Annotated in this window: 26 protein-coding genes and 3 pseudogenes; 15 read left to right on the forward strand and 14 right to left on the reverse strand. The window is 69.9% G+C overall.

Translation table 11 applies throughout. The features are described 5' to 3' along the window. Positions 1-734: pseudogene (locus tag ACWEOE_RS00055) on the reverse strand (hypothetical protein); the annotation flags it as partial. A 104-nt stretch (positions 735-838) separates the two neighbouring features. Between ACWEOE_RS00055 and ACWEOE_RS00060 the strand changes: the two are divergent. Then, entirely contained in the window at positions 839-1048 is a 210-nt protein-coding gene (locus tag ACWEOE_RS00060) for a hypothetical protein (RefSeq protein WP_452001628.1), read from the forward strand. Between the two features lie 134 nt (positions 1049-1182). Here ACWEOE_RS00060 and ACWEOE_RS00065 read toward each other — a convergent pair whose 3' ends face one another. Next, on the reverse strand, positions 1183-2130 hold the full coding sequence (locus tag ACWEOE_RS00065; protein ID WP_452001630.1) for a Gfo/Idh/MocA family protein: 948 nt from the start codon (positions 2128-2130) through the stop codon (positions 1183-1185). Positions 2131-2204: 74 nt separating this feature from the next. Here ACWEOE_RS00065 and ACWEOE_RS00070 point away from each other — a divergent pair, with 74 nt between their 5' ends. Beyond that, positions 2205-2759: an isochorismatase family protein gene (locus ACWEOE_RS00070; RefSeq protein ID WP_452001633.1), complete on the forward strand. Its 555-nt coding sequence runs from the start codon at positions 2205-2207 to the stop codon at positions 2757-2759. Here the strand turns inward: ACWEOE_RS00070 and ACWEOE_RS00075 are convergent. Both ACWEOE_RS00075 and ACWEOE_RS00080 read right to left on the reverse strand, forming a co-directional pair. Further along, positions 2693-3271: a 3,4-dihydroxy-2-butanone-4-phosphate synthase gene (locus tag ACWEOE_RS00075; protein ID WP_452001636.1), complete on the reverse strand. Its 579-nt coding sequence runs from the start codon at positions 3269-3271 to the stop codon at positions 2693-2695. The two genes, ACWEOE_RS00070 and ACWEOE_RS00075, sit on opposite strands and share 67 nt — an antisense overlap. Next, positions 3268-4056, reverse strand: a complete 789-nt coding sequence (locus ACWEOE_RS00080; RefSeq protein WP_452001639.1) for an alpha/beta fold hydrolase — start codon at positions 4054-4056, stop codon at positions 3268-3270. The genes ACWEOE_RS00075 and ACWEOE_RS00080 overlap by 4 nt, the downstream gene beginning before the upstream one ends. Positions 4057-4240: 184 nt before the next feature. On the opposite strand from ACWEOE_RS00080, the gene ACWEOE_RS00085 reads away from it, so the two are divergent. Together ACWEOE_RS00085 and ACWEOE_RS00090 are read left to right on the forward strand one after the other, a co-directional pair. After that, complete coding sequence (locus ACWEOE_RS00085; RefSeq protein ID WP_452001641.1) at positions 4241-6457, forward strand: helix-turn-helix domain-containing protein; 2217 nt, start codon at positions 4241-4243, stop codon at positions 6455-6457. Positions 6458-6745: 288 nt separating this feature from the next. Next, complete coding sequence (locus ACWEOE_RS00090) at positions 6746-8683, forward strand: helix-turn-helix domain-containing protein (RefSeq protein ID WP_452001644.1); 1938 nt, start codon at positions 6746-6748, stop codon at positions 8681-8683. Here the strand turns inward: ACWEOE_RS00090 and ACWEOE_RS00095 are convergent. Together ACWEOE_RS00095 and ACWEOE_RS00100 are read right to left on the reverse strand one after the other, a co-directional pair. After that, entirely contained in the window at positions 8580-10115 is a 1536-nt protein-coding gene (locus tag ACWEOE_RS00095; protein WP_452001647.1) for an AMP-binding protein, read from the reverse strand. The genes ACWEOE_RS00090 and ACWEOE_RS00095 overlap by 104 nt on opposite strands. Next, complete coding sequence (locus ACWEOE_RS00100) at positions 10115-10696, reverse strand: NADPH-dependent FMN reductase (protein WP_452001650.1); 582 nt, start codon at positions 10694-10696, stop codon at positions 10115-10117. Before ACWEOE_RS00100 ends, ACWEOE_RS00095 begins: the two co-directional genes overlap by 1 nt. Before the next feature lie 151 nt (positions 10697-10847). Here ACWEOE_RS00100 and ACWEOE_RS00105 point away from each other — a divergent pair, with 151 nt between their 5' ends. Genes ACWEOE_RS00105 through ACWEOE_RS00120 form a run of 4 tightly spaced genes read left to right on the forward strand, consistent with a single transcriptional unit; the run spans position 10848 to position 14487 of the window. Continuing rightward, entirely contained in the window at positions 10848-11645 is a 798-nt protein-coding gene (locus ACWEOE_RS00105) for an SDR family NAD(P)-dependent oxidoreductase (RefSeq protein WP_452001653.1), read from the forward strand. A 17-nt stretch (positions 11646-11662) separates the two neighbouring features. Continuing rightward, on the forward strand, positions 11663-12436 hold the full coding sequence (locus ACWEOE_RS00110) for an alpha/beta fold hydrolase (RefSeq protein ID WP_452001655.1): 774 nt from the start codon (positions 11663-11665) through the stop codon (positions 12434-12436). Positions 12437-12449: 13 nt separating this feature from the next. Then, positions 12450-13211 carry an SDR family NAD(P)-dependent oxidoreductase gene (locus ACWEOE_RS00115; protein WP_452001657.1) on the forward strand — a complete coding sequence of 254 codons (762 nt, stop codon included), beginning with the start codon at positions 12450-12452 and terminating at the stop codon, positions 13209-13211. 31 nt (positions 13212-13242) lie between these two features. After that, a complete protein-coding gene (locus ACWEOE_RS00120; protein WP_452001659.1) occupies positions 13243-14487 on the forward strand; it encodes an LLM class flavin-dependent oxidoreductase in 1245 nt (414 codons plus the stop codon). A gap of 57 nt (positions 14488-14544) precedes the next feature. Here ACWEOE_RS00120 and ACWEOE_RS00125 read toward each other — a convergent pair whose 3' ends face one another. Then, positions 14545-15879: an MFS transporter gene (locus ACWEOE_RS00125; RefSeq protein WP_452001662.1), complete on the reverse strand. Its 1335-nt coding sequence runs from the start codon at positions 15877-15879 to the stop codon at positions 14545-14547. A gap of 473 nt (positions 15880-16352) precedes the next feature. Here ACWEOE_RS00125 and ACWEOE_RS00130 point away from each other — a divergent pair. The 3 genes and pseudogenes from ACWEOE_RS00130 to dusB all read left to right on the forward strand — a co-directional run. Continuing rightward, positions 16353-16625: pseudogene (locus ACWEOE_RS00130) on the forward strand (alcohol dehydrogenase catalytic domain-containing protein); the annotation flags it as partial. Between the two features lie 33 nt (positions 16626-16658). Then, a complete protein-coding gene (locus tag ACWEOE_RS00135) occupies positions 16659-17315 on the forward strand; it encodes a zinc-dependent alcohol dehydrogenase (protein ID WP_452003275.1) in 657 nt (218 codons plus the stop codon). 63 nt (positions 17316-17378) lie between these two features. Then, the gene (gene dusB / locus ACWEOE_RS00140) at positions 17379-18524 is read left to right on the forward strand and encodes a tRNA dihydrouridine synthase DusB (RefSeq protein WP_452001665.1); all 1146 of its coding nucleotides are present in this window, start codon (positions 17379-17381) and stop codon (positions 18522-18524) included. A 3-nt stretch (positions 18525-18527) separates the two neighbouring features. On the opposite strand, the gene ACWEOE_RS00145 is transcribed toward dusB, so the two are convergent. Next, complete coding sequence (locus tag ACWEOE_RS00145; protein WP_452001668.1) at positions 18528-19526, reverse strand: FAD-dependent monooxygenase; 999 nt, start codon at positions 19524-19526, stop codon at positions 18528-18530. Between the two features lie 25 nt (positions 19527-19551). Between ACWEOE_RS00145 and ACWEOE_RS00150 the strand changes: the two genes are divergently transcribed. Continuing rightward, entirely contained in the window at positions 19552-20148 is a 597-nt protein-coding gene (locus tag ACWEOE_RS00150) for a TetR/AcrR family transcriptional regulator C-terminal domain-containing protein (protein WP_452001671.1), read from the forward strand. Positions 20149-20208: 60 nt separating this feature from the next. Further along, entirely contained in the window at positions 20209-21045 is an 837-nt protein-coding gene (locus ACWEOE_RS00155) for an SAM-dependent methyltransferase (RefSeq protein ID WP_452001673.1), read from the forward strand. Between the two features lie 122 nt (positions 21046-21167). Here ACWEOE_RS00155 and ACWEOE_RS00160 read toward each other — a convergent pair whose 3' ends face one another. Further along, a complete protein-coding gene (locus tag ACWEOE_RS00160) occupies positions 21168-21812 on the reverse strand; it encodes a hypothetical protein (protein ID WP_452001675.1) in 645 nt (214 codons plus the stop codon). Positions 21813-22021: 209 nt separating this feature from the next. Then, positions 22022-22444, reverse strand: coding sequence for an Hsp20/alpha crystallin family protein (locus tag ACWEOE_RS00165; RefSeq protein ID WP_452001678.1), 423 nt, complete (start codon positions 22442-22444; stop codon positions 22022-22024). A 469-nt stretch (positions 22445-22913) separates the two neighbouring features. Here ACWEOE_RS00165 and ACWEOE_RS00170 point away from each other — a divergent pair, with 469 nt between their 5' ends. Beyond that, positions 22914-23444 carry a cysteine hydrolase family protein gene (locus tag ACWEOE_RS00170; protein ID WP_452001681.1) on the forward strand — a complete coding sequence of 177 codons (531 nt, stop codon included), beginning with the start codon at positions 22914-22916 and terminating at the stop codon, positions 23442-23444. A 43-nt stretch (positions 23445-23487) separates the two neighbouring features. Here ACWEOE_RS00170 and ACWEOE_RS00175 read toward each other — a convergent pair whose 3' ends face one another. The 4 genes from ACWEOE_RS00175 to ACWEOE_RS00190 all read right to left on the reverse strand — a co-directional run bounded on the left by ACWEOE_RS00175 (position 23488) and on the right by ACWEOE_RS00190 (position 42435). After that, positions 23488-24924 (reverse strand): amino acid permease, encoded by a 1437-nt coding sequence (locus ACWEOE_RS00175; RefSeq protein ID WP_452001683.1) that lies wholly within the window; start codon positions 24922-24924, stop codon positions 23488-23490. Between the two features lie 219 nt (positions 24925-25143). Further along, on the reverse strand, positions 25144-26046 hold the full coding sequence (locus tag ACWEOE_RS00180; protein WP_452001686.1) for an SDR family oxidoreductase: 903 nt from the start codon (positions 26044-26046) through the stop codon (positions 25144-25146). A 20-nt stretch (positions 26047-26066) separates the two neighbouring features. Further along, positions 26067-26594 (reverse strand): type VII secretion system-associated protein, encoded by a 528-nt coding sequence (locus ACWEOE_RS00185; protein WP_452001688.1) that lies wholly within the window; start codon positions 26592-26594, stop codon positions 26067-26069. Continuing rightward, on the reverse strand, positions 26581-42435 hold the full coding sequence (locus ACWEOE_RS00190) for a hypothetical protein (protein ID WP_452001691.1): 15855 nt from the start codon (positions 42433-42435) through the stop codon (positions 26581-26583). The genes ACWEOE_RS00185 and ACWEOE_RS00190 overlap by 14 nt, the downstream gene beginning before the upstream one ends. Before the next feature lie 688 nt (positions 42436-43123). Here ACWEOE_RS00190 and ACWEOE_RS00195 point away from each other — a divergent pair. Next, positions 43124-43973 (forward strand): annotated as a pseudogene (locus ACWEOE_RS00195) (hypothetical protein); the annotation flags it as partial.

A 43973-nucleotide genomic window follows, 5' to 3' on the forward strand; every position in this document is an offset into this window, starting at 1 on the left:
TTGTGTTGGACTGTCGGTGGCACCGTTTCGGGCGAGCCGGGCTGGGGTTGGTGTTGGACTGTCGGTGGCACCGTTTCGGGCGAGCCGGGCTGGGGTTGGTGTTGGACTGTCGGTGGCACCGTTTCGGGCGAGCCGGGCTGGGGTTGTGCCTGGTGCTGTGCGAGTTCCGACGACGCCTCACGTGAGCCGGGCTGAGGCTGGGCATGCGGCGAGGAGGCGTGTTGCGACGCGTCGCGTGAACCGGACTGGTGCTGTGACGGCTGCGAAACGGCATGTGCCGGCGCCTCGCCCGAGCCAGGCTGCAGCTGGCCTGCCTGAAGTGAGGCTTCGTGCGAGCCGGCATGGGGGCGGGCTGCCCCGACCTCAGGCGCCACCTCGACCGAGCTGACCTGCGGCTGGTTCTGCTGCGCAGGTTCGTCGGGAGATGCCGCCTGAGCGCTCGTCTGAACCTGTGCTTGCGGCAACGGCTGCGAGGCGGCTTCGAGCGGGGCCTGCTCCTTGGCCACGGCGGTCGGCTGCGACTCACTGGCTGCCACCGGGGGCACAGGCGGCTGCGGTAGCCCGGCAACCGGCCTGACTAGCGGGTTCACCGGCGCTTCCTGGGCAACCGGCGCCGCTGTCGCAGCGGTGGGCGTGCCGGCGGCGCGGAGTTCGGTGCCGACGGCGGCTAGGTGCCGGCCGAGCTCGTCGAAGGCGTCGGCGAGGCGGTGGAGCGTGGCGGCGTCCGTGGTCATGCGGTCAGGGTCGGGGATGGGTGGTGATGATCGGATCCGTAGCACTACTCAACCCCGGACACGGGACGGTTGCGATCACTCCGCGGCGATAACGAGGGAGTGTCGTGGACGATCAGGTGCTGGACGGCGTCGCCGAGCTGGCCGTGGTGCTCAAGCCGCACGAGTCGGGGGCAGCCGCCTTCCGGTGGGCCCACCACGAGCGGCTCGTGCGGGCATCGACGTGGATCGAGCAGCGGCGGGTGTTGCGGTCGTGGCTCGGGCTGTTCCGTGGCGCGGCGGGGAGTTTCGACGACCTCGAAACACGACCACGGTGAGCTGCTGCCCGAGAACGCACGCACGCAGCAGCGGTCGCGCGGCACGCACGGGAGGAGCAGGACCGAAAAACGAGGAGTGCGCAGGCCGAGATACCACCCGGACAACCGAGCGCCGGACCACCGTCGACCAAACGTCAGGCCTGGCGGAGGACCTCGTCCATCGTCGCCATGATCGAGATGGTTTCGTCGAGGGGCATCAAGGGGCTTTCGAGAGCGCCGGCGGCGAGGAGCCGGGCGACTTCGTCGGCCTGGTGGCGCAAGCCCCGGCCCGGGTCCGTGTGCGTGTGGCGGATGGGCGACCCACCGCGGGGGGTGAGGGTGAAGGACGAGGGCGCGTAGAAGGCGCCTTCGATGTCGAGGCGAGCGTCGGTGCCGACGATGGAGGCCGTGGTGGCCGAGGCGGCGCGGAGGGTGCAGTTGAGGACCGCGTGGGCGCCGGAGTTGTAGCCGAAGAGCATGGACGTCTGGGCGTCGACGCCGGTGAAGGCCGGGGAGACCATCGCGGTGACGCGAGACGGCGTGCCGAGGATCATCGACGCGAACGAGACCGGGTAGATGCCCAGGTCGAGCAGTGCGCCGCCGCCGAGGGACGGGGCGAAGAGGCGGAAGTCCGGGTCCTCGGCGAACCACTGGCCGTGGTCGGCGGAGACCGTGACGATGTCGCCGAGCTTCGGGAGCAGGGTCCGGACCTGGTGGATGTGCGGGAGGAAACGCGTCCACATCGCTTCCATGAGGAACAGGCCGCGTTCGCGGGCGACGGACACCAGCGAGCGGGCCTCGTCGGCGTTCATGGTGAACGGTTTCTCCACCAGCACCGGCTTGCCGGCCGACAGCGCGAGCATGGCGTTGTCGTGGTGCATGGGGTGCGGGGTGGCGACGTAGACGATGTCGACGTCCGGGTCCTCGGCCAGCGCCTGGTAGCTGCCGTGGCGGGTGGGGACGCCGTGGCGCTGGCCGAAAGCCTCCGCGGTCTCCTGGCTGCGCGAGCCGACGGCGGCGACCACGCCGGAATCGGTGAGCTTCAGGTCCTCGGCGAAGGAGCCGGCGATGCCGCCCGTGCCCATGATCCCCCAGCGCAGCATGCGTCCTCCACGTTTTCACCCGAAACTGTCGGACCCAACACTTACCATCGACCCCACAGAACGGAGGAGCCGCCATGACCACACTCGCCAACCGCCCGAAGACCGGGCTGCTCGTGATCGACGTGCAGAACGGCGTGGTCGACCACGCCCACGAACGCGACCAGGTCGTCGCCAACATCGGCGTGCTGGTCGACAAGGCGCGCGCCGCCGAGGTCGACGTGGTGTGGGTGCAGCACAACAGCGACGAGATGCCGCGTGACAGCGAGAAGTGGCAGTACGTGCCGGAGCTCGTCCGGCGGGACTCGGAAGCGTTGGTGCAGAAGGCCTACGGTGACTCGTTCGAGGACACCGACCTCGAGTCCGTGCTGGCCGAGCGCGGGATCGGGCGCCTGTTCGTCTCGGGCGCACAGACCGACGAGTGCATCCGCTCGACCCTCCACGGCGCCATCGCGCGCGGCTACGACGCCACCCTCGTCGGCGACGCGCACACCACCGAAGACCTCTCGGAGTACGGCGCGCCGACGCCAGACAAGGTCATCGCGCACACCAACCTGTACTGGAACTACCACACGGCGCCCGGGCGCAAGGCCGGGACCGTGACCACCGAGGAGGTCGACTTCACGGCCTGACCTGGGCGAACAACACCTCTGCCGACCAGGTCGGCGAGGTCCGCACCATCGACAACCGCAGCCAGCACGGCCGCTTCGGCGAGCCCGGCGCCCCGGCACAGCTCCAGCGCTGCCTCCGGGACACCCCGGGAACCGTGCCGAGCCGCCACCGGCACGACGTGGCCGGGCCGGATGAGGTCGGTCCGTGTGCTCGCCGGGTCCGCGAGGGTGCGGGCGGTGAGCGCGCGGTCGTGGGCGGAAATGCCGGTGGTGGTTCCTTCGGCGGCGTCCACGGAGACGGCGAAGGGTGGGCAGTCGGCGTCGTCCGCGGGAAGCAGTGGGATGTGCAGGGCGCGCAATCGTTCACGAGGGAGGGCGACGCAGGCGAACCCGCTCGTATGGCGGATGAGGAAGGCCATTGACGAGGTGGTGACCAGGTCGGCGGCGAGGACCAGGTGGTCGTCGAGCAGCACCGGTTCGCCGCGGCCGAACGCCGCGAACACCCCGAGGTCCAGTTCGGCGGTGATGCTCACAGGAAGTCCGTGATGGCGGCGAGGGTGTCCTCCGGGTATTCCAGGAGCATGGCGTGGCCGCCGCGGGGCAGCACGCGCAGCGATCCGTTGGGCAGCAACGACGCCATTTCCACCGACTGCGACACCGGCGTGAGCACGTCCTCGGCGCCGGCGAGCACGAGAGTTGGGGTGAGCGCCGTCGGCAAGGCGGACCGGGAGTCGTACACGCGCAGACCCGCGGCCTGCGCTTCGAAGCCCGCCAACGAGGTGGGGTACGGGTCGCTCGCGGCCAGTTTCGCCTGCGTGGCAAGGGTTTCGTGGTCCGTCAGCACCCGGGCGGTGAAGCCCCACGCCATGCCGATCACGCCGACGGCCAGCGGATCGGCGTCCGCGCGACGGAGGGCGAGGCCGGCGTCGAGCCAGGCGTGCTGGATCGGGGTGTAGGACGGGAAGCCGTTGAGCAGCACGGCTTTCGACAGCACGTCACCGTGGTGGATGAGCATCGACTGCACCACGGACGCACCGAGCGACCAGCCGACGGCCGAGACCGGGCCGAGGTCCAGGAACGAGATCAGCGCGGCCGCGTCGTCGGCCAGCGTGTCCACCGGGTAAGGGCCTGGGGGCACGGCGCTGCGGCCGGTGCCGCGGTTGTCGAACGTGATCACGGTGAACCGGCGGCTCAGCTCGGGCACGGCGCCCGCCCAGGCGCTCGAGTTGGCGCCGAGACCGACGATGAGCAGCAGCGGCGGGCCGGAACCCGCGGTGTCGTAGTGCAGGGATACGCCGTTCACGGTCGCTGTCGCCACGGGGCACCGTCCTCTCGCGGAACCACGAGCATCCGGCCGCACCCGGCGGCGGGACAACGGGAGGATGCCCACGCACCGCGCCGGTGCCGTGGACGAAACCACACGCACTGCGCCATCCAGCGGCTTTTGGTCGACGGGGCCGGACATCTGTGGTCAAGATGTCAACAGGCACCGAGGAGACGAGATGGACACCAACGGCGGTGTGACCACCACGGAACGGGACCTGGCCAGGTTGTTGCACCTGCTCGCCGACGAGACGGGCGCGACGCGCGAGTTCGACCGGCTCGGCGAGGACCTGGCGGGCGAGGGTGATGGGGAGCTCGTCGCCCTCACGCTGACCAGGGCCGCGCGCATCCGCGGGCTGCTCGTCGACCGCAAGCGGCGCGAGCGGGAGATGCAGGCACTGCTGGACACGGCGAGTGACTTGGCGTCGGTGCGCGAGGTAGACGCCGCGCTCGACGCGATCGTCGCCCGCGCGCGCCGGCTGCTCGGAACGGACGCGGCGTACATGGCGCTCGTCGACCCGGAGACCGGCGACGCGTACATGCGCGTCACGCTCGGCACGATCACCCGGCCCATCGAGTCGCTGCGGCAGCCGGCCGGGTACGGCGTCGGCGGCTGGGTCGCGCAGGAAGGCCGCCCGTTCGCCACCGCCAACTACCTGCGCGACGAGCGGATCCGGCGCAAGCACTCCGTGGCGTCCGCGGTGGCCGAGGACGGGATCGTGAGCATCCTCGGTGTGCCGATGCGGGTGGGTTCGGAAGTGATCGGTGTGTTGTTCGGAGCCAACCGGGATGAGCGAACATTCGCGCAGTCGGAGATAGATCTGCTCCATTCGCTGGCTGACCACGCAGCCATCGTGTTGGAAAACGCACGTCTGTTCGCGGCCACGAAAGCGACCGCCGAAGAGCTGACTGCCGCCAACGACCAGCTCGCGCGCCACAACAAGGCCCTCCAGCAAGCCGCGACGGCCCACCAACAGCTCATGGCGATGGTCCTGCGCCGCGCCGACCTGGGCGAGCTCGTGGCCGCCGTCGCCGCGACCCTCGACGGTGCGGTCCTCGCGGCCGAACCCGACGGCACGCCACTGGCGCAGGCGGGGCCCGCGGAGTTGCTGAATCGGCTGGGTGGCCTGCACGAGTTGCCGACCGATGAGGCCGGGTCTGATCGTCAGGTTCGAAACGCGCGAACGGTGGCGGCTGCCCGGACGCCTGCGCGGCGGTCCAGCGAGCTGGGGTGCGATCCGCACCTGGATCAACGCGGATCTCGCGCGGTCAACGGCTCCAGGGGCAACTCGGCCCAGCCCGAACTCCACCACGACGAACCAGACTCCCGGACCGGATCACAAGCAGGGCCACACGCATCTCCCCGCGCCGGCCATGCGCGCGGAACGACACGCGCCCAGGACGATTCAGCCCATCAGTCCGACACTCAGCACGACGAGCCGGAGCCCGGGCGTGCAAGGGATCTGGGACGCCGCACCTGGACGGTGCCCGTGCGGGCGGGAGCGGAGGTGTTCGGGCACCTCGTGTTCGCCGGGCGGGTCGAGCCGTTGGACACCGACAAGCGGATTCTCGAACGTTCGGCGCAGACGGCCGCGTTGTTGTTGCTCGTCGAACGGCAGATGTCCGCGGCCGAACAGCAGGTGCGGGGGCAGGTGGTGGAAGAGTTGCTCGCCGAACGTGAGCCGGATTGGGGGGCGTTGCGGAGGCGGGCGAAGGTGTCCGGCGTGATCGACTTCGCGGTGCCGCAGACGGTCCTGGTGGTGTCCGCCACCGGCGCCACGCGGCGTCGGCTGCTGCGGGCCGCCGCGGATTACGTGCGGGGGCACGGGGGCGTGGCGACCGAGCACGGTGGGCACGCGGTGCTGGTGCTCCCGTGTGCGGACGCGGCGGCCGCGGTCACGGCGGCGCGGCGGTACCTCGAGCGGGCGACCGGCGGCACGGTCACCGCGGGGGTCGCGGGGCCGGCGGCGACGGCGCCGGTCGTGCGGAGCCTGCACCGGGAAGCCGAGCGTTGCCACCGGTTGCTGATCGCGCTCGGAAGGGGCGGGACGGCGGCCAGCCTGGCCGACCTGGGTGTGCTGGGCCTGGTGCTCGACGGCGCCTCGCGCGACCACGTTCGCCGCCTCGTCGAGGACAACGCCGGTCCGATTCTGGCCTACGACACCGAACACGGCTCCCTGCTGGCCGAAACCCTCGACGGCTACTTCGCCGCCGGCGAAAACCCACGCGCGGCGGCCAGGCGGTTGCAGGTGCATGCCAACACGGTCTACCAACGGCTCGACCGCGTCGACCAGGTGCTCGGCCACCGCCGTTGGCGCGAGCCGGCGGGGGCGCTGACGTTGCGCATCGCACTACAGCTGCGTCGTGTCCTCGACCAGATCCCGGTGACGCCATGACGACCGAAGTGCTCACGCCAACCACGGCAGGCACACCAGCCGGAGGTCCCCGGCCACTGCCGCCGGCGCGAGCCGGCGACGCCGCCGATGTTGCCCATCGTGCAGCAGCCGCACCGGTCCTCCGCAGGATAGCGGCGATGCCATGGCCATAGGCGAAGCATTCACACCATCCACAGCAAACACGCCAGCCGAAGCTGTCGACCGCCGCCACCGGCGCGAGCCGGCAGGTGCACTGACGTCCATCGCACTGCAACTGCGGCAGGTCCCCAACCAGATTCCGGTGACGCCATGACAGCCGAAGCGCTCACACCGTCCGCAGTGGACACTCCGGCCGAGGTGCTCGCCCACCTCACGTTCCTGCTCGCCGAGGAGGCGTCCGCCGCGGAGTTCGAGCGGGTCGAGCGGCAGGTGCGGGCGCTGGCCGAGGGCGCGCGGAAAGCCCTGCTGCTGCGGGCGACCGAGGACGCGCGCACCGTGCGGGGCATCCTCGCGCGTCGTGCGCAGCGTGAGAGGGAAACCCAGGCCCTGTACGAAACCGCGCGTGATCTTACGTCGCTCACGGACGTGGATGAGGTGCTCAGCGCGATCGTCGACCGCGTTCGGCGGCTGCTGGCCACCGACTCGACCTACATCGCGCTCATCGACGACGACACGGGAGACGCCTACATGCGCGTCACGTCCGGCACGGTCACGGCGCCGATCCGGTCGGTGCGCCAGCGGCCGGGCTCGGGAGTGGGTGGGCGGGTGATCGCGACGGGACGTCCGTTCGCCACCACCAACTACCTCACCGACCCACGCATCCACCGCGAAACGCAGGTGGCGAGCGCCGTCGGCGAGGACGGGGTGGTGAGCATCGCCGGTGTGCCCATGAAGCTGGGGCAGCGGGTGATCGGGGCGTTGTTCGCGGCCGATCGGCATGAGCGAACATTCGATCAGCATGACATTGCGTTGCTCACCTCGCTGGCGCACCACGCGTCGGTGGTGATCGACAACGCACGGCTGTTCGGGCAGCTCGGCAGCACGACGGAGGAGCTGCGCGAAGCCCACGCCCAGCTGTCCGCGCAACGTCACGCCCTCGAACTCGCCGGCACCGCCCACGAGCTCCTCATGCCCCTCGCGCTCGCGGGCGCCGACCTCGGCGAGGTGGCCGACACGATGGCGCGGCTGCTCGACGGAACCGTCGCCCTCGAGACCGGCACGGACCGCGTCGCCGCCACGGCGCCCGGGGGGATCCCGGTCGAGGCCGTGTTCCGCACCGGCATCGTCGTCCCGCTGCGCGCCGGCGGCGAAACGCACGGACGGCTGTACTTCGGCCGCACCGAACCGCTGACCGAAACCGAACTCGGCACGCTCGAACGCGCAGCACAGACCGCCACGCTTTTGGTGCTTCTCGAACGACAGACGGCGACAGTCGAACAAGATCTCCGCCACGAGCTGGTGGAAGACTTGCTCGGCGAACGGGAACCCGACTGGGTCTCCGTGCACCGGCGGGCGAAAAGGTTCAGTGTCCTGACCGAGAACGAACCGCACGTGATCGTCGTGGTGTCGGGCGAGAGGCTCACCGCCGAATGCGCCGCGGCCCGGCGCGGCGGGCTCGCCAGCGAGGTCGACGGTCAGGTCGTGCTGATCCTCCCCGGGTGTGACGCCGGTGCCATCGCCCGGGCCGTCTCGGCGGAACTCGACACCGGCAGCCCCATCACCGCCGGGGCCGCAGGTCCGGCCCACGACCTCCCGACCCTGCGCACGATCCACCGCCAAGCCCAGCGCTGCCACCGGCTCCTGCTCGCCCTCGGCCGCTCAGGCACCGGCGCCGGGCTGGACGAACTGGGTGTCGTCGGCGTGGTCCTCGACAACGTCGGCCCCGAACAACTGCACCGCGTCGTCCGCCGCGCCCTCGGCCCGCTGCTCGACTACGACGCCGAACACCGCTCCGCGCTCCTGGCCACCGTCGAGTGCTACTTCGACCGCGGCCAGAGCCCACCCGCTGCGGCCCGCGCGCTCGGCGTCCACGTGAACACGCTCTACCAGCGCCTCGACCGCATCGACCACGTCCTCGACGGCGCCGGCTGGCGCGACCCCGAAAACACCCTTGACCTGCAGGTCGCCCTCCAGCTCTACCGGCTCATGCCGAGCCCCGCCGAGCCTGCTCGCGCAACACGAACTTCTGCACCTTCCCCGTCGACGTCTTCGGCAGCTCACCGAACACCACCGACTTCGGCGCCTTGAACCGCGCCAACCGCGCCCGCACGTGGGCCACGATCTCCTCTTCGGTCGCCGAGGCGCCCGCGTGCAACGTCACGTACGCCGCCGGCACCTCACCCCAGTGCTCGTGCGGCGCGGCGACCACCGCGACCTCCAGCACCGCCGGGTGGTCCGCGATCGCCTGCTCCACCTCGACGGACGCAATGTTCTCGCCACCGGAGATGATCACGTCCTTGCTGCGGTCGCGCAGTTCCACGTAACCGTCGGGATGCCGCACGCCCAGGTCGCCGGTGCGGAACCACCCGTCGGGCGCGGCCGCCCGCGTGGCCTCGGGATCCTTGAAGTAGCCGAGCATCACGTTGTTGCCGCGCAACGCGATCTCGCCCACTGTCACGCCGTCGGCGGGCACGTCCGCGCCCTCGGAGCCGATCACCCGCGCGACGCAGGAGATCATGTTCCCCACGCCCTGCCGCGCCTTCAGCCGGGCCTGCTCCGCCGCGTCGAGGTCGTTCCACTCCGGACGCCAGTCGCAGATCATCGCCGGGCCGAACGTTTCCGTGAGCCCGTACAGGTGCGTGACGTCGAACCCCAGCTCACCCATGCGCCGCAGGATCGCCGGTGACGGCGGTGCACCGCCGGTCGCCACGCGCACGGTCGACGCGACTGGTGTTGCTTCTTGTGCATAAGCCAACATCGACAACACCGTGGGTGCGCCGTTGAGGTGTGTCACGCCCTCTTCGCGGATCAAGCGCCACACCTCGGCCGGTGCCACCTTCGGCAGGCACACGTGCGTCGCCGCGGCCGCCGTGACGGCCCAGGGGAAACACCAGCCGTTGCAGTGGAACATCGGCAGTGTCCACAAATGCACAGAAGATGGTGACAATCCGACGTGCCCCACCATCGCCAACGCCTGCAGGTACGCGCCGCGGTGGTGGTACAACACGCCCTTCGGCCGGCCCGTGGTGCCGGACGTGTAGTTGATCGACAACACGGCCCGCTCGTCCTCGGGCACACGGGCAACCGGCGACGCCGCGGCCAGCAACGCCTCGTACTCGTCCCCGGCCCTGATCCGCCGCACCCCGCTGACCTCGGCCAACGCCGAGTCCACCAGCGAGTCGAACACCGGATCGTGCACCAGCACCGACGCCTCGGAATGTTCGAGGATGAACGCCACCTCACGCGCCGACAACCGTGTGTTCACCGCCACCAGCGGCACCCCCGCCCACGGCACACCGAAATGTGCCTCGAGCAACACGTGCGTGTTCGGCGCCAACACCGCCACCGGACGTCCACCCGCCAGCGGCACCAACGCCCCCGCCAGCCGGCGGCACCTCTCGTGCAGCTGGGCATACGTCCACCGCGACGCACCGTCGACCACCGCGACCCGGGACCCGTGCGCCGCGGCCGCTCGATCCAGATAGGACAGTGGCGTGAGCGGCTCGAACGACAGCTCCATCAGGCGACCCGCGCGCCGGAGACCAGGCCCGCGAACCGCACCACCTCGTCGGCCACCAGGTTCAGCTGTTGCACCACCCGCGGCTGGTCACAGGCGCCGTCGGCGAACTGCGTCTCCAGCGAGTTCACCACGGCGCCGTAGGGCGTGACCCAGCCACGCAGGGCGTGCACCACCGACCGCAGCGCGCCGAGCGTCGTCACGCCCGCCTGCCAGCCGTGCGCCGCCACGACGAGCCCGACGGCCCGGTCGGCCAGGTAGGACAACGCGTCCTCCCGCATGTCCTCCACGTAGTCCAGTGCGTTCTTGACCAGGCCCGACATCGACCCGTGGTAACCCGGCGACGCGATGATCACGCCGTCGGCCCGGCGCAGGTGCTCGACGAGCTCACGCGCCACCACGCCACCGTCACCTCCCGGCGCGTACATCGGCAGCTGGGCCAACGAAGCCCCGGCGAACGCGTGGGTGGTCGCGCCCAGCTCTTCCGCGTGCCGCAACGCCATCCGCAACGCCTGCTCACTCGACGACCCGGGACGCACGGTGCCCCCGAGCCCCACGACGTGCAGCTGTCCAGCCTGTTCCACGACCCACCACCCGTCACTCGTGCTGACTTGGCCTCCTCATCGTCAGCGCGACCCGGGCGCCGCGGCAATGGGAATCCGCACATGCCGCGGGCCCGGACCACGCACGAACTTCCGTTGTCGCACCCGCGCGACGCGCGTCACAGTCGAGCGCATGGTCATGGCACTGGAGAACAAGATCGCCGTCGTCACGGGCGGCGCGAGCGGCATCGGCCGGGCCACCGCGGTGCGCTTCGCGCGCGAGGGCGCACACGTGGTGATCGGCGACGTTCAAGACGCGAGCGAAACCGAACGTCTGGTCAAAGAAGTCGGCCGGAAAGCTGTGTTCGTTCGGACGGACACCACCAGCGAAGCCGACTGCGACGCCCTCGTCGCCGCGGCGGTGGCCGAGTTCGGCCGGGTCGACGTCGGCGTGGCGACCGCGGGGATCGCGACCGCGGCGGGCATGAGCAACGTCGAGACCCGCGCCCAGAACGGCGACGCGACACACGTGGTCAACCTGGCGACCGACGCGTTCCGGCGGGTGCTGGACGTGAACGTGCTGGGGGTGATGATGACCGATCGCGCACTCGCCCGGCAGATGCTCGCGCAAGGTGATGGCGGTTCGATCGTGAACATCGCGTCGAGCGCGGCGAAGATCCCCCTCGCCGGCGCGGCGCCGTACTGCACGTCGAAGGCCGGTGTCTGGATGCTCACCAAGGTCCTCGGCCTCGAGCTCGCAACCACCGGCATCCGCGTGAACGCCGTGGGCCCCGGCTACACGGCCACGCCGACGATCGCCGGCATCGAAGACAACGAGGCGGCCTTCTCCTCGGCCATGAGCATCACGCCGATGAACCGCCTCGGCACCCCCGAAGAGCAGGCGAACGCGGTGCTGTGGCTCGCGTCCGCCGAATCGTCGTTCGTCACCGGCCAGATGCTGCACCCGGCGGGCGGCCAGTTCACCGACTGAGGAATGGAGGTTCCCGCATGACAACGCTGGACATCGCAGGTTTCGGGCGGTTCGAGGTCGACCTCTGGGAGGCCGGCACCGGGTCGCCCCTGCTGTATCTGCACGGGTACGAGCGCCACCCCGGCGGCGCCGGTTTTCTGCAGCGGCTATCCGAATCCCGGCGCGTGCTCGCACCCGAGCTGCCCGGGTACGGGAAGTCGACCGGGTTCGAGCACTTCACCGACGTGCTCGACGTCGCCCTGTTCCACCGCGCACTCGTCGACGAGTGGGGGCTGGACCAGGTGGACGTCGTCGGGCATTCGCTCGGCGGGATGTTCGCGGCCGAACTCGCCGTGATCGCTCCCCACCTCGTGCGGCGGCTGGTGTTGGTGGATCCGTTCGGACTGTGGCTCGACGACCACCCGTCGCTCGACCCGTTCGGTGCGGCCGCCGACGTGAAGGCCGCCAAGTGGCACGCGGGCCCGCCGGAGCAGGAGCCGACGAACTTCGTGCCCGACCCCGAAGACCCCCACGCCGGGATCCTGTTCGCCGCACGCAACCTCGGCTCGGCCACGAAGTTCATGTGGCCCATCGCCGAACGCGGTCTGCGGCGCCGGCTCCCGCTGATCTCCGCGCCCACGCTCGTGGTCAACGGCGCGTCCGACGGACTCGTGACCACCGCGTACGCCGAGGAGTTCGCGCGGCTCGTGCCCGACGCCAAGGTCACCGTGATCGACGAGGCCGGGCACTACCCGATGGTCGAGCAGGAGGACGAGTTCGTGTCCGCGGTCACCGCTTTCCTGGATTCCTGAGAGGACGTCGAAAATGGGCAGGGTAGCAGGCAAAGTCGCACTGGTCACCGGCGGTGCCGCGGGCATCGGCCGCGAGACCGCGCAGACCCTCGCACGCGAGGGCGCGACCGTGGTGATCGCGGACATCAACGAGGACGGCGCCAAGCTCGTGGCCGAGGGCATCGGCGACGCGGCGAGCGCCGTGCGGTTCAACGCCACCGATCAGCAGTCCATCCAGGACATGGTCGCGACCGTGATCGAACGCCACGGCCGCGTGGACGTGATCCACAACAACGCCGCGCTGGTCGGTCCCGATGCGTGGTTCACCGACACCACGGTGATCGACACCGACATCGCGCTGTGGGATCGCGCGTTCGCCACCAACGTGCGCAGCATCTTCCTGACGTGCAAGTTCGCCCTGCCGCACATGGTCGAGGCCGGCCGCGGCGGGTCCATTGTGAACATGGCGTCGATCGGCGGCCTGCGGGGCAGCACGGGGCTCACGGCGTATGGCACCACGAAGGCCGCGGTCGTCGGGCTGACGCGGTACATCGCCGCGCAGCACGGGCGGCAGGGCATCCGCTGCAACGCGATCGCGCCCGGCGTGATCCAGACCCAGCAGCTGCTCGACGCCGTGCCCGACCTGCCGGAGAAATCGCTGGCCGGCACCGCGTCGCCCCGCGCCGGGCTGCCGTCGGACATCGCGAACATGGTGCTGTACCTGGCTTCCGACGAGTCGGCGTTCGTCAACGGCGAGACCTACCGCGTCGACGGCGGCTCCATGGCAGCGGGCTGAACCCCTCCACCTTCGAAAGGCAGGTACACACGTGAAGTTCCACTGGTTCGCGCAGCAGTACTACACCAAGCTCCCCGACGACTACGGCAGCACGGTCCACAGCTCGTGGGTCACCCCGCCGGCATCGGTGGCAGACCCGTCGCAGGTGCACGAGGATTACCACACCTACCTGCGGCTCATGCAGCAGGCGGACGGCCTCGGCTGGGACTCCCTGTTGTTGAACGAACACCACCAGACCTCACTCGCGATGACCCCCTCGCCCAACCTGATCGCCGCGATCCTGGCCGGGACCACGCAGAACTCCGCGATCGCGCTGTGCGGCAACTCGCTGGCGCTGTACAACCCGCCGGTGCGCGTCGCCGAAGAGATCGCGATGCTCGACACCCTCTCCGGCGGCCGGATCATCGCCGGCATGGTGTTCGGTACCCCGATGGACACCGCGTTCTCCTACGGGATCCCGCCCATCGAGCTGCGCGAGCGGTTCCACGAGGCCCGTGACCTCATCACGCGGGCCTGGAAGGCCGAGGAACCGTTCCCCTTCAACGGGAAGTACACGAAGCTGCGGTACGTGAACACGTGGCCGCGGCCGGTGCAGGACGAGATTCCCGTGTGGATCCCGGGCAGCGGCAGCGTGGAGACGTGGGACGTGGTGAACGCGTTCAACTACTGCTACGGCTACCTCTCCTTCAGCGGCAAGCAGAGCGCCGAGCCGATCGTGAAGGGCTTCTGGGACTACACCGAGCAGCAGGGCGCCGACACGAACCCGAACCGCATGGCATTCACGCAGATCATCTGCTGCGCCGACAGCGACGCCGAAGCCGAACGGCTCTACGGCGACGCCGTGAAGTACTTCTACCGGCAGAACCCCACGGCGCTGGAGTTCGCGACGCCGCCGGGCTACAACTCGTTGCCGTCGATCCGCGCCAACCTCACGCGGGCGCGCACGATGTCCAACGAGGAACGCATGAAGGCCCAGAACGGCGAACTGTCCTTCTGGGAGTACGACGAGCTGGGTTACATCATCGCCGGCACGCCCGAGCGCGTCGAACAGCGCGTGCGCGACCTCGTGACGGACCTGCGGATCGGGCAGCTCATCACGTGCATGCACGTGGGCAACCTGCCCGAAGAGGTCGCGGCGATGAACAACGAGCTCTTCGGCACCCAGGTGATCCCGAAGCTGCGAGACATCTGGGCCGGCCTCGAGGACCGCTGGACCCCGAAGGTCAGCCAGCAGCGGATCGCGGAACGCTTCCCCTCCGCGGTCACCGCGGGCTGAACGGCAGAAGGGGCTTCCCCGCGCGATGCGGGGAAGCCCCTTCGTCAGCTCGATACCTCAGGTCCGGGCCGGCAGCGTCGGTTCGAGCTGCCCGGCCGGGGCCTGGTGCACGCGGACCTCTTTGGACAGAAGGACCGGAATGATGGCGACGGCGAACAGGATCGCACCGACGATCCAGATCGTGTCGAGCTGGCCGCGGCCCGTCGCGGTGGTGTCGATCCACTTCCCGCTCTGGTCGGTGATCACCCAGCCGACCGCGACCTGCATGGCCGCCGACGCGCCGTTGAGCGTGCCGGTGACCTCCGGCCGTGCGATGCCGGCCCAGTAGCTGTTGACCGTGCCCCAGAACATCGGATCGCAGAGGAAGGCGAAGGCCCCGATGAAGAAGCCCCACAGGACCCAGGTGGAGTCGTGCAGCAGCACGCCCATCAGGAACCCGACCGCACCACAGGCCGGCCCGAGGACCAGCCACGGCCGCGTGCGGCCGCCGAAGAACCGGGACACCAGCGTTCCGTTGACGAGTCCGAAGAGGACCGGGACGATCGCGATGAGCGGGCTGACCCAGGCCACCGTGTCGGGGTTGACCTTGTCGAGGGTGATCAGGCCGTAGGGCAGCCACGGACCCGACAGCCAGGTCGGAGTCGTCGCCAGCGCAGTCGCGATGATCATCGTGAGGATGCTGCGGTTCTTGAGCGCTCGCAGCAGCTCGCGGAAGCTCAGCTTTTCGCGGACCTCGACCCCGCGGTGTTCGGCGTGGATGCGCGCGATCTCTTCGGGCGTGATCCCGCGCAGCTTCTCGGGTTTGTTGGCAGTGAACAGAACCAGCATCACCAGCGCCGGCACACCCAGCGCGGCCACGACGATGAACGCGTCGCGCCAGGACAGGTGGTTCGCCAGCGGCAGCGCGATCGCCGGCGCGAGCACACCGGCGATGAGGGTCGAGCTCATCCACGTCGACGTCGCCCTGGCGCCCAGCGCGCCCGGGAACCACACGGAAAGGAGCCGCTGCGACGGAGCCCAGGAGAACCCGAAGAAGACGCCGAAGATCAGGTTCCGCCACCACATCTCGTTGTAGGTGTGGACGAACGCCATCGTCGCCGAGAGCACCGTGACGCCGGCGATGCAGATGATGAGCATCTGCTTGGCGCCGATCCGGTCGGCGAGGATGCCGGCGAGCAGGAGCAGGGGGAAGTACCCCAGCAGGTAGCTCGCCGTGACGCTCGAGATCTGGCTCGGCGACAGGTGTAGGTCGGTGGACCAGAACGGGTTGAGCAAACTGAACTTCGCACTGTCCAACCAGACCACGAAGTTGACGATCAGGATGCTCGCGAGCATCAGCCCGCGTTTGCCCATGAAGAGCTTGGGGCGGGATACCGGTGCGGGGAACGACATGACAGACCCTCCGGACACAGGGGTGCGGATGCAGGTGGTGGATAGGGAGGCGAATCTGGTGCCTCAGCCGAAGTGCTCCCGACCGACTAGTCGGTTCGAGACAGCTTGCGCTCGGGTCCACTGTGTGTCAAGAACCACTTGGAAGGTTCTCGATTCAGGACAAAGTCCTTTTATGGCAAGGAGATTCTTGATCTTTCGGGATTCACCCGTGCGGCGCAACGGGCACTACCTGTTGGCCGGTTTCCTGGGTCTGCTGTGGTGCTACCGTTTTCGCCGTGCCCACAAAGGACTCCGGCACACTCTTGCGTCGCGACCCCGCGGTAGTCGAGCCACGGCAGGTCGCGTGCCGGCTCGGGGACAGGTCCTTTCAGCGATAATCCACTTAGGAGTTTGTTGTGCGAGTGGTCACGTGGCAGGCGATCGAAACGCTGTCGGTCGACGAGGTGTCCGCACCGGCGTGCGGACCGTCCGATGTGGTCTTGTCCGTCGGGGCGTGCGGGATCTGCGGGTCGGATGTGCATTCCTACACGGAGGGGGTGTGGATCGCACCGGGCGTGCCCCTGGGGCACGAGTACGCGGGGACCGTGACGGAGGTCGGGGCCGCGGTCTCCGGGTTGCGCGTCGGCGACCGCGTCGCGGTGAACCCGGCAGCGCCGTGCGGGGCTTGCCCGCGGTGCGCCGAGGGACGGCAGAACCTGTGCTCGGCCGGCTCGGGTCACTCCGGCGGGTTCGGGGATCAGGTACTGGTCCGCAACGCCGTGGTGGGTCGGCACTTGTTCGTGCTGCCGGAGGACTTTCCCTTGGAGGAAGCGGCTTTCCTGGAGCCCCTGTCGGTCGCGGTGCGCGCCGTGCGGCACGCCGCGCCGCCCTTGGACGAGCCGACCGTGGTGTTCGGGTTGGGAACCATCGGACAATGCGTGGTGCAAGTCCTTCTCGCGGACGGCGCTCGTGATGTGATCGTGGTGGACACTTCACCTCGCCGACTCGCGGCCGCCGTGTCCGCCGGCGCACACGAGGCACTGGATGCCTCGACGGATGACGTGCGCGCTTCGTTGTTCGCTTCCCGTGGGACGACTTCGTCGCCGTACCAACCTCGTTCGGGCGCGATCGGCGCGGTGTTCGAATGCTCCGGCGCGGCTGCGGTGCTGCCGCTGGCGTTCGAACTCGCCCGCGCGGCCGCGCCGATCGCCGCCGTCGCCCTCGCCGCACACTCGCTGAGTGTCCCGGTTGACGATCTGGTGCAGAAAGAACTCCGGCTGTTGGGCAGCTTCGCCTACACACCGCGTGATTGCCAGGAGGCATTCGACCTTCTGGTGTCCCGGCAGGTGGACGTCCAGCCGTTGATTTCGCACCGCTTCGCCCTCGCGGACATCACGGCGGCGTTCGAGGCACAGCGGGATACGGCGACGTCGATCAAGGTGGTGGTGACGCCCTGACTCGCGTGGTGCCGTAGCACCGTGGAGAGCCCCTCCTCGACGTGATCGACACCACAGGCGACAATGGAGACCGTGACCGCCACCTTGAGCAAGCCCGCCCTGCAGATCGGCCCCTACCAGGTCGATCCGCCGGTGGTGCTCGCGCCGATGGCGGGCATCACGAACGTCGCGTTCCGGCAGCTGTGCGCGGAGTACGGCGCGGGCATCTACGTGTGCGAGATGATCACCGCCCGCGCCGTCGTCGAGCGGCACCCCGGCACCATGCACATGATGACCTTCGGGGAGCACGAAAAGCCCAGGTCGATGCAGCTTTACGGTGTGGACCCGAAGACCATGGCCGAGGCCGTGCGGATCATCACCGGTGAGGGGCTCGCGGACCACATCGACTCGAACTTCGGGTGTCCCGTCGCGAAGGTGACGCGCAAGGGCGGCGGGGCGGCGCTGCCGTTCAAGCGGAAGCTGTTCGCTGACATCGTGCGCGAGTCGGCGAAGGCGGCGGCCGAGGCCGGGGTGCCGTTCACCGTGAAGTTCCGCGTGGGCATCGACGACGAGCACCGCACGTTCCTCGACGCCGGGCGCATCGCCGAGGCCGAGGGCGCCGCGGCGGTGAGCCTGCACGCCCGCACGGCCGCGCAGCGCTACTCCGGCCAGGCCGACTGGTCGAAGATCGCCGAGCTCAAGCAGGCCGTGACCAGCATCCCCGTGCTGGGCAACGGCGACATCTTCTCCGCCGCCGACGCCCTGCGCATGGTCGACGAGACCGGGTGCGACGGCGTGGTCGTCGGGCGCGGGTGCTTGGGTCGGCCCTGGCTGTTCGGCGAGCTCGAGGCGGCGTTCGCCGGGCGTGAGATCCCGGTCGGGCCGACCCTGGGCGAGGTCGCGGGTGTGCTGCGCCGCCACGCCGAGCTGCTGATCGCCCACGACGGCGAGACCAAGGCGCTGCGTGACCTGCGCAAGCACATGGCGTGGTACTTCATGAACTTCCCCGTCGGATCCGAGCTGCGCCGCGGGTTCGCGATGGTGTCGAGCCTCGGTGAGCTCGACGACCTCATCGCGCGCCTCGACTTCGACGCGCCATTCCCCGAGAACGCCGACGGCCCCCGCGGCCGCCAGGGCTCGCCCGGCAAGGTCACGCTGCCCCACGGCTGGCTCGACGACCCGGACGACGATTGCGTCCCCGAAACCGAGGACATGCACTCCGGCGGCTGAGGCTCACGCGAACCACGTGTCCAGCGCGAGCTCGAGCGACGCCCGGTCGCCGTCGGCCCACGCGACGATCCCGTCGGGGCGCACCAGCCACGGGCCGGTGTTGGTCGCTGTCAGAACTTCAACACGATCTGTCGCACAATCCACACCGGGTGTGAGAACGAGCAGCCCGCGCCCGGTGCGCAGGTGTTCGTGCAGCTGTGACCGGACGCCGTGTTCGTCGACGAGCTCGACGTCGGGTGAGTGCCGGCCGACCGCACCGCTCGCGCGGTAGGGCAGCTCGTAGCGTTGGTCCGCACCCGACAGAAGATCGCGGAAATACCGGTTCACCTCGGGGATGTCCATGAGCTCACCGACGATGTCGCGCAACGCGTCGACGTGCGGGCCGGGTGCCAGCAGCGCCGACTGCGCCCGGGTGTCGCGCAGCACCGCCTCCGCCGCGGGGTGGCGTTCGCGGGTGTACGTGTCGAGCAACGCCTCGGGCGCCCGGCCACGGATCACCGCGGCGAGCTGCCACCCCAGGTTCACGGCGTCGACCAGGCCCAGGTTCAGTCCTTGTCCACCGCTGGGCGAGTGCACGCGGGCGGCATCGCCGGCGAGCAGAACCCGGCCACGGCGGTAGGTGTCCGCCTGCCGAGCCTGGTCGCTGAAGTCCCGCGGCTCACGCAGTTCCTCGACGACGACGTCGGCGCCGGTCACGCGCCGGATCGCGCCGGCCAGCGTCGCCGGGGTCACCGGGGTCACCGGGGTCACCGGACCGTCGTGGCCGGCGGGTTCGGTGACGCCGGCGAGACTGCCACCAGGCTGGAACGTGCCGCCCGCGAACCGGCCGGACGCGGGCACCGCGCCCGCGAACCGAACCTCGCCCGCGATCGTCCGCAGCAAGGCCGGTGTTCCCAGAAAACCAAAACCCGTGAGTTTTCGAACGCTGCTGCGTCTGCCATCGCACCCCACCAGGTAGGAAGCGCACAACCGCTGTTCACCTTCGGACGTCTTCGCGACCACCGTAACTCGTTAAGGAGTCAAGGCGATGCCGATCGACGTGCCCGACGCCGTCCGAACCGCACTGGCGCTACTGGAAGCCGACGGGCTCGACAAGCTCACCGTCCGCCGGCTCGCCACCGAACTCGGCGTCAAGGCACCTGCCCTGTACTGGCACTTCAGCAGCAAACGCACCCTGCTCGACCACCTGGCCGACGCCGTCGTCGCGCCCGTTCTCGGCCGGCTGCCCCCGCGGGACACACCCTGGCTGCAGTGGCTGGAAACCGCGGGCTTCGCGCTGCACACCGCACTCCTCGGCCACCGCGACGGACCGCGCCTCGCGCTCGGTGCCGACCTCCGCGTGGCGCGATCACTCGGCGAGTTCGCCGAACGCACCGTCGATGTCCTCCACCAGGCGGGTTTCCCCCTGGCCGACGCGACGCGGGCCGCCGGGGTTTTCGTGCATTTCGTGCTGGGCCGGGCCGTGGAAGACCAGACGCGGCCCGAAGAAACCGGGGAGATCCCGTTTCCCCTGATGTCCCAAGGACTCCGGGACCGCCACGGCTCCACACCGGACGACGACTTCCGCTACGCCCTGGGTGTCGTGCTCGCCGGCCTGAACGCGACCCGCCCGGTGCCCGGGTGACAGCCGCGGCGACTACCCTCGGCGTGACCACCGACACGAACCTCCCGGAGGACGAGCGCGATGTCGCCGAACGCCGCTGATGCCGATGTGAACGCTCCTGTGGGCATCGACCCCAACCGGGCCTCCGTCGCGCGCGTGTACGACTACTTGCTGGGCGGCAGCGACAACTACGAAATCGATCGCAAAACCGGCGAGCAAATGGCCGCGGCCATGCCGGATGTGGTCGAGGTCGCCAAGGAAAACCGCGCGTTCCTCATTCGCGCCATGCGGTTCATCGCGAAGCAGACCGACGTCGTCCAGTTCCTCGACTGCGGTTCCGGCTTGCCCACGGCCGAAAACGTGCACCAGGTCGCGCAGCGCGTGAACCCGGAGTCGAAGGTCGTTTACGTCGACAACGACCCCGTGATCACCGCGCACGGCCGCGCGCTGCTCGAAGAAAACGAGCTCACGCGCTACGTCGAGGGCGACATCTTCAACCCAAGCTCCATCCTCGACAATGAGGTGGTGCGCACCCACCTCGACTGGACCCAGCCGATCGCACTTTCCCAGGTCGCGACGCTGCACCACCACAAGGGCGACCGCGGTGCGCCGGCCCAGGTGATGCGCGAGTACATCGAGGCGTTGCCGAGTGGTTCGTACGTGATCATTTCCCATCTCCTCGACCCGGAGTCCGAGGACACGGCCGTGATGCGCGAACTCGAACAGGCCGTCGCCCGCGGCTCCCTGGGCGGCGCGACCTGGCGCACCCGCGCGGAGATCCAGGAGCTGTTCGACGGGCTCGAGATGATCGAGCCGGGGATCTCCGAACTCGTGCACTGGTGGCCGGACGGCCCCCAGCTCAAGCCGATCACGGTCGCCCACCGGATCATCGCCGGCGGGATCGGGCGCAAGCCCTGACCTGCGGTTTCACCTGGTTGACCACAAGCTGTCCCCAAGTTGTCCACAGGTGGACAACCCAGACGAGCGAAAGGCCGCCCCGGAACACCGGGGCGGCCTTTGCCATCAGCTCAAGTGCAGGATCAGGCAGCAGCGCCGATCCGCACCGACTGCACCTTGCCGAAGCCCAGCGCGGCGAGGTCCTTGACGTCGTGCGTCACGACGAGGGACTTCCCGGTGAGGTTCGGGCCGGTGTAGAGCGTCAAGGTGCCGGTGACGAACTGGATCGAGCCGGTCTCCGAGATGCCGACGTCGACCTGGTCGCCGACGTTGCCGCTGATCCCCTGCGAACCCTTCGGCTCCGAGAAGTTCTTGCCCGAGTCGATGATCGCGCTGGCCCCCGCGACGGGCGGCTCGGCCGGGGCGTTGTCACCGATGTAGATGGACTGGACCTGGGCGAAGCCGGCGCCGAACGTGGCCGGGATGTTCTCGACGTCGTCCTTGACCACGGCGGCGTCGCCGGTCTTGCAGTCCGCGCCCGTCCACAGGGTCATCGTGCCGGTGACGAACTGGAAGGACCCGGTCGCCGGGATGCCGACGGTGATGCACTCGCCGGCAGTGCCGTTGATGCCCTGCGAGCCCTGCGGCTCCGAGAAGTTGATGCCCGAGTCGAGAATGCCGCTCGCACCCGGGGCGACGGGCGCCGCCGAGGCGATGCCGGCACCGCCGAGCACCGCGCCGGTCACGGCACCGAAGGCAGCGAGGGAAAGAACCGTCTTGCGCAGCATGGGATTCTCCAGAACCTGTCGGGCTTCCCGGCTCGGTGCCGGACACCCGCAAACACGGGAGCCATCCTGTGAACGGTTCACGAGCTTGATGTGACGGCTACCACACCCTCGCAGGAGTCCCTTGTGGACGCCGTGAAAATCCACTGTGGACAAACATGGTTCGGCCCCGTCGTTCCGCAGGGGAGCGACGGGGCCGTGGTGAGCCAGACTCAGTTCTCGAGCTGCTGCGGCTCGCCACCGACGGTGATCTTGCGCGGCTGGGCCTTCTCGGCGACCGGAATGCGCAGGGTGAGCACACCGTCGACGTACTCCGCGGCGACGCGGTCCGTGTCGAGGGTGTCGCCGAGCACGAGGCGGCGCGAAACCTTGCCGCGCGAACGCTCGGAAACCTGCACGCGGGCGTCCTCGCCGAAGGCGGCGGCGCGCTCGGCCTTCACGGTCAGCACGTTGCGCTCCACGCTCACGTCGATCGACTCGCGGGCGACGCCCGGCAGGTCGAACTGCACGACGTACTCGTCACCGGTGCGGTAGGCGTCCATCGGCATGGTGCGCGGCGAGCTGGCGGGCTGACCGGTGAAGAACCCCTGGGTGATGCGGTCGAACTGGGCGAACGGGTCGGTCCGGATCAACATCTGCGTTCCTCCTTCAGGTGGCCTCGATCAGCTCCTGAGCGGCTGACCGGACCTTACGAAGTTGACAACGACCCACTCAACTTAGTTGTTCCCGTTAGACGCAGATCACAGAAAGCCGGCCCGGCCCAGCCGTGTACCACGAGGGCGGCACGTGGACCGGCTACGACAACAGCCTGCTCGTCCGGGGTGACGACGCGGCCTACGTGAGCACCATGAAGTCCGCGGGTGCCGGTACGGCTTCGGCGACCTCGGCCCACCTCGTGGTGCAGGTGCCACGCGCAATGCGGACTCCGGTTCGTTCTCCTACTACGCCGGTCCCGTGACGGCCGCCGCCGCAGGCAAGTGCGTGAAGTGGGGTGGCGCTGTGGGCATCGCGAAGTACGACACCCCCGTGCTCACCCACTGAAGCTGACGCACCCGAAACGCCGGCCTGGTGACTCGCGAACACGAGTTGAGCGCAGGAGGCCGCGTGAAGCCGCTGCTCGGGGTCATCGACCTGCAGAACATCTTCGCCGACCCGGCGAGCGGCTGGTTCACGCCCGGCTTCGCGGAGATCCTGCCCCAGGTGCGCCGGCTGGTCGACGCCTTCGGGGCACGGGTGGCGTTCACGCGGTTCCTGGCGCCCGAGCAACCGGCCGGGGCTTGGGTGAGGTACTACGAACAGTGGCCGTTCGCGCTGCAACCACCGGATTCCCGGGCGTACGCGGTGGTCCCCGAGTTCCCTGTGCGATCCACAGTGGACGCTCACACCTTCGGCAAGTGGACGCCCGCGCTGGCGGAGCTGGTGGGTGACGGCCGCCTCGTCCTCGCGGGCGTCTCCACCGACTGCTGCGTGTTGTCCACCGCCCTGGCCGCCGCCGACGCGGGCACCCCGGTCACGGTCGTTTCCGACGCGTGCGCGGGGGTTTCGGCCGAAAGCCACGAGCAGACGCTGGCGATCCTGCGGCTGTACGGACCGCTGGTCGAGGTCAAGCCGACCGACGAGGTGCTGGCGAGCTGAAAGCCGGGCCTCCGGCGGGAATGGGAGCCGGAGGCCCAGCAGCTCAGCTCTCGGCGCGTTCCACCGCGATCCGTCGCACCCGGGCGCGCACGCCGAGCCAGCCCGCGACCAGTACCAGTGCCAGCACGGGGATGCTGTAGATCAGGATCCGGCCCGTCGTGCCGCCCCACCAGCTCATCGTGAGCACCAGCAACAGGAAAGCGAGGGTCACGTAGTTCGTGTACGGCGCGCCCGGCAGCCGATACGACGGCCGGGACATCTCGCCGCGCGCCGCCTTGCGGGTCATCGCGAGGTGGCAGATCACGATCATCGACCACATGCCGATGATGCCCAGCGCCGAGAACTCCAGCGCAACCTCGAACGCCTCACCGGGTACCACGAGGTTGAGCACCACGCCCAGCACGTACACCGCCGCGGTGAGCAGGACACCGCCGTAGGGCACGCCGCTCTTGCTCATGCGCGAGGTGAACTTCGGGGCCGAGCCGGCGACGGACAGCGAACGCAGGATGCGCCCGGTGGAGTACAAGCCGGAGTTCACACTGGACAGTGCCGCGGTGAGCACGATGACGTCCATGATGCCACCGGCGGCCGGGATGCCCAGCTTCGAGAAGAAGGTGACAAACGGGCTTTCGCCGCTCTTGTAGGCGGTCCACGGCAGCACCATCACCAGCAGCAGCACCGAGCCCACGTAGAAGATGCCGATGCGCCAGGCCACGGAGTTCACGGCCTTCGGGATGACCTTGCGCGGGTTGGCCGTCTCGCCGGCCGTGACCCCGACCATCTCGACGCCCGAGTAGGCGAACACCACACCCTGCAGGATCAGCAACGCGGGCAGCACGCCGGTCGGGAACAGGCCGCCGTTGCCGGAGATGAGGCTGGGGCCGGTCACCACGCCGTCGACCGGGTGGCGGGTCACGAGCACCACGATCGCCACGACCATGAACACCACGAGCGCCAGCACCTTGATCGCGGCGAACCAGAACTCCAGTTCCCCGAACAGCTTCACCGACACCATGTTCACCGCGAGGATCGCGAACAACGCGATGAGCGCCGGAATCCACTGCTGCAGGTCCGGCCAGAAGAACTGCGTGTACTTGGCCACCGCGGTCACGTCGGCGACACCCGCCGTGGCCCAGTTCAGGAAGTACATCCAGCCCGCGAAGAAGGCGGCCTTTTCGCCGAGGAATTCGCGCGAATAGGACACAAAGGACCCGGAAGACGGGCGGTGCATCACCAGTTCGCCCATCGCGCGAACGACGAAGAACGCGACGATCCCGGCCACCGCGTAGACGACGGCGAGCGCCGGGCCCGTGCTGTGCAGACGCGATCCCGCGCCGAGGAACAAGCCGGTCCCGATGGCACCGCCGATGGCGATCATCTGGACCTGACGGTTCTTCAGTCCTTTGTGGTACCCGGTTTCCTCGTGCCTGAACGCGGTTTCCGGCGGTTCGGCGACCGCGGTCCCATCCGTGGGCGACATGTGATTCCCCTGTTCTGACAACAAAGTTCGTGCCGTGACGCAGGGGTCGGCCGACCACTGTGTCGTGCGAGATCATGATGTGGCCCGACCACGGGGGCTCGCAACCGAAGCGGCGATAACTTAGGGATGATTTGAGCTGCGAACCTCAAGTGCTGATTAAATCCTGCCCGATAAAACCTGAACTCACGGACTCACGTGCCAGAAACCCTGAACCGCGTTTCAAGCCCAGCTGTCCGGCTGAGTGCCGTCGACGTCGGTGAAGCCGTACTCGCGCGCGAGCTCGGCCGAGCTCACCGATCGCTGGTTCCACCGCGCCCGCTGCGGATCCGTGGCCAGCGCCGCCACCGCGCGGCCCACGTACCGCGGCGATTCCGACCGGGCGAAGGGCGGTGGTGCCGTGGGCAGCCCGTCCGGCCGATCGGGTTCCAGTGCGACGCGCCAGTTTTCCTCGACGACGCCGTAGTTGTCGAGCATCATCTCCGACCGCAGCCACCCCGGCGTGACGGCGACGGCGGTGCCGCCGTGCGGCGCGAGCTCGTGGCCCTGCGAGAACGCGAGACGGTTCACCGAGGCTTTCGCCAGGTCGTAGAACACCGAGATGCGGTAGTTGTCCGCGTTGTACGCCTGCGTGCCGTCCGTGATTTCGACGAGCAGGCCACCCGGCCGTTCGACCAGCAGCGGCAGCAGGAAGTGCGACGTGACGAGGTGGGTTTCCACACCGAGGCGCAGGATCCGCAGGCCGGCGTCGAGGTCGTGGCGCCAGATCGGCTTGTGCCACTCGGCGGGGCCGCCCTTGAGCTTTTCGGCGCCCCAGATGTCGTTGACCAGCACGTCGAGCCGGCCGTGGTCGCGGCGCACGCGCTCGGCCAGCACCCGCACCTGCTCGTGGTCGAGGTGGTCGACCTGCACCGGCACGCCCGTGCCGCCGAGGCTGGTGACGAGTGCGGCCGTCTCCTCGATCGTCTCCGGGCGGTCGTAGTCGGAGTGCCCGTCGCGTTCGGCGCTGCTGCGGCCGGTGCAGATCACCGTCGCGCCGGCCTCGCCGAGGGCCGCCGCGATGCCGCGACCGGCGCCGCGCGTGGCACCGGCCACGAGAGCGACGTGGTTCCGCAAACCGGCCATCACCGACGAGTGTGACACGGTCAGCGCGCCAGCGCGTCCCGGATGGTGTCGGCCAGCAGGCGGGTGCACCCCGGCGCACCGGGGTTGACCAGCAGGTCCACGTCGTCGTACTCCGCCAGCAGCGCGGGCAGCTCCGACGGAGGAAGCGGGCTCCAGCCGGCCGCGCGCACGCGGGTGCGGTGCGCGGGCGCGGAGGTCACGAGCACGCACGGAATGTCGTCCGGGGACGGCGCGACGATCGGTTCCTGGTCGGCGTCGAGGGCGACCGACAGGGTCGTCGTGCGCAGCACCGCGGCGAGCTGCTCGAACCCGGCCTCGCCTCGCGCGGCCAGCCGCAGCGTCGCGTCGAGGGGGTCGGTCGGCGAGTCCGGGCCCGACGGTTCATACGCCGGGTTCGGTTCGAACTCCCCAACACCGCCGTCCTCACGAGCCAGCCAGCCGCCGACGATCGCGGGCAGCGGCGGCGCCTCGACCTCGGCACCGTCCTCAGTGGACGCCGGGGTCCAGGCGGGATCGACGAGCAGCACCCACTGGTCATTCGCCGTCACCGGTATCTCCTTCACTGTCCTTTTCGGCCGGCGGGAACCCCATCGACTCGAGGAAGGCGTCTTCCGCGTCGCTCAGCTCCGCCAGCAGCGCGTCCTGGCGCTCACCCTGTTCCTTCATCCGCGCGGCGTACTCCCGGATGTGCTGCAGCGTGCGCCAGCGGTCCAGCCACGCCAGGTTCACGACGTTGAAGCGCCGCATCACCCACACCGCGTCGCGGGTCCGCGCCAGCCGCTCGTCGAAGCCGGCCGGTGATCCAGTCCAGCCGTCGAGCGCGCCGCGCACGGCTTCTCGCAGCACGTCCGGCCTCAGCTTCTCCGCCGCGAACGTGCGGATCGCCGTGACCAGGCGGTGAGCATAACCCTCGCCGTCGGCGCGGCCCGGCATGCGACGCACCTCGTCGCGCACCAGCGAACGTCCGCCCGGCAGGGTGAGTGCCGCGTCGAGGGAGCCGTGGCGGTCGAGCACCTCGACGGCGTCGGCCACCTGGCCCAGGTCGGCGCCCTGGCGGACATCGGTCGCGAGGTCGAGCAGCAGCTCGGTGGCCGGGCCGGGCTTGGCGAGCACCGTGTCGGCCACACCGTGCAGCTGCAGCAGGGTGAACTCCTCGGCCAGGTCCACGGCCCGCGCCGTGTCGGCCGGCGACAACGCCGGCGGCGGGGGTTCGGCCGGCAGGGAGAACGTTGCCACGGAACCGGTCCCCGGCCCCTCGACCACCAGGTCCGCCGCCGAGTGAGGCGTGGTCCCGCGCGGAGTCAGCTCCAGCAACGCGGCCTGCAGCCGGGCGACGAGGTCGGCCCGCACGTCCGCGGGCCCGCTCACCTCGACCCGCGGCGCGGACAGCCCGTCGCCGGCCCGCTCCACGGTGAACTCCGCGACCCACCGCGCGACATCGGCCGGCATGCCGGGTTCGGCGAGGGACAGCGGCGCGGGCAGCGGCATCTCGGACGCCGGTCCGCGGGTGAACCGCATCGGCCGCACGACGCCGCCGTGAGCCCAGGACCCCTTGCCGGTGACCGTGAACAACGCCCGCGCCTCGGCCGGGAGCTCCACGTGCTGCCACCCGGTCGCCGGGTCCTGCCTGCGGTCCATCACGGCCCGGACGTTCTTCGTGATCGTCCGCGACGCCGCCGCCAGCTCCAGCGCGGCGGTCCAGACGACGTCCGGCCGCTCGTGCCGGTCGACGTCGGCGGCCATCGTGGTCAGGTCGAGTGTCGTCGAACCGTGCTTGACCGCGGTGCGGACGTCGGTGATCACCTTGGTCAGCAGCTTGAGCGTGCCCGGCCGGTCGTCGAGCCGGATCGGCCCGCGTGACACCGGGCTCATCGGCTTGTACCACCAGTCCAGTTCGGCCGCGCGGACCAGCTCGGCGACCACGCGCCGGTTCTCCTGCGCGGACGGCTTGCCGCCGAGCGTCGTCCAGTGACCACCGGAGACGATGGTGGAGACGCCGGGCCACTCGCCGGGCAACCCCAGCAGCTGCCAGGTGGATCGGCCGCTGCGGCGCGGGTTCCCGGCGTCGACCGGGTCCAGGAAGCCCACCGGTTCGGTGGCCATGTGCACCGGCAGGTCGATGCCGCCGTCCCGCAGCTGTCGCGTGAAGTCGTGGCCGAGTCCGCCGCGGTCGAGGTGCGCGCCGGCTTCGCACACGAACAACGTCATCGACTCAAGCTGCCGGTTCGCCGCCTGGCGGAACTCGGCACTCGCCGTGACGATCCGGGCGAGGGTCGGGCCGTCGACGGTGATCGGGGTACGCCGCCGGGGGCCGATGCCGAACGCCCGCTCACCGAGGATGGTGAGCTGCGCCCGGGCCGGTGAGCCGTGCGTGTCGACGAAAAACGACTCCTGTCCGGCGAACGGCGCACTGGTGAGCACATAGGACTTCTTGAGTTCGCGCTGGCCGAGCTTCCAGTGCATCTCGCTCAGCGACGCGAGCTGGGTGCCGTTGACGCTCTGGTCGAACACCGCTGTCTTCGCGAGGCCCGCCGGGGTCAGGAACGGATCCTGGCGCACATCGCGGGCGTCGGTCGTGTAGTGCACGCCGATGGTGCGGCCCTCGTGCGTCCACGGTCGCGAGACGACGGCGTCGGCGGAGAACTCGTAGACCTTGCCGGTGCCGTCCAGGCCGGTGAACACCTGGCGCGGAGTCTCGGCCTGGCGGGAGAATTCGACTTCCGGCCCGCCTTCGGGCCGGAACGACACCGTCACCGCGTCCGCCGGTCCTTCGCCCGTGAGGACCTTCACCGACACGCGGGCGAGTACGTCCTGGTGCGACTCCCCCAGCGCCCGGCTCAGGTCGGCGGCCAGGCTCTTCGCCACTTCGCGCGCCTGCGCCCGGCCGTCAGGTCCGCGGCCGGTGACCTCGATGGGCGCGGGCTGTCCGGTGGTGCCGGCGAGGGCCTTGGCCAGCGCTTCGGTGCCCTTTTCCCGCGGCGTGGGCTCGTCGGAGAAGGTCACCACGCCGGAGTTGTCCGGGCTGATCAGCGTCGCCGCGTGCTGCACCTCGCCGAGGACGTGGTGCTCGCGGCCGGACTCGATGTCCAGCAGGGCCCGCGCCGACGGTGGCAACGCGACGTCGTGCAGGCCGCCCTGGTGGGTGTGCTGGTCGGTGACCGTGCGCACCAGCGGCGCGAGGTCGGGGTCAGCCGCTAGGAACGACAGCGCCGCGTGCCACACGAGGTCCGGGTCCGGGTGGCGGCGCACGGCCGGCTCGACCGCGGTGAGGTGGAGGTCGCCGTCGCGGTTGTACAGGTCGCGGACCAGGGACTGGACCACCCGCTTGGTGAGCTCGAACGTCTCCGCACGGCCGAAGTCCTCAGTGGACTCCCGCGCGGGCGGCGGCTTGAGCCAGCTCGCGTCGCTGTTCATCACCACGTCGGCCATGCCGGGCAGCTGGAACGCCGATGGTAGGCCGATCCGGCGGGCCGTCTCGGTGAGCGACCCGGGACCCGTGCGGTGCATGATCGAGTTGCGGTGCACCCGGCCCATCTTCGACGCGAAGAACGTCTGGGACATGCCGTACGCCTCGGCCGGCATCAGGTTCCGCTGCGTCTTGCCGTAGTTGTCCCGCAGCACACCGAGGTGGACGCGAGCGAACGGGTGCCCCTTCGACATCGCGAACGCCGAGTTCGCGACGTTCATGCCGATGCGGTGCGTCGCGTAACCCTCCCGCGAATACGCGGCGTCGACGAGGTCATCGGTGTTGCGCACCTCGTTGTCGCCGTCGGTGTACAGGCCGCCGAAGCGGTTCATCAGCTCCATGCGGAGGATGTCACTCGCCGCCGCGTAGCCCGGTCCGGTCTGCTTCGCGGCCTCGGCGAGGTAGAACTCCTGCAGCAGCATCGGATTTTCGCTGGTGAACACCTCGTCGACGGAGACCAGGTGCACGTTGTTCGCCCGCGCCCAGGCGACGAAGTCCCGCACGTCCGCGAGCGGATCGGGCCCCTCGGCCGGCGGGACCGTGGTGAGGGCGAGTTCGGTCTGCCTGCGGGGCACGTCGGTCCAGAGCACCGAAACCACTCGGTCACCCAGCGCACGGGCGGCCCCGCCGAAGTTCTCGCGGAACTGGTGCATCGTGCCGGCGTCGCGCAGCGGGCCGCCGAGCCAAATGGCGTGCATGAGCAGCGGCGTTTCGGTGACCTTCGGCAGGGCCTCGACGTCGCCGGGCGCCCAAGCGGTGAGCCGGTCGTCCTCGCGGGTGTGCTGGATGGTCCAGTCCACGATGTCAGGCAGATCCGCCGGGCCGACCGGGCCGGGGGTTCCCCGTCGGAGGTCGAGCGTTTCGATCAGCGCGATGCCCTGCCCCGCGGTCAGCTGCGAAAAGTCGTGGCCCCGCAGGAAATCGGGCGGCTCGGGTGCTTGGTAGAGGCCGAACAGGTCCGGGCCGAGCAGCGGCGCCCGCTCCGGCGAGGGCGCGCGGTGCTCGGCCGCGGCACGCAGGTCGGCCTCAAGCTCGGCCGGGGATTCGTAGGCCGGCGCGGGCTGCTGAGGCGGGGCCACCACGTTCAGGTACTGGGACGCGACCGCCGCGACGACCGCGGGTGTTTCGTGCATTCCGAGCAGCTGCTGCACGTAGTCGTCGCCATGGCCGCCGGACACGGCCTTGGCCACTTCGGAAGCCAGCCAGAGCGTGGCCGCGCGGTCGGTGAGCGGCACCAGGTCGTCGGTCTCGCCGACCTGGGCGTAGCGCCAGCCGTCGAGCAACGCCTCGGTGAGCTCGGCGACCACGGCGTCGGTGTCGGTGGGTGCGCCGAGGGTTTCCCAGTGCCCCCCGTCGGTCACGGTGGTGCCGGCGTCGACGCGCACAGGGCCCGTGGCAGTGTGGACGGGCTGCCCGAGGGCGGCCTGGAAGTCGTACGCGAGCCCGCTGCGGGCCGCGGAGTCGTGCAGCAGCGTGACCGACGTGGACTGCGAGAACCCGGGTGTCGCCGCGACGATCTGCGCGAGGGTGGCGCCGTCCACGTGCACCGCGCGTGGTGAGCCGTCCGGGCCGGGCACGAAGACCGTGGCCCGGCCCAGGTCGGTGTCACCGGCGACGACGAACGTGGTGCCGGCGGTGAGCTCGTCCGTCCACGGTGGACGGATGGCGAGGCCGCGGGTCTCAGCGGGGCCGGGTTCGGGTTCGGCGAGGAAGTTCTCCCCGCCGGGTTGCGTCAGCCAGCTCTGGATCCGCCGCGTCTCGGCGGGTTCGCCGAACGCCAGACCGCGCGCGGTGCCGGTGTGGTCGGTCAACACCGTGGTCGTCACCGAGTCGGCTGTGAAGTCGACCATGGCCCCGGGCTCACCGGCAACCTCGCCGGCGAGGATCGGCTGATCCACAGTGGACTGATCCGTGAGATGCGTGTCTTCCAACGCTCGTGCGAGAGGTTCGCTTTCGTCCGGCGCACCCTCGAACGTACGGAAACGTCCGCCGCCGTACGGTGCGGTGAACGAGCCGGTCGAGTCGGCCACGTCCGTGAGCCGCAACTCGCGGTCGCGGGCAGAATCGAGCAGCCGCTTCTCCACAGTGGTCGCCAGCGCCCGGGTGCCGTCCACATCGGACAGCGAGATGGGGCCGTCCGGCGGTGCGCCGTGGTCCTGGTCGAGGTCGCGCACGAGGCCGACCACGGCGTTGTCGTCCGCGTGGCCGCCGAAGGTGCGGAACCGGCCGCCGTCCTCGACGATCGTGAACGCGCCGGGCGAGCCGATGGCGTCGCCGACGAGGCTCCAGCTCGCGCCGGTGATCACGGGCTCGGTCGCGGCGTGGACGGTCGTGACCCCGGCCAGGCTGTCCACGGCCTGCTGGAAGTCGTGCGCCACGGCGCCGGGGCCGTCGGCCTGCCCGGCACTGCACACCAGCAACGCGATCGACGGCGGGTTCCGCTCCGCCCTGACCTGCGCGAACGGTGTGGACTCCGAGACGACCCGGGCGAACGCGGAGCCGTCGATCTCCACCTCCTCGCCGCTGAGCAAGGTCAGCTTCACCGCGGTCGGCGATCCGTGCGCGAAGACGAAGAACGTGCCCTGCTCCGACGACCACGGCGTCGGCGTGCGGTCGGCCCACTTCCCGAAGGGGCGGCCGGGCAGCGCCGGTGTCGCGCCGCCGCGGACTTCAGCCGACTTGTGGTCGTAGACCTGGCTCGTGGCGCCCCGGGGCAGGCTGCTGACGGCGCCGTCGTTGTTCGCGACCCAGTCCTGCCGCATCCGGTCGCTTTCGGGGCCCATCGACGTGAAGGCCACACCGACGACCCGACCCGAGCCGTCAGTGACCGGGCTCGACCGAACCTGGGACACGTCGAAGGTGTACGCCGGCCGGCCGTCGGCACCGGAGACGGAGGCGTGCCGTTCGGTACCGGCGGGTTCGCGGGAACGCTGGTGCTCGACGACCGCGCCGGTCTCGTCGAGCACGATCACGTCCGGAACGGTCCGCTGCTCGGGCACGGTGTCCTGCGTGGTGTCGGGTGTGGTGCCCTGGGTGGATTCCCGCCGGTCCTCGCGCTGCCTCGGGTCGAACCGTGACTCGATCCGCGGCCTCGGCCACTGGTGCGTCGCGATCCGCCAATCGACCTCCTGCTTGGCCCGCCACCACTTGCGCCGGGTTTCGTCGGCAACCTGGCGCGCCTGGCCGGCCTCGGTGAGCGCGGAGTCACGGCGAGCGCGCTGGTCCGAGTTCTCGTTCCGGTACCCGTCGAGAACGTCCGCGAGGTGCTCGGCGCGGTCCTGCGCCTCCTGCCGCTGCCGAACGAGGCCGGGGCGGGCGTCGCGCACGGCCTGCGCGTCCTGCTGGGCCTGAGCGATCCGGTCGAACAGGTCCTGGCGTTCCGGCGAGCCCTCCTCGGTCGTCGCCGCGAGGGCGAGCAGCCGGTCGGCGGTGTCCTCCAGCTGCCGGACCTCGGTGTTGCCGTCACGCAGCCGTTGCCCGGCGGTGCGGGCGGCGGCTTCCGCGTCGGCCAGCGCCTGCCGGACGTCGATCGCGGGGTCGGTGGCCGTGTCCACGCCGAAGCCGCCGGCGTTCTTCGTGAGCTGCCGGGAGTTGTCCTGCTGATCGACCCACCGGTCGTCGGCTTCGCGCTGCGCCTTCTCCAGCGCGGCCTCGGCCTCCCGCCATTTCTCGGCCGCGTCCTTGACCGCGTCCTGGGCGTGTACCAGCGAACCCGGCAGCGGGCCGCCGAGGAGCTTCTCGAGGTCGCGTTCGGACATCCGGACGTGTGCCGACGCCGGCACGCGCACCTCGACCGCGGCCGTGCGGCCCTCGCCGAGGTCCGCCACCACGCGGTACTCGACGTCGGCTCCGATCAAACCGGTACGGCCCTTGGGCTTCCCGATCGTCGAGCGCGAACCGGCGCCCGTCGTCGCCGTGGGCCGCGACACCGGCAGCGGCAGGCGACCGTCGGCTCCGCCCCAGCCGTGAAAGTTGCCACTGGGGTCCTGGACACCACCGCCGCCGAGGTTCCCCTGCCGCTCGCCGCTCGACGTTTCCTTGGCGTCGTTCGCGAACTTCACACCCGCGCGGTCCGACTTCTCGAACTCGACGGAGTCGCTCAGCCCCTTGAGCTGGGGGTTCACCAGCCGGGCGTAGACCTTCACCGAGCCGTGACCGCTGCCGAACAACGCGGACTCGTGCAGCCGCGGCACGTTCAGCGGACCGTCGACCATGTCGGGCAGCAGTGCCCGGAGCATTTCGTTGCGCAGCGACGAAGACAGAGCGTTCTGCGCACCGGTTTCCGGCCCGGTCAAGCCCTTGCCCGCACCGGCGAGCCGCAGCGCCCGGACCGCGCCGGCGCGCACGGCGTCGGCGCCCCGCAGGCTTTCGGTCACCGCCGTGTCCGGCAACGGACCCATGCCGCCACGCTGCCAGCCGGCGATCCGGTCCGGCGTGCTGTCGGCGCGCGTGACCTCGGACGTGCGCGGCGCGTGCACCGGCGGCGCGGGCCGGGTTCCGTCGGTGATCTTCAGGTCGTCGGCGCCCGAGCGCACGGTGATGCGGGTGTCCTGGGTCGCGACGACCCGCTCCTGGTCGCCGCGCCGCACGACGAGCTCGAACCGCACGTCGTGGCGGTGGCGCGCGAACGGGCCGGTGGTCGTCGCGGCGACGTCCTTGTTCGTCGAGTCCGTTGTGGACGTCTGCAGCGTGCGGGTACGCGTGCCCGACTGGCCGACGTAGGAAATGCCGTACCCGCTCACCTGCGCGCCGCTGTCGGAGAACAGGCCACGCCCCGCGACCCGCGCCTCGACGCCGATCGACGTCGCGTTCGCCGTGGTCTGCTTGTCGGCGGTGGCCGAAGCGACGACCTGGTCGAGCTCGCTGCCGTCGTGCACCACGCCGGCGAACTCGGTGTTCGTCACGGTCGCCTTGAGCAGCACCTGGTGCGAGCTCGTGGTGAGCAGGCCCGCGTCGTGCAGCTGCAGCGGGACACCGCCGTCGAGGGCCGCGCCGACAAGTGCGGTGACGCCGTCGGACGAGGTCACGTCGAGCAACCGCTGCAGGTTGTTCATCGAGTCGTCAAGCACCGATTTCGGCAGCAGCCGCTTGCCGGTCGAGCCGAGTTCCGCGCGTGCTTCGCGGATCAGCTTCGACAGGTCCGGCGCGTCCTCGACGACGCCGCTGCCCAGCGTGCTGGACGCCTGGTCGATCATCGACGGTGGGTCCACCGTGCCCGGCGTGGCCTCGCGGTCCGGCAGCTTCGGCAGGATCCCCTGCTCGCGGGCCTGGTCCTCGGTCATCCGCACGTACACCGAACCGGGCAGTTTCACGTCGGCGCCGGAGCGGGACGTCGACCCGCTGATCACCCGTTCCTGGCGGCTTTCCGCGACCATCCGCACGTCGGCGTCGTACTGCACCAGCACCGTGCGGGCGGTGGGTGCGCGGTGCACCTTCTCGACTCCGGCGCGCAGTTCCTGGGATTTCTCGGCAGTGCGCGACCACGCCGTCCACTTGAGACCGGCGAACAGCTGGTTCTGGCCGTGCGCGTCGCTGCCCGGCGGCCGAGTGGTGGCGGCGAACTGCGCGCTGCCGCCGATCGCCTGCCGGCGCGAGTCCGTCGACCCGGCCGTGACGCCACCGGTGTGGGAGATCTCGCTGCCGCCGGCGTCGGCCATCGAGACGAGTTTCGGGTTGCTGAGCGAAACGCCCAGGCCGAGCGCGCCGACGCGGTCGGCCACCCGCCGTTCGTAGCGGAAGCCACCGGCGCGTTTGCCCTGCTCCAGCATCTTCGGCAGGTCGGCCCGCAGTGCTTCGGGCGTGAAGAGCCGGTCGACGCGGTTGCGGGCCTCGCTGCCCGGCAGCCCGAGCACGGAGTCGCCGCCCGCCGCTTCCTGGAGCCGGCGCAGGGCTTCGTCGCGCAGGGCCTCGGAGTTCGCAAACGCCTCGACGTGCTGGAACTTCGGTGCCTCCGGCTGGTCCGCGCCCGTGACCTCGTCGATGCTCGGCGACGTCGTCAGCGGCGTGATTTCGGGCTTGCCCGGTTTGAACTCGGCTGGGTCCTTCTTACCGGCCACGCCGTCGCTGACCCACAGGTCGACCTTGCCCGAGATCTTGGGCAGCATGGCGTCGCCGGTCTTGCCGACGGTGCTCACCTCGGGCGCCACCCGCAGCGGCGATCCCGGCGTGAGCCTCCGGACCCAGGGACGGACGCGGGTGTGGCTGGTGATCTGCACCTCGAACTCGACGTCGTGCTCGAACGCCTGGGCGTCGGAGCTGCCGTAGGAGCCCATGGTGCCGGCGGTCGCGATGGTCGGACCGCCGGTGTTCTTGCGCGAGTGGGCATCGGAGTACTGCACCGGTGTGACCGCGGGCCACAGACCGGCGGACACCGTCGACGTGCTGATCGGCGCGATCACCCGTCCTTCGACGCCGAGGGACCAGCCCTTGTCGGTGGTCGTGGTGGTGTCGAGTGCCGTGCCGGTGGCGATCTTGCCCTCGACCCGGCGGCCGCTGAGCTGCCCGAGGTGCTTGCCCTCCCCCAGCTTCGCCTTCACCGTGACGCTCAGGAACTCGTCGGTGAACAACCCGCGCCGTTTGAGCTGCACCGAAACACCGGGGCCCAGCAGACTGTCCATCTTGGACTTCAGTGCGCACGGCGAGAACGCGGCGGTGAGTTTGCGCAGGTTCGCCAGCCGGTCGGCCACCTCGTCGCTCGAACCGAGGTTGTCGCCCTGGAGCTTGTCCCAGCGCGGCAGGAACCGCGAGAACCCCGGCCGGTCGCGCAGCGCCTGCTCGATCTGCGGCTGCACCTTCGCGGCCGGCGTGAACGTGCCGACGCGCACGTGACCCGCGGCCGCCGCGGCGGCGAGGTACGGCGGCTCGTGGCGAGTGCCCGGATCGGTGAACTTGGGCCCGGTCTCGGCCGGAACGGGCAGGCCCTGCGCCTTCGCCTCCGGCAGACCCATCCGGACCCACGCGACGGCGTCGATCGTGGTCTTCTCGCCGCTCGAGCCGATCACGTCCACGTCGAGGTGCACCTTGTACAGCCCCGTATCGCCCTTCACGGTCAGGCCGTGCTTGGCGGTGACGCTGGTGCCGCTCGTCGCGCTCTGCGTGACCTTCGACGACACCGTACCGGTGATCCCGGCCACCCCGCCGATCGCGCCCGGCGCGTAGACCCCGGCGCCGACGCTGGCGCTGATGTCGGCCCCGGACTTCGACGCCGAGACGGTGACCCCGCCCGCGGTCGTCGACTCGCTGATGCGCAGCTCGGAATCACCCGGCACCACACCGTACAGCTCGACCTTCTTCGGCCTCGCCTGCATCCGCACGGCGTCGCGGTGGGTGCTGTGGGGGCTCACGAGGTCGTTGCTGACCACCGTGCCGCCCTGCAGCATCGTGCTCAGCGACGACTTCACGTTGCCGCCGCTCACGAAATCGCGCAGCACCGAGCGGCCGGGCGCGTCGAACCTCGTGATCGACGGGTGTATCAGTTTGGCCGACGACCGGAACAGCTTCTGCTTGTCGACGCTCACGTACTCGGCGGCCATGAACTCGATCCGCTCGGCCCAGCCGGGCTTCGGCGGAGCCTGGTCCGGCGAGGCCGTGTGCGGCACGATGTTGCCGACGTCCTCCGGGAACAGCAGACCGACCTGGCCATCCACAGTGGACCCGACGATCCCGCGGTGCTCGTTGGCGACGACGATCGTGTACTTCACCGGCACGTCGGCCCGGCCGATGTCACCCGCGTTGCGGATCGCGCGCCGCTCGCCACCGACCACAGTGGACGTGTGCTCGACCGAAGGCATCGCCGGTTGCACGGTGGCACCGAGCGACGCATACGCACCGGCCGGGTAGAAACCGGAGTAGGACGAGCCGACGGTCCCGACGACCTGGTCGGCGTTCGGCTGTGCGTGGGTGACCTCGTTGGTGGCGTCGACGTCACCGATCATCGGATCGGTCAGCTTCGAGACGGGGCCGGGCGAGTCGAGGTCCAGCGTCACCTTCAGGTGGACCTGGAACCACTTCTTCCCGGACCGGATCATCACCCGGCGCCCGCTGCCGACGAACGACTCGAACCCCGGCCCGTCCAGCGTCGCGACGATCGAGTCCACGCCGTCGACCGGGCTGGTGCCGAGGGGATCGATCCGGCGGACGAGCCGCTCGATCTCGGTGCCGACCTCCTTCGCACCCCGGACGTCGACGGGGAGGACGGCGCCGAGGGTCTTGCCTTCCCGCGCGTAGACGGGGAGGCGGGAGCGCAGGTCGCGGTCGGCCGGGTTGCCGCCGGGCTTTTCGGTTTTGTTCGGGTCGTCGTCGGGTTGGCCGGATTTCTGGTTGCCGGCGTCGTCCTGCTTCCCGGAGACTTCCGGCTTGCCGTTTTCACCGGTCTCTCCGGGCTTCTCAAGGTCGGCGGGCCCCTCCTCGTCGACTTCGGGTATCGACGACAGGCCCTTGCCGGCGCTGAAACCCGAATCCCGGCTTCCGCCGAGGGTCAGGCCCTGCCTCGCCGCTTCGGCTGAGAGCTCGTCCTGCATCTGCTGGACGTCTTCGGGCTCCAGCCCCCACGCGCGGAGGTCGGCGTCGGCGGTCCGCAGGGCCAGCCGAGCCGCGGCGAGGTCGCGGTTGGCTTGGCCCGCGTGGTCCAGGCGCAGCGTCCGATCGGGATTGCTCGTGGCGTTCTCGCTGCGCACCACCAGCGAGACGGCCTCTGCCGCGAAGCCGTGGGCCTGCCGGAGCTCGGCATAGGCCCCGAGGTAGTTGGTCAGGGCCGTTTCCACGTCGCCCGGGAAGCCCTCGCGCTGTTTGCCGACTTCGGGCCGGACGTTGCGGTCGGCGGCGCGAACCTGCAGGTTCCGCAGCAGTTCGTCGGATCCGAACGGGCGCAGGTTCCGCTCGGCGTCTTCGAAGACCTTGCGCAGCTCCTGGTACTTCTGCTCGAGGTCCGGGTTGTACTCGAAGCGACGGCCGTTGTCCGTGGTGACCAGCGGTCCGTTCGGCCGCTGCTCCTTGATCCCCTTCAGCGCCGATTTCTTGCCGAAGGGCTGCACCGTTCCGTTGTCGTGCACGAAGTGGCTGTCGGCGAAGTACGACGAGAAGTCGGCCTGGTAGTACTGGTGGAACTCGTCGAAGAGCTTGGTCACGTCGGCCGCCGTCACCGGCTTGCCGTCGGGGCGGCCGACGTCGCGGGCGAGGTTCTCGACGAATTCGTGCACGTCCTTGGCTGCCACGCCGCCCTTGCCGCGGAAGTAGAAGCCGAACGGGTCGGCGTCGACCATCGCGCGCGCGATGCGGAAGTCGCGCTCGCTGTGCCACAGCCCCTCGTGGCGGTTCATCTGCTCGACGGCGCCGCGGTGTTCCGGTTCCTGGTCGTGGCGGGCCTGCCCCTCGCCGAACTGGTTCTTGGAGTTGACCTTCTCCATGTCGTGGAACAGGATCGCCTTGACCAGGGTGGCGCGGGAGACGAACCGGTCGGCGTCGTGTTCGCCACGGGTCAGGCGCAGGTACTGGTTGAGCACCATCTGCGCGTGTTCGCGATAGGTGTTCGTGGCGGGTTTCGGCGCCGTGCGGTAACGGTTGTTCTTGCCCTCGGCCTTCACGACCTCGTCGTACTTGCGCGCCAGCGAGTCGTGCCGGTCGGGGTTCGGTCCGTCGAGCCGGTCGACGAGGTGGTCGAGGATCCGCCCGGCTCCGCGGTGGTCGTCGGTTTTCTTGCCCAGCTCGTCGTCGATCACGGTGTCGAGACCGGCGCCGATGTCCTGGTGCTTCCCGAACTCGCCCTCCGGATGCAGCTGGGTGTGGCCCGGCTCGGTCCATTCGCTGAACGTGTTCTCGAACGTCTTGGTGTCGACGGAAGATCCGTTGTAGATGTTCACCCGCGTGTTGAAGTCCACCTTCACGCGCCGCTCGTCGGTGGCGATCGACGCGCCGATCTCCGCCTGGGTGGCGTAGTCGGGCACCTTCGCCATGAAGGTGTCCACATCGGACTTCGAGACGGGCGCGAAGGTGATCTTCCGTACGGTGTCGGGGTTGAGGACCTTGGTCGCTTCGTCGGCGAGCGCCTGCCGGTGGGCGGGGCTGGTGTACTTGAGCACCGCGTCCTTGTCGAGACCCGAACGGACCTTGTCCGCCGCGCCGCTGATGCCCTCCTCGAACTCGTGCTTGATCTCGTCGGGATCGAGGCCGATGAGGTTGCGCGTCGTGACATCCGAAACGGCGTCGGGCAGGATGTTCCGGGAAATCCGCTCCTTCACCACCGCGCGGTCGATGCCGAGCCCGCCCTGTTCGACGTGGCGGTCGATCCCCGCCCCGCGCAAGCCCTTCGACAGCTCGGCGGCGACGACGTCGGCCCGGTTTCCCGCGAAGTAGTTCTTCTTGGACCCGGACTTTTCCGCGAACCCGGTCTCGATCTCGTCGCGGAACCGGCCGTCGGTCACGGTGAGCTGCTTCTTCAGCTCGGTGCGGACGACCGTCGTGAGGTCGTCGGTGACGGTGTCGACGTTGTGGTTGGCGCCGATCGAGGCGAGGGTGGACTTCACGAACTGGTCGGCCGTGCCGCGCACGACCGCGTCGACCAGGTTCTCGTCGCTCATCACCTCGCGCAGCTTTTCGATGCTGTCGATCCGGGCATCGTCGGAAACGAAGCCGGTGTCCGGATCGGTGTGCTTCGCGCGCAGCTCCTTGTTGATGAGTTCCTTGACCACCCCGCCGAGGTCCTTCGACGCCGTGACGAACTCGTTGCGCACCGCTTTTCCGTCCAGAACCACGGTTTCCGGGCCGTGGTCGAGAGTCTGGAAGAGGGTGTCCGAGATCCCGTCGGTCAGCTGCTCGACCACCGAACCGGCGGGGCCGCGGGTGTTCAGGAAGGCGTTGAGGTCCTTCTCGCGCTGCTCGGGTGAGCTGCCTTCGTTCTTGACCGGTTTGCCGTCCGGAATCGAGTCGGTGGGCGGTGTGAAGAACGAGTCCCAGTTGCCGCCTTCGCGTTCGCGGTGGGTGTGGTAGAGGTCGGACAGCTTCTTGGCCAGGTCGCGCAGGCTCTGGGGGTCGTTGCGGAAGAAGGCGCGGTCGCGGCCCTTGTCCGTGGACCAGCCGAACCAGGGGTCGTTGTCCTTGCCGAGCGCGTCGGACTTGAAGTCGGGGGGCAGGCCGAGGCGCGCGTGGAGATCGGCGATGTCCTCGCGGCGCCCGGCCAGGTCCTGCAGGTCGTAGTCGGGGTCGGCGGAGTAGGTGACGAGCGAACCCTTGAGCGCCTCGTCCCGCATGGCGGCGAAGTGCTCACCGCGGAGGCCGAACTGGTTGACGTCTCCGGACTGGTCGACGTTCATCGCCAGGTTGTTCTGCGACAGCGCCTCGACCGTCGCTTCCCGGCTGACCTTGGTGAACGTGTCGATGGGCACCAGGAACGAGCGCAGCACCGGCTGCATCCCCTCCTGGCGGTTCGGATCGGTCTCGTACTTCGCCGTCCACTGCACGGCGCGCATCGGCCGCCCTCCGCCGACCCAGAAGATCTCGGCGTTGCCGGCGCCCGCGAACGGGGTGACGTTGCCCTCTGCGTCCTGGTGGACGTCCTTGAAAGTGCCGGTTCCCTGCTCCGCCGGGTTGAGCACGGCGGTGTACATCCGCACGTAGTGCTCGCCGCGGATCGTCTCCACCTCGAACTCGCCGCGGTGCAGGACCTTGCGGGTGTCCGGGTTGAAATTTGTGTTGCCGGCGTCCCTTTCGGTCTGGAGCACGGTCGAGCCGGGGTAGCTGAGGTTGGCCCGTCCGATGTGGACGTTTTCCTTGGTGCCGAAGTACGTGTCCCGTCCGTCCACTGTGGCCTGGACGATGTGCACGGGACGGCCGGTTTCCGGGCCGTGGCTGGTCCAGCTTCCGTCGGGGTTGAGCACGTGGACGCGCAGGCCGGTGGCGTTCGCGAGGCCGTCCGGGTCGGTGGTGCCGCGCGCGCCGTCGAGGGCCGTGGTGATGCGGGCGTGCTCGCGGGGCGCGTCGGGCGAGATGCTGGCGCGGACGGCGAGGCGGAAGTTGTCGGGCCCGTGCGGTCCGACGTAGACACCCTCGACGCCGTGGGTGCCGAGCATCATGTGCTGACTGGGGTGGAAAACGTCGCGCGGGACCACGCTGCCCGGCTCGACGTCGACCGGCGTTTCGTTGATCTGTTTGCGGACCGGTTTGGAGCGGTGCGGAGCCGGCGCCGGGGTGTGGCTGGAGGTGGGGTTCGGCGTAGGGGGGAGGCTTGTGTGTTCGAGGGCCGGCGGCGGGGTGTGGGCCGGCGCGCCGAGTGGGTGGTCGATGATGTTGACGCCGTGGGAGATCTCGTCGATCTTCGCCAGGTTGTCCTGGGTCAGGGAGGAGTCGACCCACGCGTCGTTGCCCATCACGCCGGGCTGGTTGCGGCGGTTGAAGAGCATCTCGTCGCTCTTGTAGCCCTCGCCGAGTCCGAGGAAGTGCATCACCTCGTGGGTCAGGCCGCTGCGGGGGTCGTTGACGTCCCAGTTGCGCTGGTCGGTCTTCAGCCAGCCCAGCTTGTCCTTCGGGCCTTTGTCCACGGTGGAATCGTGTACGTCGACGGGTACCGCGCGCTTCGGGTCGCCGGTCCAGTCGTCGTCCGGCTCGGTGCCCACGGCGCGCCCGTCGACGCGCACGTGGAGGCGGTCGCCGTTGGGGAGTTCGTGGCCCTGGTTGACCGTTGTGTCGAGGTGGTGCTGCAGATCCCGGACGAGCTGCTCCCGGTCGTCCGGCGAGACCGACCCGGACTTCGAGGTGAGGTCCACCGGCACGGTGAACTCGCGCACCCAGTGGCCCGGCTCGGTCTCGAAGCGCCGCACGTCGTAGCGGACGTGGGTGACCGACCCGGTGAGCCTTCCGCCTTTGAGGCCCGCCCGGTCGCCGTCGAATTGGCGGCCGATCGCCTTTTTGGGGTCGAACCGCTCGCCGGACATCCGGGCCGGCGGGGCGGTGTCGCGGCGGGGGGACCAGGTTTTGGGTTCGTTCTTGTTCGGTGGTTGGGTTTTTGGCGCGGGTTCGATCGGCTGGACGCCTTGGGCGGGGTCCGGATTTTGGTGGCCTTCGTGTGTTTTCTGGGTCTCGATCTGCGGTGCCGGGCTCGTTGCCAGCCCCACCGACCTGGGCGGCGTCGTGGTGGGCGGCGCCTGTTCAGGCCGGCGCTCACCACCCTGGGACTCGACAACCGGCCGTTGCTCCACCTCTCGCGCGCCACCCCGCTCGCCGATCTTCGGGGACGGCGTCCCGCTCCGAACACCGGTGGTTCCGGCCTGGTTCGGTGATGGGCTCGCGGTTTGGTTCGGCGATGGGCTGCCGTTCTGGTTGGCAACGGCGCTCGCGGTTTCGTTCGGCGTAGGGGCGGGTGCCTCGGTCAGGCTGGGTGCTGGCCTCGCCGAATCGCTCGGCGACGGGCGCACAGCCTGGTTGGGAACCGGACTCGCGGTCTCGCTCGGGGTGGGGACCGGTGTTGCGGTGGGTGCAGGCGTCGGCGCAAGTGCGGGTGTTGGGGTGGGCGTGGAATTCTCGCCGGTGATGGTGCGGTGCTCGTCTGCATCGAGGCTCGGCTGAGGCCCCGACGAAACCCCGGTCCCCGTCACGCTCCCCGCGATCGGCGGCGGAACTGTGGTGCTGGGGTCCGAAGTGGTATCCGCACCGCTCGCGGGATCCGCGCCCTTGCCCGGCCTTGTCTTTGCGCCCGAGTTCGGTTCGGTGTTCGGGCGCGTCGCGCCCCGGCCTGGTGCGTTGTTCGGGGAACCGATGCTGGAATGGGCACCGGTGTTGATGCCGGTACTGGTGTTCGAGGCAGTGGCGGTGTTGCTGTTGGTGTTCGCGCCAGTGGCGGTGTTGGTGTTCGTCCCCGTAGCCGTGTTGGTGTTCGAGCCGGTGCCGGCGGTGCTGTTCGGGCCGGTGTTCGTGCCGACCGGGCTGTTCGAGGTGCCGACGGTGGAGATCGGGCTGGTGGGGGTGCTGGTCGAGCCGTTTGAGGTGCCCACCGTGCCCGTGCCGGTGGGGCCTTGGGTTGTGCCGGTGTTCGGGTTCGTGCCAAGGCCGGCGGTCGAGCCAGGGCCGGTGTCGCGGGTGGCGCCGAAGCCGGGGAGGCCGGGGGTGTCCTGGGGGCCGGTGGTGGGTGGCGCGGTGACTCCACCGTGGTTCACCGACCCGGAGTCGGCGCCGCCGGGGAGGGAGGGTGGCGGGACGGGGTCGCCGGTGTTGACGGAACCGGCTGTGCCGGCCGTCGCCGGTGGGGGTGTGGTGTTGCCGCCAGTCGGAACAGGGCCGGTATTGCCGGCTCCTGATTGGGTGCCGGTGTTCCCGTTGCCGAACGAGGTTGCGGTACCGGTCGAGCTTCCGGTGTTGCCAGTGCCGTTCGATGTCCCGGTGTTCCCCGGGCCGGTCGAAGTGCCGGTGCCAGGCGGGGTTCCAGCGCCGCCGATACCGACCGTGGTGCCGGTTTTGTCGGCACCGGTCGAGCCGG

The organism is Amycolatopsis sp. NPDC004368 (genome assembly GCF_053602515.1).

Bases quoted from the DNA above. Each gene is read 5' to 3' on its own strand.
- ACWEOE_RS00125 (WP_452001662.1), bottom strand. From the start codon at position 15,879: ATGTCGTTCCCCGCACCGGTATCCCGCCCCAAGCTCTTCATGGGCAAA.
- ACWEOE_RS00155 (WP_452001673.1), top strand. From the start codon at position 20,209: ATGTCGCCGAACGCCGCTGATGCCGATGTGAACGCTCCTGTGGGCATC.
- ACWEOE_RS00190 (WP_452001691.1), bottom strand. From the start codon at position 42,435: ATGTCCGGCGAGCGGTTCGACCCCAAAAAGGCGATCGGCCGCCAATTC.
- ACWEOE_RS00110 (WP_452001655.1), top strand. From the start codon at position 11,663: ATGACAACGCTGGACATCGCAGGTTTCGGGCGGTTCGAGGTCGACCTC.
- ACWEOE_RS00165 (WP_452001678.1), bottom strand. From the start codon at position 22,444: ATGTTGATCCGGACCGACCCGTTCGCCCAGTTCGACCGCATCACCCAG.
- ACWEOE_RS00090 (WP_452001644.1), top strand. From the start codon at position 6,746: ATGACAGCCGAAGCGCTCACACCGTCCGCAGTGGACACTCCGGCCGAG.
- ACWEOE_RS00070 (WP_452001633.1), top strand. From the start codon at position 2,205: ATGACCACACTCGCCAACCGCCCGAAGACCGGGCTGCTCGTGATCGAC.
- ACWEOE_RS00160 (WP_452001675.1), bottom strand. From the start codon at position 21,812: ATGCTGCGCAAGACGGTTCTTTCCCTCGCTGCCTTCGGTGCCGTGACC.
- ACWEOE_RS00065 (WP_452001630.1), bottom strand. From the start codon at position 2,130: ATGCTGCGCTGGGGGATCATGGGCACGGGCGGCATCGCCGGCTCCTTC.
- ACWEOE_RS00180 (WP_452001686.1), bottom strand. From the start codon at position 26,046: ATGGCCGGTTTGCGGAACCACGTCGCTCTCGTGGCCGGTGCCACGCGC.
- ACWEOE_RS00150 (WP_452001671.1), top strand. From the start codon at position 19,552: ATGCCGATCGACGTGCCCGACGCCGTCCGAACCGCACTGGCGCTACTG.
- ACWEOE_RS00085 (WP_452001641.1), top strand. From the start codon at position 4,241: ATGGACACCAACGGCGGTGTGACCACCACGGAACGGGACCTGGCCAGG.
- dusB (WP_452001665.1), top strand. From the start codon at position 17,379: ATGGAGACCGTGACCGCCACCTTGAGCAAGCCCGCCCTGCAGATCGGC.
- ACWEOE_RS00175 (WP_452001683.1), bottom strand. From the start codon at position 24,924: ATGTCGCCCACGGATGGGACCGCGGTCGCCGAACCGCCGGAAACCGCG.
- ACWEOE_RS00105 (WP_452001653.1), top strand. From the start codon at position 10,848: ATGGTCATGGCACTGGAGAACAAGATCGCCGTCGTCACGGGCGGCGCG.
- ACWEOE_RS00095 (WP_452001647.1), bottom strand. From the start codon at position 10,115: ATGGAGCTGTCGTTCGAGCCGCTCACGCCACTGTCCTATCTGGATCGA.
- ACWEOE_RS00115 (WP_452001657.1), top strand. From the start codon at position 12,450: ATGGGCAGGGTAGCAGGCAAAGTCGCACTGGTCACCGGCGGTGCCGCG.